Annotated in this window: 56 protein-coding genes (1 of these 56 cut by a window edge); 37 read left to right on the top strand and 19 right to left on the bottom strand. The window is 72.7% G+C overall.

The annotated features are described in order from the left end of the window. Positions 1-286, bottom strand: partial view of a hypothetical protein gene (locus CRP52_RS14035; RefSeq protein WP_097236705.1) — the start only. The gene continues 614 nt to the left of window position 1, outside the view; the window shows 286 of its 900 coding nt (coding positions 1-286); the start codon lies at positions 284-286; the stop codon falls past the left edge of the window. Positions 287-448: 162 nt separating this feature from the next. Between CRP52_RS14035 and CRP52_RS14030 the strand changes: the two genes are divergently transcribed. Further along, entirely contained in the window at positions 449-637 is a 189-nt protein-coding gene (locus tag CRP52_RS14030; protein ID WP_179852623.1) for a hypothetical protein, read from the top strand. 44 nt (positions 638-681) lie between these two features. On the opposite strand, the gene CRP52_RS14025 is transcribed toward CRP52_RS14030, so the two are convergent. Together CRP52_RS14025 and CRP52_RS14020 are read right to left on the bottom strand one after the other, a co-directional pair. Continuing rightward, on the bottom strand, positions 682-1,404 hold the full coding sequence (locus tag CRP52_RS14025; protein ID WP_179852793.1) for a phosphatase PAP2 family protein: 723 nt from the start codon (positions 1,402-1,404) through the stop codon (positions 682-684). 183 nt (positions 1,405-1,587) lie between these two features. Beyond that, positions 1,588-2,697, bottom strand: a complete 1,110-nt coding sequence (locus tag CRP52_RS14020) for a C40 family peptidase (protein WP_097240075.1) — start codon at positions 2,695-2,697, stop codon at positions 1,588-1,590. Positions 2,698-2,945: 248 nt separating this feature from the next. Between CRP52_RS14020 and CRP52_RS14015 the strand changes: the two genes are divergently transcribed. The 6 genes from CRP52_RS14015 (at position 2,946) to CRP52_RS13990 (ending at position 10,574) form a co-directional block, all read left to right on the top strand. Beyond that, positions 2,946-3,296 carry a hypothetical protein gene (locus tag CRP52_RS14015; protein ID WP_257032468.1) on the top strand — a complete coding sequence of 117 codons (351 nt, stop codon included), beginning with the start codon at positions 2,946-2,948 and terminating at the stop codon, positions 3,294-3,296. 168 nt (positions 3,297-3,464) lie between these two features. After that, a complete protein-coding gene (locus CRP52_RS14010) occupies positions 3,465-4,289 on the top strand; it encodes a hypothetical protein (RefSeq protein WP_097236704.1) in 825 nt (274 codons plus the stop codon). Further along, positions 4,279-5,556, top strand: a complete 1,278-nt coding sequence (locus CRP52_RS14005) for a hypothetical protein (RefSeq protein ID WP_097240074.1) — start codon at positions 4,279-4,281, stop codon at positions 5,554-5,556. Before CRP52_RS14010 ends, CRP52_RS14005 begins: the two co-directional genes overlap by 11 nt. 7 nt (positions 5,557-5,563) lie before the next feature. Next, positions 5,564-7,153: an SCO6880 family protein gene (locus tag CRP52_RS14000; RefSeq protein WP_257032467.1), complete on the top strand. Its 1,590-nt coding sequence runs from the start codon at positions 5,564-5,566 to the stop codon at positions 7,151-7,153. Between the two features lie 58 nt (positions 7,154-7,211). Beyond that, positions 7,212-8,561, top strand: a complete 1,350-nt coding sequence (locus CRP52_RS13995) for an ATP-binding protein (protein WP_097236703.1) — start codon at positions 7,212-7,214, stop codon at positions 8,559-8,561. Between the two features lie 219 nt (positions 8,562-8,780). Next, positions 8,781-10,574 carry a bifunctional metallophosphatase/5'-nucleotidase gene (locus CRP52_RS13990; protein ID WP_097236702.1) on the top strand — a complete coding sequence of 598 codons (1,794 nt, stop codon included), beginning with the start codon at positions 8,781-8,783 and terminating at the stop codon, positions 10,572-10,574. A gap of 106 nt (positions 10,575-10,680) precedes the next feature. On the opposite strand, the gene CRP52_RS13985 is transcribed toward CRP52_RS13990, so the two are convergent. From CRP52_RS13985 to CRP52_RS13965, 5 genes are all read right to left on the bottom strand, one after another. Next, positions 10,681-12,165: a HAMP domain-containing sensor histidine kinase gene (locus CRP52_RS13985; RefSeq protein WP_257032466.1), complete on the bottom strand. Its 1,485-nt coding sequence runs from the start codon at positions 12,163-12,165 to the stop codon at positions 10,681-10,683. Continuing rightward, a complete protein-coding gene (locus tag CRP52_RS13980; protein WP_097236701.1) occupies positions 12,162-12,932 on the bottom strand; it encodes a response regulator transcription factor in 771 nt (256 codons plus the stop codon). The genes CRP52_RS13985 and CRP52_RS13980 overlap by 4 nt, the downstream gene beginning before the upstream one ends. Positions 12,933-13,037: 105 nt before the next feature. Beyond that, positions 13,038-14,186 (bottom strand): S1C family serine protease, encoded by a 1,149-nt coding sequence (locus tag CRP52_RS13975; protein WP_306458859.1) that lies wholly within the window; start codon positions 14,184-14,186, stop codon positions 13,038-13,040. Between the two features lie 169 nt (positions 14,187-14,355). Then, positions 14,356-15,414 (bottom strand): LacI family DNA-binding transcriptional regulator, encoded by a 1,059-nt coding sequence (locus CRP52_RS13970; protein WP_097236700.1) that lies wholly within the window; start codon positions 15,412-15,414, stop codon positions 14,356-14,358. 135 nt (positions 15,415-15,549) lie between these two features. Beyond that, positions 15,550-16,281 (bottom strand): response regulator transcription factor, encoded by a 732-nt coding sequence (locus CRP52_RS13965; protein ID WP_097236699.1) that lies wholly within the window; start codon positions 16,279-16,281, stop codon positions 15,550-15,552. Positions 16,282-16,963: 682 nt separating this feature from the next. Here CRP52_RS13965 and CRP52_RS13960 point away from each other — a divergent pair. The 7 genes from CRP52_RS13960 (at position 16,964) to CRP52_RS13935 (ending at position 21,647) form a co-directional block, all read left to right on the top strand. Further along, positions 16,964-17,257 carry a MoaD/ThiS family protein gene (locus CRP52_RS13960; RefSeq protein WP_097236698.1) on the top strand — a complete coding sequence of 98 codons (294 nt, stop codon included), beginning with the start codon at positions 16,964-16,966 and terminating at the stop codon, positions 17,255-17,257. 5 nt (positions 17,258-17,262) lie between these two features. Next, positions 17,263-18,633, top strand: a complete 1,371-nt coding sequence (locus tag CRP52_RS13955; protein ID WP_097236697.1) for a hypothetical protein — start codon at positions 17,263-17,265, stop codon at positions 18,631-18,633. Positions 18,634-18,791: 158 nt separating this feature from the next. Beyond that, positions 18,792-19,526 (top strand): LmeA family phospholipid-binding protein, encoded by a 735-nt coding sequence (locus CRP52_RS13950; RefSeq protein ID WP_097236696.1) that lies wholly within the window; start codon positions 18,792-18,794, stop codon positions 19,524-19,526. 283 nt (positions 19,527-19,809) lie between these two features. Then, entirely contained in the window at positions 19,810-19,890 is an 81-nt protein-coding gene (locus tag CRP52_RS40805) for an Ms5788A family Cys-rich leader peptide (RefSeq protein ID WP_350517234.1), read from the top strand. Positions 19,891-20,122: 232 nt separating this feature from the next. Then, positions 20,123-20,959 (top strand): sulfurtransferase, encoded by an 837-nt coding sequence (locus CRP52_RS13945; RefSeq protein ID WP_097240070.1) that lies wholly within the window; start codon positions 20,123-20,125, stop codon positions 20,957-20,959. Positions 20,960-20,999: 40 nt separating this feature from the next. After that, positions 21,000-21,290 (top strand): DUF1416 domain-containing protein, encoded by a 291-nt coding sequence (locus CRP52_RS13940; protein WP_030059605.1) that lies wholly within the window; start codon positions 21,000-21,002, stop codon positions 21,288-21,290. Positions 21,291-21,371: 81 nt separating this feature from the next. Continuing rightward, the gene (locus CRP52_RS13935; protein WP_097236695.1) at positions 21,372-21,647 is read left to right on the top strand and encodes a DUF3099 domain-containing protein; all 276 of its coding nucleotides are present in this window, start codon (positions 21,372-21,374) and stop codon (positions 21,645-21,647) included. Between the two features lie 7 nt (positions 21,648-21,654). Here the strand turns inward: CRP52_RS13935 and CRP52_RS13930 are convergent, their stop codons facing one another. After that, positions 21,655-22,017, bottom strand: a complete 363-nt coding sequence (locus CRP52_RS13930; RefSeq protein WP_030059603.1) for a DsrE family protein — start codon at positions 22,015-22,017, stop codon at positions 21,655-21,657. 348 nt (positions 22,018-22,365) lie between these two features. Between CRP52_RS13930 and CRP52_RS13925 the strand changes: the two genes are divergently transcribed. The 3 genes from CRP52_RS13925 (at position 22,366) to ygfZ (ending at position 24,501) form a co-directional block, all read left to right on the top strand. Next, positions 22,366-22,950, top strand: coding sequence for an FABP family protein (locus tag CRP52_RS13925; RefSeq protein WP_097236694.1), 585 nt, complete (start codon positions 22,366-22,368; stop codon positions 22,948-22,950). Between the two features lie 86 nt (positions 22,951-23,036). After that, the gene (locus CRP52_RS13920; RefSeq protein ID WP_257032465.1) at positions 23,037-23,519 is read left to right on the top strand and encodes a Fur family transcriptional regulator; all 483 of its coding nucleotides are present in this window, start codon (positions 23,037-23,039) and stop codon (positions 23,517-23,519) included. A gap of 19 nt (positions 23,520-23,538) precedes the next feature. Continuing rightward, the gene (ygfZ, locus tag CRP52_RS13915; protein ID WP_097240069.1) at positions 23,539-24,501 is read left to right on the top strand and encodes a CAF17-like 4Fe-4S cluster assembly/insertion protein YgfZ; all 963 of its coding nucleotides are present in this window, start codon (positions 23,539-23,541) and stop codon (positions 24,499-24,501) included. A 44-nt stretch (positions 24,502-24,545) separates the two neighbouring features. On the opposite strand, the gene dtd is transcribed toward ygfZ, so the two are convergent. Beyond that, the gene (gene dtd / locus CRP52_RS13910) at positions 24,546-24,986 is read right to left on the bottom strand and encodes a D-aminoacyl-tRNA deacylase (protein WP_097236692.1); all 441 of its coding nucleotides are present in this window, start codon (positions 24,984-24,986) and stop codon (positions 24,546-24,548) included. A 572-nt stretch (positions 24,987-25,558) separates the two neighbouring features. Here dtd and CRP52_RS13905 point away from each other — a divergent pair. From CRP52_RS13905 to CRP52_RS13890, 4 genes are all read left to right on the top strand, one after another. Beyond that, a complete protein-coding gene (locus tag CRP52_RS13905; RefSeq protein WP_257032464.1) occupies positions 25,559-26,179 on the top strand; it encodes an RsiG family protein in 621 nt (206 codons plus the stop codon). Between the two features lie 74 nt (positions 26,180-26,253). Further along, a complete protein-coding gene (locus tag CRP52_RS13900; RefSeq protein WP_097236691.1) occupies positions 26,254-27,213 on the top strand; it encodes an asparaginase in 960 nt (319 codons plus the stop codon). Between the two features lie 80 nt (positions 27,214-27,293). Next, positions 27,294-28,544: an IS701 family transposase gene (locus CRP52_RS13895; RefSeq protein ID WP_179852681.1), complete on the top strand. Its 1,251-nt coding sequence runs from the start codon at positions 27,294-27,296 to the stop codon at positions 28,542-28,544. A gap of 252 nt (positions 28,545-28,796) precedes the next feature. Continuing rightward, on the top strand, positions 28,797-29,006 hold the full coding sequence (locus CRP52_RS13890) for a dodecin (RefSeq protein ID WP_097236690.1): 210 nt from the start codon (positions 28,797-28,799) through the stop codon (positions 29,004-29,006). 80 nt (positions 29,007-29,086) lie between these two features. On the opposite strand, the gene CRP52_RS13885 is transcribed toward CRP52_RS13890, so the two are convergent. Then, positions 29,087-29,755, bottom strand: a complete 669-nt coding sequence (locus tag CRP52_RS13885; RefSeq protein WP_097236689.1) for a biliverdin-producing heme oxygenase — start codon at positions 29,753-29,755, stop codon at positions 29,087-29,089. 218 nt (positions 29,756-29,973) lie between these two features. Further along, entirely contained in the window at positions 29,974-30,465 is a 492-nt protein-coding gene (locus CRP52_RS13880) for an inorganic diphosphatase (protein ID WP_030059594.1), read from the bottom strand. A 76-nt stretch (positions 30,466-30,541) separates the two neighbouring features. Here CRP52_RS13880 and dacB point away from each other — a divergent pair, with 76 nt between their 5' ends. The 6 genes from dacB (at position 30,542) to folE (ending at position 38,470) form a co-directional block, all read left to right on the top strand. Then, entirely contained in the window at positions 30,542-32,173 is a 1,632-nt protein-coding gene (dacB, locus tag CRP52_RS13875; RefSeq protein ID WP_101948187.1) for a D-alanyl-D-alanine carboxypeptidase/D-alanyl-D-alanine endopeptidase, read from the top strand. Positions 32,174-32,247: 74 nt separating this feature from the next. Further along, complete coding sequence (locus tag CRP52_RS13870) at positions 32,248-33,420, top strand: zinc-dependent metalloprotease (protein WP_097236687.1); 1,173 nt, start codon at positions 32,248-32,250, stop codon at positions 33,418-33,420. Positions 33,421-33,721: 301 nt separating this feature from the next. Further along, entirely contained in the window at positions 33,722-34,849 is a 1,128-nt protein-coding gene (gene tilS / locus CRP52_RS13865; protein WP_030059590.1) for a tRNA lysidine(34) synthetase TilS, read from the top strand. 71 nt (positions 34,850-34,920) lie between these two features. Then, positions 34,921-35,475, top strand: coding sequence for a hypoxanthine phosphoribosyltransferase (hpt, locus tag CRP52_RS13860; protein ID WP_030059589.1), 555 nt, complete (start codon positions 34,921-34,923; stop codon positions 35,473-35,475). Between the two features lie 224 nt (positions 35,476-35,699). Beyond that, the gene (gene ftsH, locus CRP52_RS13855) at positions 35,700-37,757 is read left to right on the top strand and encodes an ATP-dependent zinc metalloprotease FtsH (protein WP_218893087.1); all 2,058 of its coding nucleotides are present in this window, start codon (positions 35,700-35,702) and stop codon (positions 37,755-37,757) included. Positions 37,758-37,864: 107 nt separating this feature from the next. Then, the gene (gene folE, locus CRP52_RS13850) at positions 37,865-38,470 is read left to right on the top strand and encodes a GTP cyclohydrolase I FolE (protein WP_097236686.1); all 606 of its coding nucleotides are present in this window, start codon (positions 37,865-37,867) and stop codon (positions 38,468-38,470) included. Positions 38,471-38,505: 35 nt separating this feature from the next. Here the strand turns inward: folE and CRP52_RS13845 are convergent, their stop codons facing one another. Continuing rightward, the gene (locus CRP52_RS13845) at positions 38,506-39,294 is read right to left on the bottom strand and encodes a ferritin-like domain-containing protein (RefSeq protein WP_097236685.1); all 789 of its coding nucleotides are present in this window, start codon (positions 39,292-39,294) and stop codon (positions 38,506-38,508) included. Between the two features lie 118 nt (positions 39,295-39,412). Next, complete coding sequence (locus CRP52_RS13840; RefSeq protein ID WP_179852792.1) at positions 39,413-40,567, bottom strand: alpha/beta hydrolase; 1,155 nt, start codon at positions 40,565-40,567, stop codon at positions 39,413-39,415. A gap of 378 nt (positions 40,568-40,945) precedes the next feature. Between CRP52_RS13840 and CRP52_RS13835 the strand changes: the two genes are divergently transcribed. The 7 genes from CRP52_RS13835 to CRP52_RS13805 all read left to right on the top strand — a co-directional run bounded on the left by CRP52_RS13835 (position 40,946) and on the right by CRP52_RS13805 (position 47,640). Beyond that, the gene (locus CRP52_RS13835) at positions 40,946-42,787 is read left to right on the top strand and encodes a phosphatidylglycerol lysyltransferase domain-containing protein (RefSeq protein ID WP_097236683.1); all 1,842 of its coding nucleotides are present in this window, start codon (positions 40,946-40,948) and stop codon (positions 42,785-42,787) included. Positions 42,788-42,868: 81 nt separating this feature from the next. After that, positions 42,869-43,789: a dihydropteroate synthase gene (gene folP, locus CRP52_RS13830; RefSeq protein ID WP_373560489.1), complete on the top strand. Its 921-nt coding sequence runs from the start codon at positions 42,869-42,871 to the stop codon at positions 43,787-43,789. A gap of 14 nt (positions 43,790-43,803) precedes the next feature. Then, positions 43,804-44,283, top strand: a complete 480-nt coding sequence (locus tag CRP52_RS13825; protein ID WP_097236682.1) for a nuclear transport factor 2 family protein — start codon at positions 43,804-43,806, stop codon at positions 44,281-44,283. A 248-nt stretch (positions 44,284-44,531) separates the two neighbouring features. Further along, positions 44,532-44,891 carry a dihydroneopterin aldolase gene (gene folB, locus CRP52_RS13820; protein WP_030059580.1) on the top strand — a complete coding sequence of 120 codons (360 nt, stop codon included), beginning with the start codon at positions 44,532-44,534 and terminating at the stop codon, positions 44,889-44,891. A 40-nt stretch (positions 44,892-44,931) separates the two neighbouring features. Further along, the gene (gene folK / locus CRP52_RS13815; protein WP_097236681.1) at positions 44,932-45,531 is read left to right on the top strand and encodes a 2-amino-4-hydroxy-6-hydroxymethyldihydropteridine diphosphokinase; all 600 of its coding nucleotides are present in this window, start codon (positions 44,932-44,934) and stop codon (positions 45,529-45,531) included. A gap of 262 nt (positions 45,532-45,793) precedes the next feature. Continuing rightward, positions 45,794-46,291, top strand: a complete 498-nt coding sequence (locus CRP52_RS13810; protein ID WP_097236680.1) for a DUF3180 domain-containing protein — start codon at positions 45,794-45,796, stop codon at positions 46,289-46,291. Positions 46,292-46,413: 122 nt separating this feature from the next. Continuing rightward, complete coding sequence (locus CRP52_RS13805; RefSeq protein ID WP_143685737.1) at positions 46,414-47,640, top strand: hypothetical protein; 1,227 nt, start codon at positions 46,414-46,416, stop codon at positions 47,638-47,640. 84 nt (positions 47,641-47,724) lie between these two features. On the opposite strand, the gene CRP52_RS13800 is transcribed toward CRP52_RS13805, so the two are convergent. Together CRP52_RS13800 and CRP52_RS13795 are read right to left on the bottom strand one after the other, a co-directional pair. After that, the gene (locus CRP52_RS13800; protein WP_097236678.1) at positions 47,725-48,300 is read right to left on the bottom strand and encodes a TerD family protein; all 576 of its coding nucleotides are present in this window, start codon (positions 48,298-48,300) and stop codon (positions 47,725-47,727) included. 136 nt (positions 48,301-48,436) lie between these two features. After that, positions 48,437-48,934 carry a hypothetical protein gene (locus tag CRP52_RS13795; RefSeq protein WP_373560488.1) on the bottom strand — a complete coding sequence of 166 codons (498 nt, stop codon included), beginning with the start codon at positions 48,932-48,934 and terminating at the stop codon, positions 48,437-48,439. Between the two features lie 67 nt (positions 48,935-49,001). Between CRP52_RS13795 and arfB the strand changes: the two genes are divergently transcribed. Then, entirely contained in the window at positions 49,002-49,436 is a 435-nt protein-coding gene (gene arfB, locus CRP52_RS13790) for an alternative ribosome rescue aminoacyl-tRNA hydrolase ArfB (protein ID WP_097236677.1), read from the top strand. 14 nt (positions 49,437-49,450) lie between these two features. Here arfB and CRP52_RS13785 read toward each other — a convergent pair whose 3' ends face one another. Continuing rightward, positions 49,451-49,987, bottom strand: a complete 537-nt coding sequence (locus CRP52_RS13785; protein WP_373560558.1) for a flavin reductase family protein — start codon at positions 49,985-49,987, stop codon at positions 49,451-49,453. A gap of 361 nt (positions 49,988-50,348) precedes the next feature. On the opposite strand from CRP52_RS13785, the gene CRP52_RS13780 reads away from it, so the two are divergent. Beyond that, on the top strand, positions 50,349-52,139 hold the full coding sequence (locus tag CRP52_RS13780) for a GGDEF domain-containing protein (RefSeq protein ID WP_097236675.1): 1,791 nt from the start codon (positions 50,349-50,351) through the stop codon (positions 52,137-52,139). 197 nt (positions 52,140-52,336) lie between these two features. Then, entirely contained in the window at positions 52,337-53,347 is a 1,011-nt protein-coding gene (locus CRP52_RS13775) for a hypothetical protein (protein WP_143685735.1), read from the top strand. A gap of 71 nt (positions 53,348-53,418) precedes the next feature. Here the strand turns inward: CRP52_RS13775 and nagA are convergent, their stop codons facing one another. Then, positions 53,419-54,600, bottom strand: coding sequence for an N-acetylglucosamine-6-phosphate deacetylase (gene nagA, locus CRP52_RS13770; protein WP_097236673.1), 1,182 nt, complete (start codon positions 54,598-54,600; stop codon positions 53,419-53,421). Further along, positions 54,597-55,544 (bottom strand): ROK family protein, encoded by a 948-nt coding sequence (locus CRP52_RS13765; RefSeq protein ID WP_097236672.1) that lies wholly within the window; start codon positions 55,542-55,544, stop codon positions 54,597-54,599. The genes nagA and CRP52_RS13765 overlap by 4 nt, the downstream gene beginning before the upstream one ends. Between the last annotated feature and the right edge of the window lie 119 nt (positions 55,545-55,663).

The raw sequence follows: 55,663 nt of genomic DNA, 5'->3' as shown, positions 1-55,663 counted from the left end.
TGAACGAGGCCTTCTTCTCGGCGGACTCCGTCACCAGCTCGGTGGCGGTGTGTGCGGAGCCGGTGCGCCCGGTGATGTCGGCTGCGTTGCGTACGGCCGTCAGCGGGTCCGCGGCGAGCTGGTCGGGGGCGCTCGACTGCTGGTCGGAGGAGCCGCTGCCGGAGCCGCCCGAGCAGCCGGCTGCCCCGGCCGCCAGCGCGGCGGCGAGCAGGGCGGCTCCGGCCGCCGAGCGCAGGTGCGGACCCGGACGGCACGCTGGCCGCCCGGTGCGCTGCTGGTCGGTCATCTTCATCCTCGCGACAACCCCCTCGGGCCCGTACTGCCCCGCCGGACACCGCCGGGTGGGCAGAGCTCTTTCCGGGCAAACGAGTTGGGCGGAGAAGGGTTACGGGTGCCGGCGCCCCGGCGGCGTCGCGCCCCGGCCGCCCGGCGCGTTACGGTGAACCACGTGCACAGTGAGCTGCCGGCCGCGCCCGGCACCCGGATGCCCGAGCACCGCCTCTCGATCAGCGAGCGCGGTTCCTTCGCCTACGCGACCTGCAGCTGCGGCTGGTACGCCCCGGCCCGCCGCTCCCGGGACCTGGCCCGCCGCGAGGGGGCCGACCACCTCGCCGAGAACAGCGTCGAGCCGGACTGACCGGCCGCCGCCTGGACTGACCGGCCGACCGGCGCGGTGGCCGGTCAGGCCGCGAGGTCGGACTCCGGCGGCTGCTCCTCGGCCCGCACCGCCCCGCGCCCGCGCCGCCGGCTGCGCCGGCCGTTCCCGGCCGGGGCCGCCCCGCCGCGCTCCGCCGCCCGGATCAGCGGGGCCACGGCCGTGCGGCTCAGCGCGTGGCAGAACGGGACCAGCACCGCCATCGCGATCGGCGCCAGCAGCAGCACCACGGCGACGGCGAGCGCGAAGCCGCCGATCACGTCGGTCGGGTAGTGCACGCCCATGAACATCCGGCAGAAGCCCTGCAGCAGGGCCAGCCCGCCGGCGATCCAGCCGAGTCGCCGGTTCACCAGGAACAGTGCCACCGCGACGCCCATCGTCATCGTCGAGTGGTCACTGACGAAGGAGTGCGTGCCGGCCTTGCCGTCCACCAGCACCAGCAGCCCCGGGTGGTCGACGAACGGGCGCGGACGGTCCACGATCGCGGCGATCGGCAGGTTGGCCAGCTCGGCGATGGCGACCGAGAGCGGCACCCAGAGCAGCCCGGCGACGGCCACCGGCGCGTCCGGACGGCGTCTGGCCTGCAGCCAGGCCACCAGCCCCAGCATGGCCAGGCCGATCAGGATGCCGTACTCGCCGATCCACGAGACCAGGTGGTCCAGCCACTGCGGGGAGCGTTTGGCCAGGCCGTTGACGGCGTAGAGCAGGCCGAGGTCGGGGTTGCTCGTGTCGGCAAGCGGCGTCGACACGCCGCACCTCCTTCTGGTCCGCTGCACCTGTTCGATACCGCCGGGGCCCACCCGGCGCGGACGGCTGACGAGGGGCCACCGGAAGAAACGTCATTTCCGGGACACAGCGTTCCACGGAAACGCGCAGTTATGGAAACTTGACTCAGCGTCCACACCGCGCACACAGGTCCCGGCCGACCCGCCCTACCTGGCCGCCGCGGCCTGCGCCGTCGCGTCCACCGGGGCTGCCGGAGCCGTCGTGGTCGCCGAGCCCGGCCGGCTCGGGGCGTTGACGGCACCGGCGCTGTTGCGGGTCGGCAGCGCCTGGGCCCCGTCCGTGGTGACCCGGGTCGCGCCGATGTACTCCTTGGTGTCGATCTTGTCGTAGCGGATCACCGCGTTGGTGTGCGGCGCGTTGATCATGTACCCGCCGCCGACGTAGATCCCGACGTGGTGGATGCTCCGCGGATCGCTCAGGTCGGTCGCCCAGAACACCAGGTCCCCCGGCCGCAACTGATCCCGCGACGGGTGCGGACCGGCGTACCACTGGTCGTTGGCCACCCGGGGCAGGCTGATCCCCACGCTCGCGAACGCGGCCACCGTCAGCCCCGAGCAGTCGAACCGCCCGTTCTGCGAGGGCAGCCCGTCACCGCCCCACAGGTACGGGGTGCCCAGCTTGGTCTGAGCGAAGTAGATCGCCCCCGCCGACTGCGGGGACACCTCCACCGGCGCGTTCGGCGTGCTCGGCGCGGTGAAGCTGCGGGCCATCGCCTGGATGTTCCGCACGTAGCCCTGGGTCTCCTTGTACGGCGGGATGCCCCTGTTGCTCGTCACCGCGTACGGGCCGGCGTTGTAGGCGGCCAGCATGTTGGCCTGCGGATCGCCCGGCACGCCCGAGACGTCCTTGGCGAGCGCGCAGTCGTAGACCGCTGCCGAGGCGATCGCGTCGAACGGGTCCCAGGGGTCCTTGCGGCCGTCCCCGTTCCCGTCCGTCCCGTACGTCGCCCAGGTGCCCGGCATGAACTGCGCCATTCCCTCCGCGCCGACACCGGAACGGGCCTTGGGGTCGAAACCGCTTTCCTGGTACAGCTGCGCCGCGAGCATCGGGGGAGAGATCTCCTGGCAGAGCGATCCCCACTTCTGGACCGCGTCCTGGTAGGCCCCGGGGACCGTTCCCGGAGAGAGGGCGGAACGATTCGCCGACTGCTGCGGCGTCCCACTCGCCGCATAAGTCCCCATCGTCACCAGCCCGATGAACCCGAACGCAACAACTCCCGCAGTGGCGGCGGCCATCCCGGCCTTCCGGAGTACCATCAGCACCATCCCGACGAATCGTCAGTCGAAGTGTCCCGGAAGGCGTTGCTCACCGCAATCATCAGAGATACAAAGAGTGAGCGCTATCCTTCGTACGGTGGACATCCTCGCGTACGTGTCCGAAGCCTCACGACCAATCCGCGAGAAGTAGCCAAGTCGACATCAGATCTGGCCAAGAATAGGTACCGACCCTTCGCGCGGGCCGGGTCCGGGCCCTTGAATTTGCCTGATCGGGCGGTGAGATGGAAATGAACCTGAGCAGCGTGCACACCCTTGCGGTCGGCCACCTGGCCGAGGACCCCCCAAAGAAGCCGAATATCGACACCATCATCGGCGGGATCGCCCCGGACTGGGGCCCGTTCGCGAGTCTCGGGTCGGAGGCCCGGGTGATGGTCGAGGTCATCATGGCCGTCGCCATCCTCGTCTGCCTCGGCATCGCCGTCTGGGGCGCGGCCAAGCAGCGGATCGGCGCGACCGCGATGCGCGACAGCTTCGGGGCCGAACAGGGCAAGGGACTGATCGTCGCCGGGCTGACCGGCGTGTTCATCATCGGATCACTCGGCACTCTGTTCACCATTGTCTACGGCATGGCGATCTGACGATCGGACAGCAGTAGTCCGGCTCGTCCGAGACCGGGTCCCCGTCCGGACCCCCTCCAGCGGCCGGCCTGCCAGGAGTCCACCCCCGTTCCCACCCTCCGTCCGCGCCCGCCACCGGCCGGAGGGCCCCCGGAGCCGCCCCCGGCTCCCCGCACCAGGAGGGCCGCCGTGCCGTTGTCCGACGACCAGCCGCACACCCGTACGCGGCTACCGGTCGGCGAACAGCCCTCCCCGCAGCCGAGCCTGCGTCAGTCGAGGCCCCTGCGCACCCTGCTGACCGTCCTCCTCGTGGTCACCCTGCTCGTCGTCGCCATCGCCATCGCCAACCGCGGCAAACCACCCCTCGGCAGCGGCAGCGGCAGCGGCAACTCCGCCGACCACGCCGCCCCCGGCGCGACCTCCGGCGCCGGCCCCGCCCCCAGCGGCGACCAGCCCGTCGGCACCACCGCCAACGGCATCCCGACCGGCTACCCGCACACCGACCCGGGTGCCCAGTCCGCCGCGGCCAACTACGCGGTCGCCATCGGCTCCGCGGACATGTTCCGCACCGACAACCGGCACACCATCGTCGCCACCATCGCCGACCCGGCCGCCGCCCCGGCGCTGCAGAGCCGACTGGACCAGGGGTTCGGCGGCGACACCGTCACCCGCTACGGCCTCGACGCCCAGGGCCGCGCCCCCAAGGGCCTCACCTTCGTCAGCCGCACCGTCCCGGTCGGCACCAAGTCGACGGGATACAGCGACAGCGACACCAAGGTCGAGGTCTGGTGCACCGGCCTCACCGGCCTCGCCGGCGAGCACTCCGTCCAACCGGTGACCGCGAACTGGTTCACCCTCACGCTCTCGCTGCACTGGACGGGCAGCGACTGGAAGCTCACCGACTTCACCAGCAGGCAGGGCCCCGCGCCGATGCCGGCAGACCAGCAGGCCGCCACCGCCGAGGAGATCACCGGTGCGGTCCAGCAGAACGGGGGGTTCCGCTATGCCCGGTGACCACACCTCACGCCGCTCCGCCGCGCGCCGCGCGGGAACACTGGGCGGTGCGCTGGCCACCCTGCAGGTAGCCGGGATGCTCGCGGCCCAACGGGTGTTCGCCGAGCCCTCGCCGACCGCTACGCCAACCTGCCAGAAGGTGGATCTCCCGATCCCGGGAAGTGACGCGGGGTGTGCCCCCAACGGTGCAGTCGTCATTCCTGGGAGCGGCACCGTGGGGACGGTGACCGATCCGCTCGGGTCGTTGGCGAAGAGTTGTGCGCAGGCGGCGGCTTGGGTGGTGCGGAACCTGTCGGGGGCGATCGACGGGACGACGCAGGTGGACTTCACCAATGCGTCGTTCCTGCAGCAGTACGCCGTGGTGTTCGCGGTGTCGACGGTGATCACGCTGGTGTTGTGGTTGCTGGCGGTGACGAAGCGGGCGGTGCGGGGGGCGCCGTTGACGTCGGCGTTCTCGGAGGCGATCGGGTTCCTGTGGCTGACGGTGGTGGCGTCGGCGTTCACGCCGTTGATCCTGTACACCGTGGTGAGCGTGACGGACGGGCTGACCAAGGCGATCGCGGTCGGGACGAAGACGGACACCGGGTCCTACCTGGGCGGGTTCGCCGACACCTTGGAGAAGGGGAACGTCGGCGGCGGGCCGTTGATCCTGGTGCTGGTGTCGCTGGTGGCGGTGCTGGCGGCGGCGGTGCTCTGGATCGAGCTGCTGATCCGGGCGGCGATGCTGTACGTGGGTGCGCTGCTGGGGACGGCGGTGTACGCGGGGCTGGTGGACAAGCAGCTGTGGAAGCACGTGCGCCGGTGGGCGGGGGTGATGCTGGCGGTGGACCTGGCGAAGCCGATCATCGTGGTCATCCTCGGCCTGGCGGGCGCGGTGGCGACCGGGGCCGGGGCCAGTGACGACTTCGCCCGGGTGCTGTCGGGGTTGGCGATCCTGTTCCTGTCGATCTTCGCCAGTGCCGCGATCTACCGTTTCGTGCCGGGCTTCGGCGACGAGATCCTGAACATGCGCCAGGCCCGGGCGAACGCGGTGCAGGCGGGTTCGGCGATGATCAACGGCACCGCGAACCTGATGAAGCAGGGCATCACCACCCACGGCGACCGCGGCGCGGGGGCGGGCGGGGGTGGCGGTGGTGGTGCGGGCGGCTCGGTCGCGCCGGGCATCGCCGCTCATGCCGGTCGGACGCCGGCTCCGCCGCCGCAGGCCGGGCCGCCGCAGGCCGCTCCGGTTCCGATCCGCGACAGCAATCCAGCGAAGGGAGGGTGACGGGTAAGTGAGCAGCGAACCGCTCGGCCAGTACGGCGCCCAGTACGCCCAGCCGTACGTGCACCAGCGCCGCACCTACCTGATCGGCAAGGCCCGCCCGAACGCGCCGATCGGCCGGAACCGGGAGTCCGGCGAGATCGTGCTGATCATCTTCGGGGCGTTCCTCGGCATGCTCTGGGGCCTGTTGATGCCCGTCCTGCCGCTGCGGATCGGCGGTCTGGTCGGTCTGCCGGCGCTCGCCATCGCGGCGGTGTACGTGCCGTACCGCAAGCGCACGTTCTACAAGTGGGTGGAGATCAACCGCACCTACCGTCGGACGGTCCGCAGCGGGCGGGCGGTGTGGCGTTCGGACGTGATGGACGCCGGGACGCGGCTGGACGGCCGGGAGGTGGAGGTCGGCCCGCCGCCCGGGGTGGGGCGGCTGCGCTGGCTGACCGCGCCGTTCGGACCGGACGAGGTCGGGGTGCTGATGCACCTGGAGCGGCGGACGGTGACGGCCGCGATCGAGATCGAGGGCCCGGGTGTCGGGCTGCGCGACTCGGAGGACCAGGAGGCGCTGGTCGACCGCTTCGGGACGCTGTTGAAGCACGTCGCCAACGGGGACGGCTTCGTGACCCGGCTGCAGATCCTGGCCCGCACCCTGCCGGCCGACCCCGATGCGCACGCCAAGGACGTGGAGCGCCGCGGCGACCCGGCCTCGCCGCGCTGGCTGCAGGACTCGTACGACCAGCTGCAGTCGATGGTGTCGACCTCCTCCGAGCAGCACCGGGCGTACCTGGTGGCCTGCATGCACTACACCCGTGACCTGGCCGCCGAGGCGCACGCGATGGGCCGCAGTGCCGATGGGCGGAGTGCGACCGGCCGACGGGTGCGGGACGACGAGGGGCTGGCGGCCGTGATGGCGCGCGAGCTGACCGACATCTGCGCCCGGCTGGCCGAGGCGGACATCCGGGTGCGCCAGCCGCTGGGCCAGGCCCGGCTCTCCTCGCTGCTGCACTCGATGTACGACCCGGACCACCCGATCGACCACATCCAGGCGATGTCCCGGCGCAACGCCTGGCCGGCCGAGCTGGACGCCACGCACCCGCAGTACCTGCAGGCGAAGACGCGCGAGTCGGCGACCCGTGCGCCGTGGTGCCACGCCACCGCGTGGATCAAGGAGTGGCCGCTCACCCCGGTGGGCGTCAACTTCCTGGCGCCGCTGCTGGTGCACACCCCGGACGTGATCCGGACGGTCGCGGTGACGATGGACCTGGAGCCCACCGACGTCGCGATCGAGCGGATGCTGACCGAGAAGACCAACGACGAGGCGGAGGCCAGCCGCGCGGCCAAGATGAACCGCACGGTCGACCCGCGCGACCTGGCGCACACCGGCCGGGTGGACCAGCGCGGTGACGACCTGGCCTCCGGCGCGGCCGGGGTGAACCTGGTCGGCTACATCACGGTCTCCTCGCGCAGCCCCGACGCGCTGGCCCGCGACAAGCGGACCATCCGGGCCTCGGCCGGCAAGAGCTACCTCAAGCTGGAGTGGTGCGACCGCGAGCACCACCGGGCCTTCGTCAACACCCTTCCGTTCGCGACCGGCATCCGCCGCTGACACCGCTGCGGATCCCCGCACCCCGTCCGACCGTTCCGCCGACTCAGGGAGGCCGCACATGGCGCTCGGCAACCTCACCGACGCCTTCACCAGCCTGATGTTCGGCAAGGTGGAGACCACCCGCCTGCCCGTGCGCACCTCCACCGGCCAGGCGCAGGCGGTCTACCTGCCCACCGCGGCGCCGGGGCTGGGCGATTCGGGCGTGATCATCGGGCGGGAGGTGTACAGCGGCAAGGGGTACGTGTACGACCCCTTCCAGCTGTACGGGCAGCAGCTGCCGGCTCCGCACTGGCTGGTGCTCGGCGAGTCCGGCAACGGCAAGTCGGCGCTGGAGAAGACGTACGTGCTGCGGCAGTTGAGGTTCCGTGACCGTCAGATCGTGGTGCTCGACGCGCAGGGCGAGGACGGCGTCGGCGAGTGGAACCTGATCGCCGACGCGCTGGGCATAAAGCCGATCCGGCTGGACCCGATGGCGGCCCGGGACGGCGGGGTGAAGCTCAATCCGCTGGATCCGGCGATCACCCAGACCGGGCAGCTGTCGCTACTGCGCACCATCATCGAGGTGGCGATGGGGCGCGGCCTGGAGGAGCGGGCCGGCTTCGCGCTGAAGGCCGCGCACGCCCACGTGGTGGCCTCGGTGCAGGACCGCCAGCCGGTGCTGAACGACATCATCGACACCCTGCGCAGCCCCGAGCTGTCCTCGGTGGAGTCGCTGGGCGTGGCGGTGGACGAGGTGCAGTCCTGGGGCCTGGACGTGGCGCTGGTGCTGGACCGGCTGGTCGACGGTGACCTGCGGGGGATGTTCGACGGGCCGACCACCGAGGGCATCGACCTGGACGCGCCGCTGATCGTCTTCGACCTCTCGCACATCGACCGCAACTCGATCGCGATGCCGATCCTGATGGCGATCGTCGGGGTGTGGCTGGAGCACACCTGGATCCGGCCGGACCGGAAGAAGCGGATCTTCCTGGTCGAGGAGGCCTGGCACATCATCAACAGCCCCTTCGTGGCGCAGCTGTTCCAGCGGCTGCTGAAGTTCGGCCGTCGGCTCGGGCTCTCCTTCGTCGCGGTGGTGCACCACCTGTCGGACGTGGTGGACGGCGCGGCGGCGCGGGAGGCGTCGGCGATCCTGAAGATGGCCTCCACCCGGACGATCTACATGCAGAAGGCCGAGGAGGCGCGGGCCACCGGCCGGGTGCTGGGTCTGCCGCGCTGGGCGGTGGAGATCATCCCGACCCTGTCGCCGGGCATCGCGGTCTGGGACGTCAACGGCAACGTCCAGGTGGTCAAGCACATCATCACCGAGGCCGAGCGGCCGCTGGTGTACACCGACCGGGCGATGACCGAGGACGCGGTGGCCGAACGCGTGCGGGCGGAGCGCCAGTTGGCGGCCGAGCCGGGGGTCTGAGCCGGGTCTGAGTCGGGTTCAAGCCAGGGCCGAGGCAGGGGTCTGCGCAGTCTGCGCACCCCGCGGACGGCGATGGTTCGTCAGGAGGTAATGCTCTCGTTACGTTCGACGTCCTGACAGCTACGCGCGTTGACCCTAGGCTTCACAGGCGCAACACATGCCCGTACGCCGATGCTGTCCGCAGCCCGGTGCTCCTCCGAGGTGCAGGGGACCCCTCTCATGCTCACCGTCAGATCCCGACGGACGGCGCTCGCCGTCGTCGCCGCCGCCGGTCTGCTCGGCACGGTGGCCGTGCCGACGGCCGCCCAGGCCGCCGACGCCAAGCGTCACAAGACCGTCAACCTCCAGCTGCTGGCGATCAACGACTTCCACGGCAACCTGGAGCCCCCGGCCGGCTCTTCCGGCACGGTCAAGGAGATCGACCCGGCCACCGGCAATGAGGTCTCCACCCCGGCCGGCGGCATCGAGTACCTGGCCACCGAGCTGCGCAAGGCCCGGATCCCGGCCGACGACTCGATCACCGTCGCGGCCGGCGACATCGTCGGTGCCAGCCCGCTGACCTCGGCGCTGTTCCACGACGAGCCGACCATCGAGGCGATGGACAAGCTCGGCCTGGACGTCACCTCCGTGGGCAACCACGAGTTCGACGAGGGCGCGCAGGAGCTGCTGCGGATGCAGGAGGGCGGCTGCCACCCGACCGACGGCTGCTACGAGCCCGGCCGCACCTTCAAGGGCGCCAACTTCAACTACCTGTCGGCGAACGTCACCGACGAGAAGACCGGCAAGAACCTGCTGCCGCCGTACTGGGTGACCAAGTCCCAGGGCGTGAAGATCGGCTTCATCGGCGTCACCCTGGAGGGCACGCCCAACATCGTGACCGCCGAGGGCGTCAAGGGCCTGAAGTTCGCCAACGAGGTCACCACGATCAACAAGTACGCCGCCGAGCTCAAGGCGAAGGGCGTCAACTCGATCGTCGCGCTGATCCACGAGGGCGGCTACCCGGCCTCCAGCGTCTACAACTACGACTGCGGCGCGGCCGGCCAGGGCATCTCCGGCCCGATCGTCGACATCGCGAAGAAGATCGACCCGGCGGTCGGTGCCATCGTCACCGGCCACACCCACAACGCGTACGCCTGCAGCATCCCCGACCCCAACGGCGTCCCGCGCTCGGTGACCAGTGCCGCCTCCTTCGGCCGGCTCTTCACCGAGATCGACATGAAGCTGGACAAGACCACCGGCGAGATCGTCCGCCCCTCGGTCAAGGCCGAGAACCACGTGGTGCGCCGTACGGTCGAGAAGGCGCCCGACATGACGGCGCTGGTCGACCACTACCAGAAGCTGGCCGCCCCGATCGCCAACCGCCCGATCGGCTACATCGGTTCGGACATCAACGGCCGCGGCAGCAGCGACCTGGAGAAGCCGCTCGGTGACGTGATCGCCGACGCGCAGCTCGCGGGGCTGGCCCCGGCGGACAAGGGCGGGGCGCAGCTCGCCTTCATGAACCCGGGCGGCATCCGCTCCGACCTGGTCTACAAGGCCTCCGGCAGCGAGGGCGACGGGGTGGTGACCTACGGCGAGGCGTTCACCGTCCAGCCGTTCACCAACATGATGCAGGTCAAGACGCTGACCGGGGCCCAGCTGGTCCAGCTGCTCCAGCAGCAGGTCAGCGGCCCCAACGGCGCCGCGCCGAAGATCCTCCAGGTGTCGTCGAACCTGCACTACACCCTGGACATGCGCAAGACCGGCGCGGACCGGGTGCTCGTGGACTCGATCCGGCTGAACGGCGCGCCGCTCGACCCGGCCGCCAAGTACCGCGTCGCGGCCAACGAGTTCCTGGCCGGCGGCGGCGACGGCTTCCCGGCCTTCGCGGCCGGCACCGACAAGCTCGTCGGCGGCTCCGACCTGGACGTCTTCACCGCCTACCTGGGTGCCCACAGCTCGGCGGGTGCGCCGCTGCAGGCCCCGGCGCAGGACCGGATCAAGGTCATCGGCCCGGGCAGCGACATCGACTGACCGTGCGCCGGACGGGGCCCTGGGCCCCGGGGACGGGCGGGGCGCTGTCGGGGCGCCCCGCCCGTTCCGTTCTTCCGGTGCCCTGCCCCGGCTGCTCCTGGGCGGCTTACTCCGGGGCGGGCCCGCCGGGCAGCCGGACGGTGGCCAGCGCGCCGGGACCGCCGTCCGTGGCCGGGCCGAGGGTGACCTCCCCGCCCGCGTCCCGGACGCTCTGTGCGACGATCGACAGCCCGAGGCCGGAGCCGGGCAGCTGCCGCGAGGACGGCGAGCGCCAGAACCGGTCGAAGACGTACTGCAGTTCGTCCGGCGGGATGCCGGGGCCGTGATCGCGGACGGTCAGCACGCCCTGTCGCAGCCGGATGTCGATGGTGCCGCCGGGCGGGCTGTACTTGACCGCGTTGTCCAGCAGGTTGATCACCGCCCGCTCCAGCCCGGCCGCGTCGCCGTGCACGTACCAGGGCTCGGTGCTCGTCTCGAAGACCAGCCCCGGGCCGCGCAGCTTCGCCCGTTCCACGGCCCGCCCGGCGATCTCGTGCAGGGCGACCACGGCGAGGTTCGGCCCGGTCTTGGGGGAGTCCGGGCGGGAGAGCTGCAGCAGGTCGCCGATCAGGACGGTGAGCTCCTGCATCTGCGCCTTCATGTTGCCCAGCAGCTTGGTCTTGGTGGCGGCGGGCAGCGGGCGGCCGGTGTCGTTGCTGCGGATCAGCAGGTCGACGTTGGTGCGCAGCGAGGTGAGCGGGGTGCGGAGCTCGTGGCCGGCGTCGGCGATCAGCCGGGTCTGGCGCTCGCGCGAGTTGGCGAGGGCGGTGCTCATGGAGTTGAACGAGGTGGAGAGCCGGGCGATCTCGTCGTCCCCGTGGACGGGGATGGTGGTGCCGACCTCCTCGGTGCGGGCGATGTGCTCGACGGCGTCGGTGAGTTGGTCCACCGGTTTGAGGGAGGAGTGGGCGACCAGGCGGCCGGCGACGGCGGCGAGCAGGATGCCGCCGACGGAAACCGAGCCGAGGAGGATGGCGAGGCCTTGGAGGGAGTCCTCGACGGGCTGGGTGGGGGTCGCGACCATCACGAGGACGGGCCCGAAATTGAAGCTGCGTGCGGTGGAGATCCGGACGATCGCGGGATCCCCGTTGGTGTACTGGCCGTCCCGGATGATCGATTGTCCGGGCTTCAGGCGGAATGCGTCGGTGTCGCCGGACTTGAGCACGATGGCTCTTGTGGCATTCGGTGGCAGACAGACCTGGACGGGATTGGTCAGAACGTACTGCGTGTCCCTGGAGACGGGCCCGTTGGCCTCCTGGCTGCTGGGCGCTTCGGCGAGGGCCGCCTCCGGGGTGGCCGGGCAGGGAATGTTGAGAGTCACTCTGGGAGGCAGCGGTGCGTTCGCCAGGTCCGTCCGGACCTGGTTGTAGAGCTGCTTCTCCACGATGAACCAGCACGCCAGCGCCGACAGTGCGATGGCCACCGCCACCGCCGCCGCGCTCAGGAAGGTGAGGCGGCTGCGCAGGGAGCGGGAGCGGAACCAGTGGACGAGGCGCCGACGGCGGCCGGGGGTGCGGGGCGGGGCCAGCGGCGGGGGCGGGACGCTGGTCACGCGCCGGCGCCGGCGGCCGGGCGCAGGGCGTAGCCGACGCCGCGTACGGTCTGGATCAGGCGGGGCATGCCGCCCTGTTCGGTCTTGCGGCGCAGGTACATCACGTACACGTCCAGGGAGTTGGAGGAGGGCTCGAAGTCGAAGCCCCAGACCGCCTTCAGGATCTGTTCGCGGGTGAGGACCTGGCGGGGGTGGGCGAGGAACATCTCCAGCAGCATGAACTCGGTGCGGGTGAGTTCGATCGGCTTGCCGGCCCGGGTGACCTCGCGGGTGGCGGTGTTCATCCGCAGGTCGGCGAAGGCGAGGACCTCGCTCTCGTCCTCGGCGGCGGCGCGGGCGGCGGCCTCGGCGGCGAGGGCGTTGCGGCGCAGCAGGGCGCGGACGCGGGCGAGCAGTTCGTCGAGTTCGAAGGGCTTGGCGAGGTAGTCGTCGGCGCCGACGTCGAGGCCGGTGACGCGGTCGCCGACGGCGTCGCGGGCGGTGAGCATCAGCACCGGGACGGTGTCGCCGCGCGAGCGCATCCGGCGGACGGCGGTGAGGCCGTCCATCCGGGGCATCATGATGTCCAGCAGGACGAGGTCGGGCCGGTCGCGTTCGACGGACTCCAGTGCTTCGTAGCCGTCCGTGGCGGTGGCGACCTCGTAGCCCTCGAAGGCGAGGCTGCTCTCCAGGGCGTCCCGGAGGGCGGGTTCGTCGTCGACCACGAGGAGCCGGGCGGCGGGGTGGCCGGGCTCGGCGGGGGTGCGGTCGTCGGCGGACGGGGTCATGGGCGGGTGCCCTTTCTCGTCGGGTGGAGGGCCTGCTGGGTCTGCTGGGAGCAATTGTCCGTCGTGCGGCTGGTGGCCCGGGCGGTTTGGCCCGGAAGGCGGGCTCTAGAGGTTCTGGCCGGCTTCGAGCTTCGGCAGGACCTGCTTGATGTCGTTGATCGGGATGGCGAAGCCGAGGCCGACGCTTCCGGCGGTGCCGCCGCCGGCGGTGGAGCTGGTGCCGTTCGGGGCGTACATGGCCGAGTTGATGCCGATGACCTGGCCGTTGGCGTTGATCAGCGGGCCGCCGGAGTTGCCGGGGTTGAGGGCGGCGTCGGTCTGGAAGGCCTTGTAGGTGGTGGTGCTGCCGCTGTTCGACTGGGGCGTGCTGCCGCGCATGCCGGGCAGGGTGGGGAAGCCGAAGCCGCCGTTGCCGCTGGTGGTGCCCTCGTCGAGCTGGACGGTGACGTCGCGGTTCTCGGCGCTGATGATGCCGGAGGTGACGGTGCCGGTGAGGCCGTCGGGGTTGCCGATGGCGACGACCGGGTCGCCGACGGCCACGCCGGAGGAGTCGCCGAGGACGGCGGGGGTGAGGTCGCGGGCGCCGGTCGCGGTGATCACGGCGACGTCGAGGGCCTTGTCGGTGCCGGTGACGGTGGCCTGGGCGGTGGAGCCGTCCTTGAAGGTGACGGTGATCCGGCCGCCCTTGGTCGCGGTGTCGATCACGTGGTAGTTGGTGAGGATCCGGCCGTCCTTGTCGAGGACGACGCCCGTTCCGGTGGCGGTGCCGTTGCCGTTCTTGACGGTGATCTGGACGACGCTGGGCGAGACGGCGGCGGCGATGGCGGGCACGTTCGCGCTGCCGTCGCTGCGGGCGGAGACCGGGCTGGCGACGGCGGCGACCCGGGTGTCGCCGGACTGCCGGTCGGCGGCGACCACTCCGCCGGTGACCCCGCCGATCACGGCGGCGATCGCGGCGACGGCGGTCACCAGGGCGAGCCGGCCGCGCAGCAGGCCGCGCCGGGCCCGGCCGCCGTGGCCGCCGTGGCCCTCGGGGGAGCCGGGGCCGATGAGGGTGGGCGGCTCGGGCGGCATGGGCGGGGGAGGGGGCGGTCCGTCGAAGCCGCCGGCGGAGTGGTCCTCGCGGTAGGCGTACCCCGCCGGGCCGGTGGTGGCGTCGGTGCCGCGGCCGAGCACGGTGCCCTCGATGACCCGGGGCTCGTACGGGCCGTAGTGATCGCCGTGCTGGTTGGGGTGCTGCTGCTGTTCGCTCATGCCGACCAAGCTCCGCCCGGTGGATGAGGAGTGGATGAGAACCGGCTCAGAAGGGGGAGAGAAGCCCGTTGGGTTCTCATAAAGCCTGGTCAGGCGGCCGGTGGAGCGGATTCGGGGATTCCGGATCCGCTCCGTCCGCGGATCCGCTCCGCCCGCGGCCGGCCGGGTGCTACTCCGCCCCGGAGCGGCCGGGCGGCGGCCCGTCGCAGCCGCAGGAGCGGCGGATGACCAGGCGGGACGGGAACTTGCGGACCCGCTCGGTATCCGAGCCGGGCACCATCAGGGAATCGTCCAGGACCAGGTCCACGGCGGCCCGGGCCATCGCGTCGCGGTCGGAGGCGACGGTGGTCAGCGGCGGATCGGCGAGCGCGGCCTCCGGGACGTCGTCGAAGCCGGCCACCGCGAGGTCCTCGGGGACGCGCAGGCCGACCTCGCGGGCGGCCCGCAGCACGCCGATGGCCTGGTCGTCGGTGGAGCAGAAGATCGCCCGCGGCCGGTCCGGCGAGCGCAGCACGCCGAGCGCGACCTCGTACGCGCCGTAGCGGTGGAAGGGCGCGTCGATCAGGTGCGGCTCGGTGGGGACGCCGTGCGCGTCCATGGCGCGCTGCCAGCCCTCGACGTGGTCGATGACCGGGTCGCCGGGGGCGGGGGACTCGACCGGGCCGCCGAAGCAGGCCACGTACGGGTGCCCGTGCACTTCCAGCAGGTGGCGCACGACGGCCTCGGCGCCGCCCACGTCGTCGGTGACCACCGCGACGTCGTCGATCGCCTCGGGACGGCGGTGCAGCAGCACCACCTTGGCCCCCTCCATCGCGGCGAACTCCTCGGCGGCGCGCTGCGAGGGGCCCTGGCTGACCAGGATCAGGCCGGAGACGCGCATCCCGAGGAAGGCGCGGACGTAGTGGACCTCGCGGTCGTCGACGTAGTCGGAGTTACCGATCAGCACGAGCTTTCCGCGCTCGGAGGCGGCTCGTTCGACGGCGTGCGCCATCTCGGCGAAGAAGGGCTGGCGGGCGTCCGGGACGACCATGCCGATCAGGTTGGTCCGGCGGGAGGCCATCGCCTGGGCGACGCTGTTCGGCCGGTAGCCGAGCTGCTCGATCGCTGCGAGGACCTTCTCCTTGGTCGCGGGCGCGACCGGGCGCGGCCCGTTGTTGATGACATAGCTGACGACCGCGGTCGAGGTCCCAGCCAGTCGGGCTACATCGTCGCGCGTCACTTTGGCCACGGGTGGAGTCTACGCGTGTGGCCTTCGGGGCGGCAGTGGGAGCTGGGGCCGCGGCCCGGTGGACGGCGGGTGACTCCGGGATGAACCGGACAAGCCGGGCGGGGGACGGCCCGCCCGGCCGGCCCGGCTCGTCGGTCAGGCTTCCAGGGGGCTGGCGGGCCGCTGGGCGAGCTCCGGGCGCTCGCCCTTCTCGGGCTTCTCCGGGACGACGAAGCGGTAGCCGACGTTGCGCACGGTGCCGATCAGCTGTTCGTGCTCCACGCCGAGCTTGGCGCGCAGCCGCCGGACGTGCACGTCCACCGTGCGGGTGCCGCCGAAGTAGTCGTAGCCCCAGACCTCCTGCAGCAGCTGCGCCCGGGTGAAGACCCGGCCGGGGTGCTGGGCGAGGTACTTGAGCAGCTCGAACTCCTTGAAGGTGAGGTCGAGCGCCCGGCCCTTGAGCTTCGCGGAGTAGGTGGCCTCGTCGACGGAGAGGTCGCCGTTGCGGATCTCCATCGGGCTGTCGTCGGTGACGACCTGGAGGCGGCCCAGCGCCAGCCGCAGCCGGGCCTCGACCTCGGCCGGGCCGGCGGTGTCCAGCAGGACGTCGTCGATGCCCCACTCGGCGGTGACGGCGGCCAGGCCGCCCTCGGTGACCACCAGGATCAGCGGGCAGCCGATGCCGGTGGAGCGCAGCAGCTGGCAGAGGCTGCGGATCTGCGGCAGATCGCGCCGGCCGTCGACCAGGATGACGTCGGCGCTGGGGGTGTCCACCAGGGCCGAGCCCTCGGCGGGGGCCACCCGGACGTTGTGCAGCAGCAGTCCGAGGGCGGGCAGTACCTCGGCCGACGGTTGCAGCGCGTTGGTGAGCAGGAGGAGAGAACTCATACCCGGTGGTCCCCTTTCCGGGTCGTCGCGGTCGCGTTACGGCTGCCGCCACAGCCGGATGGCGCACGTGCTGAGGGGGAGGAGAGGCGGACGGGCGCCCGGGGCGTACCGAGGGAGCGGACGGCGCGCAGGGCGCGACGGCGGACCCGCCGGGGGTCCCGCAACCCCTGGCGCACCGTTTCTGCCCTGTTCATCACCGTGAACCCTCCGGTCTGGCCCGATGCCGGGTGGCGGCCCGGTGCCGGTGGCGACACCCCGGCCGGCCGGGGCACGTCGTTGTGCCGCGTCGAGCGGGGCGGTTCCCGCGGTACGCCGGGGGTGGGCCGACGAATCGCACGAACGTCCGTACTGGCGTCCTGAAAGCACAAAAGGACCCGGGGGCGACTCTGCCCGGATCCCTCTTGGTGGTCGAGGATAGCCGACCTCCTCGCGCACCGGGAGTGCCCGAATCAGGCGGTTCCCCCATTTCGGGCGTGCGCCGGGTGAGTCTGGACACAGCGTCGGGCGCCGCCGCGCACCGGTCGGGCCGGGCCGATTGCCGGTCGTGGCGGCGGACACGCCATCATGGGACGCACGTCGGCGGCGTTGCGCGGGTCCATCGTTCGGGTGGTCGGGCGGCCGTCGGCGGCGAGCCGGACCGGGGCACCGGGGCCGGGCGAGGACGACGAGAAGGGGTGGCCCCATGGGTGCGACCACCGAGCCCGCGAGCGGCGCCCGGGTGCGCGGGACGATCCGCTACTGGGCGGCGGCGAAGTCCGAGGCCGGGCTGGCCGAGGAGCCGTACGAGGCGGCGACCCTGGCGGAGGCGCTGACGGCGGCCAAGGAGCGGCACGCCGACCGGCCCAAGCTCGTCCAGTTGCTCGGGCACTGCTCGTACCTGGTCGACGGCGCCCAGGTGGGCGGCCGGGACCACGCGACCGTCGCCCTGACCGAGGGCGGGACGGTCGAGGTCCTTCCGCCGTTCGCGGGAGGGTGAGCGGCGTGACGGACATGAACAACCCGAACCAGGGCGGCGGCTACGGCGAGTGGCCGGCGCAGCAGCCACAGGCACCGCATCAGCCGCAGGCGCCGCAGCACGCGCAGCACGCGCAGCACCCGCAGCAGCCGGGGCACCCGGCGGCGCCGTACGGCTACCCGGTGGACGACGCGGCGGCGACCACGCTGATGCCGCCGGTGCCGGCGTTCGACGACGGCCCCGCCACGACGTTGCTGCCGCCGGTGCCCGCGTTCGAGGACGGGCCCGCGACCACGCTGCTGCCGCCGGTGGTGGTCTCCGGCGCGATGCCGGTCGCGCCGCCCGCCGGGCCGCCGCGGCACGCCGGGCCGGCTCCGGTGCAGGACCAGCAGCAGCACCAGCACCGCCGGCAGCACCAGGCCCAGCGGCACCAGGCCCAGGCTCCGCGGCCGTCCGAGCAGCAGGCGCCGCAGCAAGCCCCGCACCAGCCGCGGGCCCGGCACGCGGCCCCGGCGCCGCAGCCCGCCGCTGCGCCGCAGTCGGCGGAGGCCTTCGACTCGCCGACCATGACGCTCAAGCGTCCGGCCGCCCCCGGCCCGGTGGGCGCCCCCGGCGTGCCGCCGTTCGGGGCGGTCCCGGCGCAGCCCGTACCGCCGGCGCAGCCCGTTCCGCCGGCCGGTCCGCGCGGCCGGACCGGTTCACCGATCATCGACCCGGGCCTGCAGCCGGCCCTGATCACGGCCGGCGCGGCCGCGCTGCTGGCCGGCGGCGCCGCGCTCGGGCAGGTGGCGCTGGCCCTGGTGGTGGCGGTGCTGCAGCTGCTGACGGCGGCCGGGTGGTTCCGGCTGAACGGCATGTGGCCGGCCCGGCAGGGCATCCTGCTCGCCGCGCTGTCCGGGTTCACCGCCGACGCGGCGGTGCTGCTGGCGGACTCCGACGGCGGTGTGGCCGCCGTCGTGGGGACGCTGGGCGGGTTCTTCCTGCTGGTCCTGGTGCTGCAGACGTTCCGTCCGTCGGATCCGAAGGAGCGGTTCTACGCGCTGACCGTGCTGGGTTCGGCGACCGTGGTGACGGCGCTGTGCACCACGCTGCTGCTGGCGGAGTGGGTGCCGGCCGGGGTGGGCGCGGTCGCGCTGGCCACCGTGCTGGCGGCGGCTCCGCTGCCCGGGCCGAAGCAGCTGGGCCCGGTCCTGGGCCTGGCGGCGGCCGTGGCGCTGGGGCTGTTGGTCGGCGCGCCGCTCGCGCTGGGTGCGCTCGCCGGGCTGGGCGCGCTGGTCGGCCGAAGGGTCGCGGCGTACGACTTCCCGTCCCGGTTCGTGCACATGACGGCGGGCGTGGCGCTTCCGCTCGCGGTGGCCGCGCCGCTGATCTGGATGGCCACCGACCTGCTGGCCTGACCCCCGCCCCCGTCGGGGCCGCTTCCCGCCGACGTCCCGCCCCGGAACCATGCTCCGGGGCGGGACGTCGTACGGTCGAGCACAGCGACCGACGACTACAGCGACCGACGACCACAGCGACCGACCGACTACGGCGAACGGCGACGACGGGGGACACGATGCGCGGATGGCTGAAGGCCACGATCAGCCTGGCGGTGCTCGGCGGCCTCCTGGTGGGTGCCGACCGGATCGCGGTCGGCGTGGCCGAGGACGAGGCCGCCGACCGGATCGTGAAGAGCGGCCGGATGAGCCAGCGGCCGGACGTGTCGATCGAGGGCTTCCCGTTCCTCACCCAGGTGCTGTCGATGAAGCTGGACGACGTCCGGATCTCCGCCGACGGCCTGACCGTCGGTGACAGCAGCCACCAGGTGGCGCTGCACTCGTTCAAGGCCAAGCTCTCCGGCGTCGCGGTGAGCGACAGCATGAGCAGCGCCACGGTGGACAGCGGCACCGGCAGCGGGGTGATCTCCTACCCGGACCTCGCGCAGCTGCTGCCGCCCGCCTCCCAGCTGCTGCACGGGGCCAAGCTGCCGGTGGGCAGCAGCACCCGGCTGAACCTGGCGTACGGCGGGCCGGGCAAGGTCAAGGCCTCGCTGGGGCCGATCGCGATCGGCGAGGGCACCGTGCACAACGACGGGAACACCGTCACCGTGGACGGCTTCCGGCTGAGCTCGCTGGCCGGGATGGTCGCCGGGATCACCAACCAGCAGATCGAGCCGATGAGCTTCACCCTCGACACGCTGCCGGCCGGGCTGAAGCTGGCCGCCAAGGACGGCGACAAGGACGGGGTGACGCCGCTGCCGGAGGGGCTGCAGCTGACCTTCGACGGCAAGGGCGTCAAGCTCCTGGGCTGAGCCCCGCCACCGGGCACTGCCGGTCCGACCACCGGGCCCGGCCGCCGGGCCTCGCCGCCGGGCTCTGCCGCCGACATCTGCCGAATCGTTCCGCTCCGCGAGACGCGCTGTTCCAGCGCCGACCGCGGAGCGGTGTCGTTTCCGCCCCTGCCGCAGCACCGGACGGCCGCCCGGGCGGGCCCGGCGGGTCGGGTTCAGGGCAAATCCCGCGATGCGGTCGATTTGGTCTCATTATTCGATACGCTGATGACAGCGGGCCGCCGGTGTCCCTAGCATCGTCGGCATGAAGCGACAGACGGACCTCACGAAGCGGCGGGCGGTAGACCTGTGCCGCGTGGCCGCCTGTCTGTGTCGAATGCGCTGACTCGGCGTTCCGGCGGGGTAGTTGACACCCGCCGCCGATCTCTCCGGTGACCGTTCCCGGCAGTACTCGCGGGTTGGCGCCGACGTACTCCGCAGTTCCCTGCCCGGCCGCACCGGTCCACCCGCTCCGTCCCATCATTCGGACGGGCATTCGGACCGCACCCGCCCGGCACCCCTGCAGCACCTCCTGAGCAGCACCTTCCGCAAACCGCCCTCGGATGGAGAACACCACCATGAGCCGCAGCGACGTCCTGGTCGACGCCGACTGGGTCCAGGCCCACCTGGACGACCCGAAGGTCGTCATCGTCGAGGTCGACGAGGACACCACCGCGTACGAGAAGAACCACATCCGCAACGCCGTCCGGATCGACTGGAAGCAGGACCTCCAGGACCCGGTCCGCCGTGACTTCATCGACCAGGCCGGCTTCGAGGCGCTGCTCAGCGCCAAGGGCATCGCCAACGACCACACCGTCGTCCTGTACGGCGGCAACAACAACTGGTTCGCCTCGTACGCCTACTGGTACTTCAAGCTGTACGGCCACGGCGACGTCCGCCTGCTGGACGGCGGCCGCAAGAAGTGGGAGCTGGACTCCCGCGACCTGGTCGCCGAGGTGCCGGCCCGCCCCGCCACCGAGTACAAGGCGCAGGCCGCCGACTCCTCGATCCGCGCCTTCCGCGACGACGTGATCGCCGCCATCGGCAACCTCAACCTGGTCGACGTCCGCTCGCCCGACGAGTTCTCGGGCAAGCTGCTCGCCCCGGCGCACCTCCCGCAGGAGCAGTCGCAGCGCCCCGGCCACGTGCCGAGCGCCCGCAACATCCCGTGGGCCAAGAACGCCAACGACGACGGCACCTTCAAGAGCGACGACGAGCTCAAGTCGCTCTACGAGGCCGAGGGCATCGACCTGGCGAAGGACACCATCGCCTACTGCCGCATCGGCGAGCGCTCCGCGCTCACCTGGTTCGTGCTGCACGAGCTGCTCGGCCAGGAGAACGTCAAGAACTACGACGGTTCGTGGACCGAGTACGGCAGCCTGGTCGGCGTGCCGATCGAGCTCGGCAGCAACTGAGCCCCCGGCTCGACCCGTAAGTCAGAAGGGAAGTACAGACATGTGCGGTGCGAAGGCCGGCGGCCCGGACCTGGCAGGAGTTGACGTGGCGAACGAGACGATCATCCAGGGTTCGGTGACCCGCGACGGTGAGCCGGTCAACGGCTACGTCCGTCTGCTCGACGAGGGCGGCGAGTTCACGGCCGAGGTGCCCACCTCGGCGACCGGCCAGTTCCGGTTCTTCGCCCGCCCGGGCAAGTGGACCCTGCGTGCGCTGGTGCCGGGCCAGACCGTGGACCGCCAGGTGGTGGCCTCCCAGGGCACCGCCGTCGAGGTCGCGATCGCGGTCTGAGCGGCACGACGACGTCCACGCGGTGACGTGACGAGCCGAGGGCCCCTGCCGAGCAGGGGCCCTCGGCCGTACCGTGGAGGGGTGCAGGCAAGACGGCGGCGGCGCTACTACTTCGCCATGATGGGCGTGTGCCTGGGCCTGTTCGTCCTGGCCTGGGGCGTGGTGCGGTTCTTCTCGGTCGGCGCGGCGATCGGCATGTGCGTGGTCGCGATGGTCATCCCGCCGGCCGCCGCGGTGTTCGCCAACAAGCGGGACCCGGACGACGACTGGTGGAACGACCCGCGCTGGGACGACCCGAAGTGGGACGAGCCCGGCCACGACCGGGACCTCCCCGACCACGAGCAGCGTGACCGCTAGGGCGCGCCTAGTACACGAGCGCCTGGACGCCGTCCGCCATGATCTCGCTGACGAAGACCTGGGCGCCCGCGATCCGGACGCCCTCGACGGTGTCCTTCTGCTCGATCCCGCGCCGGGCCGCGCACTGGGTGCACAGCGTCACCGAGCCGGCCGCCAGGATCGACTCCAGCAGGTCCGGCAGCGGCGCCGCGTGCGGCAGTTCGAACTCCGCCGCCCGGCCCGGCAGCGCGAACCAGGAGGACTCCCCGGTCAGCCAGAGCGAGACCTCGATCCCGCTGGCGACGGCCACCGCCGCCACCGTGAACGCCTGCGAGCACCGCTCCGGCGCGTCCGCCCCGGCAGTGACCTTGATGACGAGCTTCTTCGACATGGCGCCACCTTAGAGGTCCCGCCACCCCCGTCCGCCGTCATCACGGAATCCCGTGGGCAAACCTTGGACGGCGCCCCGACTCCGGCGCGAAACCCGACGTGGTGGGGCTCACCGCGACCGGCGGTAACACGCCGGATAGAGTGAGCGCGAGCAAAATCCACCACTCTCTCTCCGCCTGGGAGTCCCCCGTGACCGGTCTCGAATGGTTCTTCGATGGTCTGCTGGCCCTGATGGCCGTGCTGATCACCTGGTTCGCCATCTTCTCGGTGATGAAGCTGTACCAGGGCCAGCGCTGAGCCTGCCGTACGGTTGAGGCATCCCGAACCGACGACGACAGCGACCAGGAACATGATCGAGATCCCCTCTGACCTCCACAAGGACGTCGTCCCCCTCGCCTTCCTCCTCGGCACCTGGGAGGGCGCGGGCGTCTACGACTTCCCCGGCGCGGAGAAGTGCAACTTCGGCCAGGAGATCGTGATCCGCCACGACGGCCGTCCCTTCCTGGAGTTCCGCTCCCGCACCTGGGTGCTGGACGAGGCGGGCGAGAAGATCCGCCCGCTGGAGAACGAGCACGCGTTCTGGCGGATCACGAGCAACCACGACGGGACCACCGGCGCCCGGGGGATCGAGATCTCCTCCGTCCGCGACGACGGCACGGTCGAGATCTGGTACGGCGAGCTGGCCGACGGCAAGCCCCAGATCGACGTCTCCACCGACGCGGTGGCCCGGATCGAGGGCTCCCCGGAGTACTCGGGCGGCAAGCGGCTGTACGGCTTCGTCAACAGCGAGCTGCTCTGGGTCGGCGAGAAGGCCGCGCCGAACGTGCCGCTGCGCCCGTACATGTCCGCGCAGCTGAAGAAGGTGCTCAGCCCGGCCCAGCTGATCAAGGACATCAACGACCTGCCGGACGACGGCATCGCCTTCTTCAAGTAACCGGCGCAGCACGTAACCAGCACGGTTCGTGCAGAGGTAGGGACCGGCCCCCGGCCGGTCCCTACACTTGCCTCAGGACCCCCGACTTGGCAGGGACAGCAACCGTGGCGGACACCGGCACCACCGACTGGCAGCTCTCCGGCGACTGGAAGGCCGACCTGCGCGAGCGCGGCTACCGCCTCACCCCGCAGCGGCAGCTGGTGCTGGAGGCCGTCGACGTCCTCGACCACGCCACCCCCGACGAGATCCTCTGCCACGTCCGGCAGACCGCCAGCGGCGTCAACATCTCCACCGTCTACCGGACCCTGGAGCTGCTGGAGGAGCTGGGCCTGGTCTCGCACGCCCACCTCGGCCACGGCGCCCCGACCTACCACCTGGCCGGCCGCCACCACCACCTGCACCTGGTCTGCCGGGACTGCGAGAAGGTCACCGAGACGGGCACCGAGATCGCCCAGCCGCTGATCGACAGCCTGCGCGCCCAGCACGGCTTCGACACCGACCTCAAGCATTTCGCCATCTTCGGCCGCTGCGCCGACTGCACCGCCAAGCTCGCCGGGGGCCGGCCGTAAGCTGGCCGGTATGACCGGTGTGAAGAGTCCGCTGCTTGCCCTGCCCGGAGCCGTCCCCGCCGAGGGCGCCGACGAGGGCGTCGCCGCCCACTACGGCGACCTCTTCCGCGAGCAACGCCGCCTCTCGCAGGGCGCCGGCTTCGTCGACCAGTCGCACCGCGGGGTGGTCACCGTCACCGGCCCGGACCGGCTCTCCTGGCTGCACCTGCTGGTCACCCAGCACGTCAGCGAACTCCCGCCGCAGCAGGCCGTCGAGGCGCTGGTGCTCTCCCCGAACGGGCACGTCGAGCACGCGCTCTACCTGGTGGACGACGGCACCACCACCTGGGCGCACGTCGAGCCGGGCACCCAGGGCGCGCTGGTGGCCTACCTGGAGAGCATGAAGTTCTTCTACCGGGTGGAGGTCGCCGACGCGACCGCCGACTACGCCGTGGTGCACCTGCCGGCCGGCTCCACCGCCTCCCTCGACGGCGCCGCCGCCGTCCGCGAACTCCCCTACGGGCGCGACCTGTTCGTGCCGCGCGGTGAGCTGGAGAAGCTCACCGCCGGGTACGGCCCGGCGGCCGGGATCTGGGCCTACGAGGCGCTGCGGATCGAGGACCACCGGCCCCGGCTCGGCTTCGAGACCGACCACCGGACCATCCCGCACGAGGTGGACTGGCTGCGCACCGCCGTCCACCTGCAGAAGGGCTGCTACCGCGGGCAGGAGACCGTCGCCCGGGTGCAAAACCTGGGCCGGCCGCCGCGCCGGCTGGTCTTCCTGCACCTGGACGGCACCGAGGAGACGCTGCCCCCGCACGGCACCGAGGTACGGCTGGCCGGTGACCCGGACGGGCGGGCGCTGGGCTTCGTGACCTCCTCGGCCCGGCACCACGAGCTGGGGCCGATCGCGCTGGCGATCGTCAAGCGGAACGTCCCGGTGGACGCGGTGCTGCTGGCCGGGACGGTGCCGGGCACCCAGGACGTGATCGTCCCGCAGTAGCCGGTCCGGCCGCAGCCGGTCCGGGCCCGGCCGCGGCTCCCGGCTCAGACCTCGACGAGGACGGTGAACGGGCCGTCGTTCACCAGCGCCACCTGCATGTCGGCGCCGAACCGGCCCGTCTCCACCTTGGCGCCCAGCGCGCGCAGCTGGGCGACCACCTCGTCCACCAGCGGCTCGGCGACCGGCCCGGGGGCGGCGGCGTTCCAGGTGGGCCGACGGCCCTTGCGGGCGTCGCCGTAGAGCGTGAACTGGCTGATCACCAGCAGCGGGGCGCCGAGGTCCGAGCAACTCTGCTCGACCCCTTCTGCGTTCGCGGGCAGCAGCCGCAAGGTCCAGAGCTTGCGGGCCAGTTGGGCGGCCTTGGCCGGGGTGTCGTCGTGGGTGACGCCGACCAGGACGCAGAGTCCGGGCCCCTCGATCGCGCCGACGGTCTCACCGGCCACGGTCACCCGGGCCTCGGTCACTCGCTGCACCACTGCTCGCATGCCGTCATTGTGCCGGAGCGCCGTACGGCCGCCGGAGGGGCCCCGACCGCCGGAGGGGCCCCGACCGCCGGAGGGCCGTGGTGGGGAGGAGGCGGCCGGTGCTGCCGCGTCCCCCACATGCGTCACAGGGGTCGTCCCCAGGCGCACGCGCGGGGCGCGCACAACGGTGGCGCACGCCGTGATGTGCGCGCCTGCGCAGGTTCGGGCGCCACTCTTCCTGCAGAAAGCACTGGTCATATCAGCCACCCCCGTTCGCCAGGGGGCCGTTCGGGTGCACGGGCAGTGCGCGCGCGCCGGGCGGGGTGGCACGCTGGGGGACCGTACGAAGGGTCCGGGGCGCCATGAGGTCCGCCGCGCCGGGCCCGGGGTTCGGCCGGGCGGTCGAGCCGGTGGGTCAGGCGTTCTGGCGGTGTCGCCCCGGCGGGTGGTCGCGGCCGGGGGCGGGAACCGCCGGGGGGCTCCCGGGCGTGCCGACGGACGGGACACCGGACCCGTCGGGGGACGGGTCGGACCGGCGGCAGGGACGGGGTGCCGCGAGCGGGCGGGATCGGACGACGGCAGGTGGTTGGGTGATGGACGCGAGCAGCGCGGCGCGGGACCGGTCCGGACAGGTGGCGCAGGCCCCCGGGGGCCCGAGCGGGCCGGCGGTCGGCGCGCCGGACGAGCCCGATCTGGAGCGGCTGGGCCTGGACCAGCTGCGGGTGCTGCGCCGGGAGACCCTGGAGCAGGAGGCCGACCTGTCGTACCTGCGGCGGCTGCTGCACGGGCGGATGGACATCCTGCGCGCCGAGCTCGACCGGCGGCCCGGCGGGGGCCCGGTCCGTACGGCCGGTGCGCCCGGCCCCGAGCCGGTCCCCGGCGACCTGCTGGACCGGCTGCCGGCCATCCTGACCGACGCGCCCTCCACCGTGCGGCGCTCGGCCCGGCACGTCACTCTCCGTCCGCCGCGCACCCAGGAGTCCCAGCTGGAGGCGGACGCGCTGATGGGCGACGTCCAGCTCGCCGACCTGGCCGCGCACCCGGCCGAGGAGCTGCTGGCCGCCCTAGAGCGGCTGCGGGCGCACGAGCGGGAGGTGTCCGGACGCCGCCAGCGGCTGCTGCGCACGGCCGACGGTTGCAATGCCGAGATCACCCGCAGGTACCGTGATGGGGAAGCACGGGTCGACGACCTGCTCGCAGGGGGGCCGCTCTGACCGGGTGAGTCGCTGCGGGCGGGTGAGGCCCGGTGCTCTCCCGGCCCACCCTCGCCCCGGAAGGCTCTCCCCCGATGTCCCAGCTCGCCACCGCGCACGTTCTCGCCGAGGTCATACGCTCCGGCTTCGTCGAGGGCCGTCACCACGGCTCCCTGGTGCTGCTCGCCGCCGACGGCTCGGTCGAGTTCGCGCTCGGCGACCCGGACGCGCCGGTCTTCCCGCGGTCGACGGCCAAGCCGTTCCAGGCGGTGGCCACGCTGCGGGCCGGGCTGGCGATCGAGGGCGAGCTGCTGGCGCTGGCGGCCTCCAGCCACTCCGCAGAATCGTTTCACCTCACTGGTGTGCGAAGCATCCTCGGCTCCGCCGGGCTCGACGAGACGGCCCTGCGCACCCCGGCAGACCTGCCGCTGGACGAGACCGAGGCGGAGCTGCTGCTCTCCGCCGGCGGCCGCCGCGCCCCGATCCTGATGGACTGCTCCGGCAAGCACGCCGGCTGGCTGGCCGCCTGCGTGGCCAACGGCTGGGACACCGCGAGCTACCTCGACCCGGCCCACCCGATCCAGCAGCTCGCCCGGGAGGCCCTGGAGGAGGGCACCGGCGAGACCCCCGGGCACGCCGGGGTGGACGGCTGCGGCGCGCCGCTGCTGGCCGTCACGCTGACCGGCCTGGCCCGCGGCTACCGCAGCCTGGTGCTGGCCGCCGAGGGCACCGCGCCGCGCCTGGTCGCCGACGCGATGCGCACCCACCCCGAGTTCGTGGCCGGCACCCGCCGGGCCGACACCTGGCTGATGCGGGCCGTCCCCGGCGCGCTGTCCAAGATGGGGGCCGAGGCCGTCCAGGTGGTGGCGCTGCCGGACGGCCGGGCGCTCGCCTTCAAGATCGACGACGGTGGCGAGCGGGCGCGCGGCCCGGTGCTGGCCGCCGCGCTGCGCCGGCTCGGGGTGACCGGGGCGGACGAGACCGTCGAGCGGATCGGCGCGGCCCCGCTGCTCGGCGGCGGCGCGCCGGTCGGGCAGGTGCGGGCGGCCTTCTAGTAGGGCTTGGTCAGGTCGGTGCCGTGGTGGCGTGTCCTGGGGAGTAGGTGGCGCGTTGTTGGTGTGTGACACCTGGGGAGATGGCCGAGGTCCGGGAGGACCTGGAGGCGTTCACGGCGGGGTTGTTCGAAGCGTTCACGCGTGCTGACCAGCGGCGTTGGGGGCAGGCGTACGTGCGTGGGCTGCTCCTGGACGGCAAGCGGAAGTCGGTGGAGCCGATGGCCGCGCGGCTCGGGGAGGACGGAAACCGGCAGGCTCTCGCGCACTTCGTCACGACAAGCCCCTGGGATCCGGCGCATGTCCGGGCCCGTTTGTCCTGGAGGATGCAGGACGCCATCGATCCGACCGCGCTGATCATCGACGACACGGGGTTCCTCAAGGACGGCGACGCGTCGGCGTGTGTGTCGCGGCAGTACACCGGAACCGCGGGCAAGGTCACCAACTGCCAAGTGGGCGTCTCGCTCCACTTGGCCCGTGACCACGCCTCGGCGCCGGTCAACTGGCGGCTGTTCCTCCCCGCGTCCTGGGACCCCGAATCGACGAAGGCCGACCCGGACAAGGTCGCCCGGCGAGACCGGTGCGGCATCCCCGCAGGCCTGGGCCACGTGGAGAAGTGGCAGCTGGCCCTGGACATGATCGACGAGACCCGGTGCTGGGGTGTCCACGTCCCGCTCGCCATCGCCGACGCCGGATACGGCGACGCCGCGGCCTTCCGCCTCGGCCTCCAGCAACGCGGCCTGCACTACGTGCTGGGGATCTCCACCACGCCGACCGCGCACCCTGCCGAAGCCCGGCCCGTCACGCCCGCCTACAGCGGCACCGGCCGGCCGCCGGTGGCGAAGTACCCGGACAAGGCCCGCAGTGTGAAGGACCTGGCCATCGCTGCCGGGCCGAAAGCGGCCAGGCCGGTGTCGTGGCGGGAGGGGTCGCGCCCAGGCAAGGCGAAGAGCGGCTTCAAGCGGATGTATTCGCGCTTCGTGGCGCTGCGGATCCGCCCGGCCGGACGCGAGATCCGCGACGCCACCGAGGGCGTGGAGCTGGCCGAGTGCTGGCTGCTGGCCGAATGGCCCGCCAAGGAAGCCGAGCCGGTCCAGTTCTGGCTCTCGAACCTGCCCGCCGACACCCCGCTGACCACTCTGGTGCGAATGGCCAAGCTCCGCTGGCGGATCGAGCACGACTACCGGGAGATGAAACAGGCCCTCGGCCTGGCCCACTTCGAGGGCCGCACGTTCACCGGCTGGCATCACCACGTCACGCTCGTCTCTCTCGCCCACGCGTTCTGCACCCTGCGCAGACTGGCCACCGCCCCAAAAGACGCGGGGCCGGCCTGAGCCTCTACCAAGTCGTCCGCGAGCTCCAGATCCTTCTGGCGACCTGGGCCGGCGCCTGCCCCACCTGCCACCGCGACATACCCACACGAAAACAGACCTGACCAAGCCCTACTAGCGGCTGTCGGGGGCCTCCCGGGCCTCCCAGGGCCTCCAGGCCGGTGCGGACTCCCGGGAGGAGCCCGTCGGGGTGCGGGCGGCGCGGGGCCGGTGCACGGTGGACCGGGGGCCGTCGCAGAGCTGAGGGAGTCCGCCATGACCGACCATGTGTACCGGGTGACCGAGATCGTCGGGTCCTCGACCGAGAGCGTCGACGCCGCGATCCGCAACGGGGTGGAGCGGGCCGCCCGGACGCTGCGCAACCTCGACTGGTTCGAGGTGTCGCAGGTCCGGGGCCATCTGGAGGACGGCCGGATCAAGCACTTCCAGGTCTGCATCAAGGTCGGCTTCCGGCTGGAGGACTGACCGCGCTCCGCAGCACCGGGCGGCCCCGGCGGGCAACCGCCCACCGGGGCCGACGCCGTGCCGCCGCCGTGAAGCCACGGCTACGCGCTCAGCGGGTACCGGGCGTCCAGGTCGCGGAAGACCGCCCCGTTGAGCACGAAGGCCCGCTTGCACTCCTCGACCACCCGGCGCCGCTCGACCTCGTCCATCGCCGCCCCGGCCGCGTCCAGCTTGGCCCGGTACTCGCGCTTGAAGGCGGCCGGGTTGTCGACCTCCTCGAAGACGTAGAACCGCACGCCGTCGCCCTTGCGCTCGAAGCCCCAGGTCCTCTCGGCGATGCCGCGGATGATCTGACCGCCCGACAGGTCGCCCAGGTAGCGGGTGTAGTGGTGGGCGATGTACCCGGCCGGCCACCGCTCGGCCAGCTCCTGGACCCGCGCGACGTACGCGGCGGTGGCGGGCAGCGGCGTCAGTCCGGTGCGCCAGTCGGGCCCGCACAGATGGGCCAGGTCGCGCTCGATGGCGGGGGTGCGCAGCAGCGCCCCGTCGACGAAGGGGCCGGCCAGCGGGTGTTCGGCGAGCTGGTCGGCCCGGCTCTCCAGGGCGCGGTAGACGAACCAGAGTTGGCCGGTGAGGTCGGCGTAGGCCTCGACGCCGAGCCGTCCGTTCAGCAGGTGGCTCATGAACGAGGAGTGCTCGGCGGCCTCGTGCTCCTCGCTGCTGGCGGTGCGGAGCACGGTGGAGAACGGGACGGGCTCGGGCGTGGGCATGCGGCCTCCAGGGATCGGAACCGGACCGGCAATTCTGGTTAGCCTAACCTGAGTTCACCTTTTGCCGACAGGCTGTCGGTAAACCGTCCCACACCCGGCCCGCGATCCGCTCCGGGAACGGCGAAGGCCGGGGCCCGCGGACGAATCCGCGAACCCCGGCCCCAGGCTGTCCCGACCTACCTCGAACCAACCTGATCGAACGAGATCGGAACGACGGCTCAGTGGCCGCCCTGCTCCGCCAGACGCTTGATCGAAGCGGTGACCTCGGCCTCGGCCTCGGCGCGGCCGACCCAGTTGGCGCCCTCGACGGACTTGCCCGGCTCCAGGTCCTTGTAGACCTCGAAGAAGTGCTGAATCTCCAGGCGGTCGAACTCCGACACGTGGTGGATGTCGCGCAGGTGCTCCCAGCGCGGGTCCGTCGCCGGGACGCAGAGCAGCTTGTCGTCGCCGCCGGCCTCGTCGGTCATGTGGAACATGCCGATGGCGCGGCACTTGATGAGGCAACCCGGGAAGGTCGGCTCGTCCAGGATGACCAGGGCGTCCAGCGGGTCGCCGTCCTCGCCGAGCGTGCCCTCGACGTAGCCGTAGTCGGCCGGGTAGCGGGTCGAGGTGAAGAGCATCCGGTCGAGCCGCAGGCGGCCGGTCTCGTGGTCGACCTCGTACTTGTTACGAGAGCCCTTCGGGATTTCGATAAGGACGTCGAACTCCAACGGTTCCTCCAAGGTAGGGACTGACAGAATCCAAGTGTCTCCTACGGGAGTGAGTGCTCGGGAAAGGGGCCGGTCGGTGGGAGCAGGGGGAGGGACGGCGCGCCGCCGCAGGGGGACGGCCGCGGGCCTGGTCGGGGCAGCGCTGCTCGTCGCGAGTACGGTCCTGACCCCGGGTGGTGCGTACGCGCAGCCCTCCCCGCCGCCGGGCGGGCACAGCGCCGGGCCCGGCGAGGACGAGGGCCACGACGGCCAGGGCGACCGCGACGGCCGCAAGGGCGACCACGGCAAGGGCGGCGCCAAGCCCCCGGCCGGCCCGAGCCCGAGCGCCACCACCGGCGCCGCCACCGCGACCCGCCGGGCCGCGCCGCCCGCCGGGTCCTCCTCCGCGCCGGCCACCGGCGGCGACCCGTCCGCCGCCCGCCCGGCCCCCGCACCGGCCGTCGTGCTGGCCGCGGCGGGCCCGGAGGCGGCCGTGCCCACCGCGCCGGGCCTCCAGCAGGCGCTCGCCGCCGCCCTCGCCGACCGCAACCTCGGCGACGTCGGCCTCGCCGTCGCGGACGCCGCGGACGGCCGGCTCCTCTACGGCTCCGCGGAGAACACCGCGGCCACCCCCGCCTCCACCACCAAGCTGGCCACCTCGATCGCGGCGCTGTCCCTGATCCCCGGCGACACCCGGTTGACCACCAGGGTGGTCCGCGGCGCGGAGCCGGGCACGATCACCCTGGTCGGCGGCGGCGACCCGACGCTCACCGCACTGTCCGCCGACCAGGTGCAGATCGGCGGGCAGCCGGTCGACGCCGACACCGCCCCCGCCTCGCTGGACGAGCTCGCCCGGCAGACCGCCGCCGCGCTGACCGCGGCCGGCACCGGCACGGTCCGGCTGGACTACGACCTGTCCCTGTACTCCGGCAACCCGCAGCACAAGAACCACGACGCGCAGAACATCGCCCTGGTCGTCCCGCTGATGGTGGACGAGGCCAAGGCGGACCCGAAGAGCCGGGAGGACGCGCCGGCCCGGGTCGCCGACCCGGCCGGCGCGGCCGCCGAGGCCTTCGCCGCCGCGCTCAAGCTCCGCGGCATCACCGTGGAGGGCAGGGCCAAGCCCGCCGTCGTGCCGGCCGCGGCCGACGCGCCAGTCCTCGGCCGGGTCGCGTCGCCCACCGTCGACCGGCTGGTCGAGCGCCTGCTGACCACCTCCGACAACCAGCTCGCCGAGGCGATCGCCCGTCAGGCCGCCCTCGCCGCCCACCAGCCGGCCGGCTTCGAGGGGGCGGTCACCGCCGTCACCCAGGAGCTCACCAGGCTGGGCGTGCCGATGGCGAACGTGACCCTCAACGACGGCAGCGGCCTGAACCCGAACAACGCGATCCCGCCCGCGGTCCTGGTCCGGCTGCTCTCGCTGGCCGCCTCCGAGCAACACCCGGCCCTGCGCCCGGTGCTCACCGGCCTCCCGGTCGCGGGCTTCACCGGCACCCTCGGCAAGCGGTACGGCTCCGGATCGGGCGCCGCCGACGCGGCCGGCCTGATCCGCGCCAAGACCGGCACCCTCAGCGCCGTCAACACCCTGGCCGGCACCGTCGTCGACGCCGACGGCCGCCTGCTCGCCTTCGCCGTCATGACCCGCACCCCGGCCACGGCCTCCGTCGACGCCACCCGCGCCGCCATGGACCGCGTCGCCGCCCACCTCGCCGCCTGCGGCTGCCACTGACACCGGGGATCCCCGCGGCAGGCGTTCGCCGCGGGTGGCTCCCGCAGGCGGTGGGGAGCACGTACGGTGAGGGCATGACGAGCGCGAGTGGCGGTGCTGACATGGTCGACTGGAACCTCGCGGTCGCGACTGCGACCAGGCTGGTTCGGCCGGGGCCCGAGGTGAGCCGGGCGGAGGCGGCGGCGGTGGTCGCCGAGCTGCGCCGGCACGCCCTGGAGGCGGAGGAGCACGTACGGGCGTTCACCGGCATGCGGTCGTCGAGCCTGGCCCAGGCCACGGCGACGCCGGTGCTGGTGGTGGACCGCCCGGGGTGGGTGCGGGCCAACGTGGCGGGCTTCCGTACGGTGGTCCAGCCGCTGGTGGAGAAGCTCCAGGCGCGGCGGGCGAACAGCGCGACGGCCGGGATGCTCGGCACCGTGGGGGAGAAGGCCACCGGCATCGAGGTCGGGGCGCTGCTGGCCTTCCTGGCGACCAAGGTGCTGGGCCAGTACGAGACCTTCGCCCCGGCGGAGCCCCCGCTGGAGGCCCCGGACTCCCCGGCGGCCCTGTTCGACAAGCCGCGGCTGGGTCCGGACGGCCCCGGTCCCGGCCGGCTGCTGCTGGTGGCGCCGAACATCGTGCACGTCGAGCGGGAGCTGGACGTCGACCCGTCCGACTTCCGGCTCTGGGTCTGCCTGCACGAGGAGACGCACCGGACGCAGTTCACCGCGGTGCCGTGGCTGCGCGACCACATCCAGTCCGAGGTGCAGTCCTTCCTCGCCGAGACGGACGTCGAGCCGGGCGCCCTGCTGGACCGCCTGCGGGACGCGGCGGGTTCGCTCGGCGGCCTGCCGGGCGTCGGCGGCCGGGAGGGCGCCTCCTCCTCGAACCTGCTGGAGATCGTCCAGTCGCCGGCCCAGCGCGAGATCCTCGGCCGGCTGACGGCAGTGATGTCGCTGCTGGAGGGCCACGCGGACGTGGTGATGGACGGTGTCGGCCCGGCCGTCGTGCCGACCGTCGCGGAGATCCGGGAGAAGTTCCAGCAGCGCCGGGACCGCGGCGCGAACCGGCTGGACCTGCTGCTGCGCCGGCTGCTGGGCATGGACGCCAAGCTGCGCCAGTACCAGGACGGCGCGGTGTTCGTGCGCGGCGTGGTGGAGCGGGTCGGCATGGAGGGGTTCAACCGGGTGTGGACCTCCCCGAACACGCTGCCGACCAAGGACGAGATCCACGACCCGGCCGCCTGGGTGGCCCGGGTGGCCCGCTGAGCGCCCCGAGCCTCCCGGGTGGGCCGACCGGGCCGCCGCCGCGCCCGTGAGCCGGGCGGCAAGCGGCGCCCGGCCGGTCAAACCCGCTCGTACGAGTGGTCCAATCGGGCAGATGACGGGTGAAGAAGCGTTTCTTCATTCACCCGAACGTGGGACGGTGGTCGTACCGGTGGCGCGGGTGGCGTAGCGGGTCGCTCCTTTCTGCCACCATCTGTGAGCGCCCGGTAACGCCGCGCTACGCGACTGCGCGGCTCACCGCGTCAGCCGCAGCCCTGTCCCCTCCGTCGAGGAGTCGTCCGCCGTGGGCCCTCACCCCGCCGTCGCCGCGATACGCCTGGCCGTTCGCCGCACGCTCACCGACCTCGCCGCCGAGGCCGGTTCCACCTTCACCGCGCCCGTGCGCGAGCCCCGCGAGCGCCCGGCCGGGGCGCCGCTGGTGGGTGCCGCCGTCGGCACCACCCTGATCGGCAACGCCGCACGCCATCCGTCCGGGCTGCCCCGCACCCCGGCCGCGCCCGGCTCGCCGCTGGTCCTGGTCGCCGTCAGCGGCGGCGCGGACTCGATGGCCCTGGCCATCGCCGCCGCCTTCGAGGCCCCCAAGATCGGCCTGCGGGTCGGCGCGGTCACCGTCGACCACGGTCTGCAGGCCGGCTCCGCCGAGCGCGCCGCCCAGGTGGCCGAGCGGCTGCGCTCGCTCGGTCTCGACCCGGTCGAGGCGATCCCGGTGCGCGTCGGGCGCACCGGCGGCCCGGAGGCCGCCGCCCGGGACGCCCGCTACGCGGCCCTGGACGAGGCCGCCGACCGCCACGGCGCGATCGCCGTCCTGCTCGGCCACACCCGGGACGACCAGGCCGAGACCGTACTGCTGGGCCTGGCCCGCGGTTCGGGCGCCCGCTCGCTGGCCGGGATGCCGGCCCAGAAGGGCCGCTACCGCCGCCCGCTGCTGGAGCTGGACCGGGCCGCCACCCGGCAGGCCTGCTCCGCCCAGTCGATCCCGGTCTGGGACGACCCGCACAACTGTGATCCCGCCTACACCCGCTCCCGGGTCCGGCACGAGGTGCTGCCCGTCCTGGAGAAGCACCTGGGCGGTGGCGTGGTCGAGGCCCTGGCCCGTACCGCCCGGCTGTTCCGCGACGACGCCGACGCCCTCGACCAGTGGGCCTCCCTGGCCGAACGCGACCTCCGTACCGGCGAAGGGGCCCTGGACGCCGTGAAACTGGCCGAACTGCCGCCGGCCGTGCGCCGCCGGGTGCTGCGCCGGGCCGCGCTGCGCGCGGGCTGTCCGGCCGGGGACCTGTTCGCCCGGCACCTGGAGACGATCGACCTGCTGGTCACCGGATGGCGCGGCCAGGGGCCGCTGCACCTACCCGGGGGAGTCGAGGCCACCCGCAGGTGTGGCACGCTGGTCTTTCGGCGGCAGGGCGACTGACGGGCGAGGCATGCCCCGGGGGAGCCGGCCGCCGGCCACACAGACCCCGAACGTTTGAGGACGTATCCCCGGTGGACCAGAACGACATGGGCGCTGACCTCGCGAAGGTGCTCATCAGCAAGGACGAGATCGACGCCAAGCTCCTGGAGCTGGCCGAGCGCATCGACCGGGACTACGCAGGCAAGGACCTGCTGATCGTCGGCGTCCTCAAGGGTGCCGTGATGGTCATGGCCGACCTCGCCCGGGCCCTGCACTCGCAGGTCACCATGGACTGGATGGCCGTCTCCTCGTACGGGATGGGTACCAAGTCCTCCGGCGTGGTGCGGATCCTGAAGGACCTGGACACCGACATCGCCGGCCGTGACGTCCTGATCGTCGAGGACATCATCGACTCCGGTCTGACGCTGTCCTGGCTGCTGGGCAACCTGGGTTCGCGCGGCCCGGCCTCGCTGGAGGTCTGCACCCTGCTGCGCAAGCCGGACGCGGCCAAGGTCGAGATCGACGTGAAGTACGTCGGTTTCGACATCCCGAACGAGTTCGTGGTGGGCTACGGCCTGGACTACGCGGAGAAGCTGCGTAACCTCCCCTTCATCGGCACCCTCGCCCCGCACGTCTACGGCGGCTGAGGGTCCGTTCGGGCTAGGGGCGGGAACAGTAGGTCGTTCCCGCCCGTTGGACCGGGGGACCGAAGAAGCAAGCCGTGTCGCCGCGCTCCCGCCATCGGTGGGTCCGACTGCGGTACGGTCCAATAAACCGCTCTTCACATGAGCACCGACCGGATGCGCCGCGGCCCACAGCCACACGGCGCCGTTGAGTGGCAGGAGGGACGGGGCGGCAACGCCCCGCATGGATGGACGTCAAGCGATACTTCCGTGCGCCGATCATGTGGATCGTGCTGGCCGTCCTCGCCGTCATCGTGTTGATGCAGGTCGTTTCGGATTCGAACGGCTACAAGACGGTGGACACCGGTCAGGTGGTCGCGGCGATCGACGCGCACAATGTCAAGTCGGCGCAGATCACCACCGGTGACTCGAACACGATCAAGATCCAGCTGAAGGACGGCGCAACGCTGCCCAACGCCGGTACGGGCAAGGTCCCGTCCGGCACCAAGTTCCAGGCCTCGTACATCGGCGACCAGGGCGTCGCGATCGCCGACAAGCTGCAGGCCCAGATCAACGACAAGGACGCGAGCACGCTCGCCGAGGGCTACACCGTCAGCCCGGAGAAGCAGAGCACCTTCGTCAGCCTGCTGCTGTCGATGCTCCCGATCGTGATCATCGTCCTGGTCTTCCTGTTCCTGATGAACCAGATGCAGGGCGGCGGCTCCCGGGTCATGCAGTTCGGCAAGTCCAAGGCCAAGCTGCTCACCAAGGACACCCCGAAGACCACCTTCGCCGACGTCGCCGGTGCCGACGAGGCGGTCGAGGAGCTCCACGAGATCAAGGAGTTCCTGCAGGAGCCGGCCAAGTTCCAGGCCGTCGGCGCCAAGATCCCCAAGGGTGTGCTGCTCTACGGCCCGCCCGGAACCGGCAAGACCCTGCTGGCGCGTGCCGTCGCGGGCGAGGCCGGGGTGCCGTTCTACTCGATCTCCGGCTCGGACTTCGTCGAGATGTTCGTCGGTGTCGGCGCCAGCCGCGTCCGCGACCTCTTCGAGCAGGCCAAGGCGAACGCCCCGGCGATCATCTTCGTCGACGAGATCGACGCCGTCGGCCGGCACCGCGGTGCGGGTCTCGGCGGCGGCCACGACGAGCGCGAGCAGACCCTCAACCAGCTGCTGGTCGAGATGGACGGCTTCGACGTCAAGGGCGGCGTGATCCTGATCGCCGCGACCAACCGCCCCGACATCCTGGACCCGGCGCTGCTGCGCCCGGGCCGCTTCGACCGCCAGATCGCGGTTGAGCGCCCCGACCTCCAGGGCCGCCTGGACATCCTCAAGGTGCACCAGAAGGGCAAGCCGATCGCGCCCGACGTCGACCTGTCGGCCGTCGCCAAGCGCACCCCCGGCTTCACCGGTGCCGACCTGTCGAACGTCCTGAACGAGGCGGCGCTGCTGACCGCCCGCTCGGACAAGAAGCTGATCGACAACGGCATCCTGGACGAGGCGATCGACCGCGTCGTGGCGGGTCCGCAGAAGCGCACGCGGATCATGTCCGACAAGGAGAAGAAGATCACCGCGTACCACGAGGGCGGCCACGCCCTGGTCGCGGCGGCCTGCCAGTACAGCGACCCGGTGCACAAGATCACCATCCTGTCCCGCGGCCGGGCCCTCGGCTACACCATGGTGCTGCCGGACGAGGACAAGTACTCCACCACCCGCAACGAGATGCTCGACCAGCTGGCCTACATGCTGGGCGGGCGCGCGGCGGAGGAGCTGGTCTTCCACGACCCGACCACCGGTGCCTCGAACGACATCGAGAAGGCCACCGCCACGGCGCGGGCCATGGTCACCCAGTACGGCATGACCGAGCGCCTGGGTGCGATCAAGTTCGGCAGCGACAACTCGGAGCCGTTCCTCGGCCGCGAGATGGGCCACCAGCGCGACTACTCGGAAGAGGTCGCCGGGCTGGTCGACGAAGAGGTCAAGAAGCTCATCGAGAGCGCGCACAACGAGGCCTGGGAGATCCTGGTCGAGAACCGCGACGTGCTCGACAACCTGGTCCTGGAGCTCCTGGAGAAGGAGACCCTGAACAAGGAGCAGATCGCCGAGATCTTCGCCCCGATCGTCAAGCGCCCGGCCCGGCCGGCCTGGACGGGCTCCGCCCGCCGTACGCCGTCCACCCGGCCGCCGGTTCAGTCGCCGAAGGAGCTGGCGCTCACCAACGGCGCCGCCGCCGCGGGGGACACCGCTCCGGTGGACGTCGTGAAGCTCCCGCCGATGCCGGCCGCCGAGCCGCCGACCGAGAGCTGAGCGCCCGGACCGTAGGGAATGGATGCCGCGTCACCAGGGTTTGTACCCTGGAGGCGCGGCATCCGTGCTGTTCAGCCAGAGTCTTCCCACATGTAAGCGAGGCCCGCATGATCGACCCGGTGACGCTCGACGGTCCGCCCGCCGTCGGTGCCTTCGACCAGAAGCGGGCCGAGAACGCCATCCGCGAGCTGCTGCTCGCCGTCGGGGAGGACCCGGACCGCGAGGGCCTGCTGGAGACCCCGGCCCGGGTGGCGCGTGCCTACAAGGAGATATTCGCGGGCCTCTGGCAGGAGCCGGAGGACGTCCTCACCACGACCTTCGACCTCGGCCACGACGAGATGGTGCTGGTCAAGGACATCGAGCTGACGTCGGTCTGCGAGCACCACCTGGTGCCGTTCCGCGGCGTGGCGCACGTCGGCTACATCCCGTCCACCAGCGGAAAGATCACCGGCCTGTCCAAGCTGGCCCGGCTGGTCGACGTCTACGCCCGCCGGCCGCAGGTGCAGGAACGGCTCACCAGCCAGGTGGCCGACGCGCTGATGCGGATCCTGGAGCCGCGCGGGGCGATCGTCGTGGTCGAGTGCGAGCACATGTGCATGTCGATGCGCGGCATCCGCAAGCCCGGCGCCAAGACCATCACCTCGTGCGTGCGCGGCCAGCTGCGCGACGCGGCCACCCGGGCCGAGGCGATGAGCCTCATCATCGGCCGGTAACGGCACCGGGCGCCGTACTGGCGCCGTGCGGCGGCTCAGAGCAGCTCGTGCTCCGCGTGCGGCGGGGCCGGGGTGCCCAGGGCGTTGCGGCGCTCCGGCATCCGCAGGGTGACCATCCGGCGCCAGCCGTAGGCGAGGTCGTACAGGTAGAGCGCGTGCACCCCGAGGGTGACCACGGCCAGCTGCCAGCGTGGCCAGCGCAGGATCCGCGCCATCCGGGCGGTCACCGCGAGGCCGACGTCCCGGTGGGTGCGGATCTCGCCGCGGGCGCTCGTCTCCAGGGCGTGCCGGATGTACGGGCCGTGGCCCTCGGCCTTCAGCCGCAGCAGCTCCTCGTGGCAGTACGCGAGGTGGTTGTCCTCGTCGGCGGAGATCATCCGCATCGCCCGGCCGAGCTCGGGGTTGTCGCCGTACACCTTGACCAGCTGGCGCATCTGCTCGGCGGCGCGCTGCTCGGTGACCCGGCTGTGCGCGAGGTAGGTGATGATCTCGCGCTCGGTCAGCGGGACGTCGCTGTTCAGCCGTTCGTGGGAGAGGCCGACGCCCTGGCGCTCCAGCAGCATGCAGTAGTCGGCCTCGGCCGGGACCGGCACCTTGGGCAGGCCGCGCTTGCTCAGCAGCTGGGTGAAGATCCGGCCGTGCTTGCGTTCGTCGGCGCCGTGCCGGGCGATCTTCGGGGCGAGGACCGGATCACTGGTGAGAGTGGTGATCCGCTCGTTCTCCCAGCCGCCCTGGTCCTCGCCGCCGGCCGCGATGCTGCAGAACAGCTGGTAGGCCTGGTCGTTCCGGTAGATCTCGTTGAAGAGCGATCGGGTGCTCAGCACGGCGCCTCCTGCGCGGATCCGGGGCGGCGCCCGCCGGGGCGGCGGGCGGACGGCCGCGATACGTTCCCCCCGGGCCGCCGGCCGAGCGGACCGACCGGTGGGTAATCACTCACACGCGCTAGCCGAGGTGGGAGCCCAGCCACTCCAGCGAGGCCGGGAGCTCCTTGGTCCAGCTGTCGAAGTTGTGCCCGCCGTCGTCGAGGTAGAGCGATTCGACCTTGAACTGCGGGTTGGCCGCCATGGCCTGGGTGGCCTGGTCGACGAACTGGACGGTCTGCGGGTAGTCGCCCTCCTTGCGGGTGGAGACCACCAGCAGGTTGAGCGGGGGCACCGGCAGGTTCTGCAGCCGCCAGCCGAGGTCGTGCTGCTGGGTGAGTGCCTTGTCGCCGTTGAAGAGGTCCCCGTTGGTGTAGTTGTCCTGGCGCACGGTGAAGTCGCCGTGCAGGCTCGCTGCGCTGCCGAAGACGGTCGGGAAGCGCATCGCCAGGCGCAGCGCGCAGCTTCCGCCGGTGGAGTAGCCGAAGGTGGCCCAGGAGCCTGCGGTGCGGCCGACCCGATAGGTGCTGCGGACGGCCTCGGGCACGTCCTTGACGAACCAGGCCTCGGTCCGCGGGCCGCCGGGGACGTCCACGCACTCGGTGTCCCGGGACGGGACGACCGCCGGGCGGGCCATCACCAGGACGGTCGGCGGCATCTTGCCGGTGTGCTGCAGCTCGATCGCGGTCTGGGCGAAGGGGAGCTCGTGGAGCAGGTTGAGCGTGGTGCCCGGGTAGCCGGCGATGGCCAGCAGGACGGGGAAGCGGACCAGGGCGAACTTCGGGTCGAAGTACTCGGGCGGCAGGTAGACGAACATCTGGTCGGAGAAGCCCGTCTCCTTGCCGCTGACCCGGACCGACTCGACCTTGCCGACCTCCTCCGGGGTGCCCTTCGGCAGGTTGGTGATGGTCTCCAGGCCGCCCTCGCTTGTGGGCTGGACCAGCGCGTCGGCGACCGGGGTGCCGCCCTTGTGGTTCTCGTTGCTGGTCAGCGCGAGCTTGGCGCCGCCGGGGCTGAGCAGGTCGTCCCAGGACGTGTAGAACCCGAAGGAGTTGTTCACCGACAGCGCGAGCACGGCCAGGACCGAGACTTGAACCACTGTCAGCAGTCCGATCCGGCCGAGCACCGGCAGCGGGCGCTGCCTGGCCAGCCGGGGCCAGATCCACAGGGTTGTGACCAGGGCCGCGGCGCCGAGCGCGAGCAGCGAGTTCACCAGCGCGTCGCTGGTCAGTTCCATGCCGTCGGCCTTCCGGTGGGAGACTGTCGGTGCAGGCTTCATCGTCTGGCGGTCCGTCAGGCCGGGCCACCGCGGCTAGGCTGTCCGGGCGCCCGGGAGGGGGCGGTGGGGCGGGGGAACCCACAGGCAACCGGCGCCCTAGAATGCGGCGTCCACCGTACGTAACGCGTCCCGGAGGGTCCCGTCGCGCCACGCTGCGGCAGCCCTCCGGCTCCCACCGCCGGCTCAACCCGCAGCGCGTCCACGGCCCCGGTTTACCGACCGTTTCCGGGTCCTTGGTATGCGCATTGCCTGATGAAGGAATAGGCATGAAGGTCCATCACGCGTCCTCCCCCGGAGTGACCGGACACCGCCCCGCAGCCTCTACGCTGAGCTTCCATGAGCGTTCCCGTGTCCGTTGAGCCGAGCCCCGAGCAGCCGCCGCGCCGTCGTCGCGGCCTGCAGACGCTGCGTACCCAGGCGGCCGCCGTGCCGAGGGCCTGGCTCCCGGGCGCGGTCGGCTACACCTGCCTCCTGATCGGGCTGGTCGATATCGCCAGCGCGGTGTTCCCCAAGCTCCGGCACACCAAGATGCACACCTTCGCCGGCCAGCTGCCCGGCGGCACCACCAGCCTGGCCGCGGTCGGCACGCTGATGGTCGGGATCCTGCTGGTGCCGCTCGCGCACGCGCTGCGCCGGCGCAAGCGGCGGGCCTGGCGGGCCGTCTGCGTGCTGCTGCCGGTCGGTGCGGCGCTGCACATCGTGCGCTGGCACCAGGTCGGCCCGGCGGTCGTCTCGCTGGCCGTGTTCGCGGTGATGCTGGTGCACCAGCGCGAGTTCTACGCCAAGGCCGACCCGCGCACCCGCTGGCGCGCGGTGGTCAACCTGGTCGTCATGGGCGTCCTCAGCGTGCTGCTCGGCCTGCTGATTGTGAGCACCCGCACCAAGTACGAGTTCGGCCACCCGGGCCTGGGCGAGCGCCTGCAGCACGTCGGGTACGGGCTGTTCGGCTTCGAGGGCCCGATCCGCTACACCAACGAGCGGATGTCCGACCTGGTCGCCTACCTGCTCGGCGGGCTGGGCCTGCTGACCGCCTTCACCACCGCCTACCTGGCGCTGCGCCCGGGCAAGCCCAAGCCCGAGCTCACCGCGGAGGACGAGGAGAAGGTCCGCGCCCTGCTGAGCAAGCACGGCGAGCGCGACTCGCTCGGCTACTTCGCGCTGCGCCGCGACAAGAGCGTGCTGTTCTCGCCCACCGGGAAGGCCGCGATCTCCTACCGGGTGGTCTCCGGCGTGATGCTGGCCTCCGGCGACCCGGTCGGCGACGTCGAGGCCTGGCCGGGCGCGATCAAGGTGTTCATGGCCGAGGCCCGCGAGCACGCCTGGGTGCCGGCCGTGATGGGCTGCAGTGAAGTCGGCGGCGAGGTCTGGACCCGCGAGGCGGGCCTGGACGCGCTGGAGCTGGGCGACGAGGCGATCGTCGACACCGCCACCTTCTCGCTCGCCGGCCGGGCCATGCGCAACGTCCGCCAGATGGTCAAGCGGATCGAGCGCAACGGCTACTCCTGCAAGGTGCGCCGGGTCTCCGAGCTCACCGCGCAGGAGAAGTACCGGATCGCCGACGCCGCCGCCCGCTGGCGCGGCACGGACACCGAGCGCGGCTTCTCGATGGCGCTGGGCCGCTTCGGCGACCCGCTGGACGACGGCTGCGTGGTCGTCACCGCCCACAAGGACCCGGAGGAGGGCGAGAGCGGCGACGACCTGAAGGCCGTGCTGCACTTCGTGCCCTGGGGGCCCGACGGCATCTCGCTGGAGCTGATGCGCCGCGACCGCGCCGCCGACCCGGGCCTGAACGAGCTGCTGATCGTCGCCGCCCTGCAGGCGGTGCCGGCGATGGGCATCCGCCGGGTGTCGCTCAACTTCGCGATGTTCCGCTCGGCGCTGGCCCGCGGCGAGCGGATCGGGGCCGGACCGGTGCTGCGCGCCTGGCGCGGGCTGCTGGTGTTCCTGTCGCGCTGGTTCCAGATCGAGTCGCTGTACAAGTTCAACGCCAAGTTCCAGCCGGAGTGGGAGCCGCGCTTCCTGGTCTTCCCGAACACCCGGGACCTGCCGCGGATCGGCTTCGCCGCGATGCAGGCGGAGGCCTTCATCACCCTCGGCATGCCGCGCTTGGGCCGCAAGCGCCAGCGCGAGGGGCTGATGCCGGTCCCGTCCTCCGGCGAGGTCACCGAGGCCGCCTGAGGCCGGTTGCTGTGAACGGCCGCCGTGAACGGGGCCCCCGCCGAGGATCCTCGGCGGGGGCCCCGTTCGATAATGGGGAGCATGAGCGAAATGCCGTCCTTCTCGTTGCCGGCCGGTCTGCCGCGGCTCGAACGCTGTGCCGTGATGGGCGTGGTCAACGTCACGCCCGACTCCTTCTCGGACGGCGGGCTCTGGCACGACCCCGCCAAGGCGATCGCGCACGGGCTGGCCCTGCGGGCCCGCGGCGCGGACCTGGTCGACGTCGGGGGCGAGTCGACCCGGCCGGGCTCGCAGCGGGTGCCCGAGGACGAGGAGCTGCGCCGGGTGATCCCGGTGGTGCGCGAGCTCGCCGACGCCGGGGTGACGGTGTCGGTGGACACCATGCGCGCCTCGGTCGCCGAGCGGGCCGTCGAGGCCGGTGCCGCGGTCGTCAACGACGTCTCCGGCGGGCTCGCCGACCCGGCGATGGCCCGGGTGGTCGCCGAGACCGGCGCGCCCTTCGTGGTGATGCACTGGCGCGGGCAGTCCGCCGACATGGACAAGCTGGCCGTCTACGGTGACGTGGTGCGCGACGTGGTCGCCGAGCTGACCGACCGGGTGGACGCGCTGCTGGCGGCCGGCGTCAAGGAGGACCAGCTGATCCTCGACCCGGGGCTCGGTTTCGCCAAGACCGCCGAGCACAACTGGGCGCTGCTCGGCCGGCTGGACGCGCTCACCGCGCTCGGCCGTCCCGTCCTCGTGGCGGCTTCGCGCAAGCGGTTCCTGGGTACGCTGCTCGCCGACCCGGCAACCGGGGAACTGCGCCCGCCGCGGGAGCGCGACGACGCGACGGCCGCGGTGTCGGTGCTGTCGGCCCGGGCCGGGGCCTGGGCGGTGCGGGTGCACGACGTGTCCGGCACGGCGGACGCCGTCCGGGTGGTCGCGGCCTGGCAGCGCGCGGCGCGGCTGGGCCACACCTGCCCGACGACGGGCAAGGACGGCGGGGTGAGGGAGGGTCTGTGACAGGTGACGGCAGGTTGAGCGGCGGTACGGCCGGACGGGCCCGCGAGGCGGACCTGGAGGCCGTGCTCGCGGCGAACCGAGGACTCTACGAGGCGTTGGAGCGGGGCGACCTGGAGGCGGTCGAGGACGCCTGGCTCGGCGCCGCGGACGCCGACGACAAGGGCGGCGTGGTGTGCGTGCACCCCGGCTGGCCGGTGCTGCGCGGGCGGGCGCAGGTGACCCGTTCGTACATGTTGATCATGGCGAACACGGAGTACATCCAGTTCTTCCTGACCGATGTCGAGGCCGAGGTCCACGGTGATGTGGCCCTTGTCACGTGCACGGAGAACATCCTCTCCGGCGGTGAGGCGGAGGAAGAGGGCGAACTCGGACCGCTGGTCGGCGGAAAGGTGGTCTCGACGAATCTGTTCCGCCGTACCCCGGCCGGGTGGAAGCTCTGGTCGCACCACGGTTCACCCGTTCTGACCAGCGGTGACGAGGACGACGAGGACTGATTCCGGCGACTGCGGAAATGCCGTGCCGGGAAGCCGCCCGGGAATTCCCGAGTGGTCACCGAACGTTCACGTCAATCGCCATTCCGGTGCGCGTGGCGTCGTTTGCTGCCGGGTAGGACGGTCAGGCGTTGTCCGTGCTCGCGGGTAGATTCGAAACGGAGTGGCGGGCGTGCTGCCCGCCTTCGCCCTGCCCGTCCATGCCTTTTCTCCGGGCGGGGCCCGTCCGACTGGGAGCAGTGATTCGTTTGCTGGACCGCGTCACCCTGCGGGGGCTGCGAGCCCGGGGCCACCACGGCGTCTTCGAGCGCGAGCGCGTCGAGGGCCAGACCTTCGTGGTCGACCTCGTGCTGTACCTGGACACCCGCCCCGCCGCGTCCGGAGACGACCTCACCCGCACGGCGCACTACGGCATCGTGGCCGAGGAGGTCACGGCGATCATCGCCGGGGAGCCGGTCGACCTGATCGAGACCCTGGCCCAGCGCATCGCCGACCAGTGCCTCAAGCACGAAGCGGTCGAGGAGGTCGAGGTCACCGTGCACAAGCCGGACGCCCCGATCACCGTGCCGTTCGACGACGTGACCGTGACCATCCACCGGGGCCGCGCATGACCGCCACCGCGCGCCCGGTATCCGATGCAGAGGACTTGCGATGAGTACCAGCGACCCGACCGCCGCGCCGAACGCGTTCGACCTGGAGAGCCGGGTGGACTCCGCCGACACCACGCTGCACAGCCAGCGCTGCGCGGTCGTCGCGCTCGGCAGCAACCTGGGCAACCGGCTGGACACCCTGCAGGGCGCCGTCGACGCGCTCGCCGACACCCCGGGGCTGAAGATCAAGGCCGTCTCCGCGGTCTACGAGACCGAGGCCGTCGGCGGCCCCGAGGAACAGCCGAACTACTACAACGCGGTCGTGGTGCTGCGCACCTCGCTGCCCCCGCGGGACCTGCTGGAGCGCGGCAACGCGATCGAGGACGCCTTCGGGCGGGTGCGGACCGTCCACTGGGGTCCGCGCACCCTGGACGTCGACATCCTGGCCTACGAGGGCGTGCTCAGCGACGACCCGCAGCTGCTGCTGCCGCACCCGCGCTCGCACGAGCGGGCCTTCGTGCTCGCCCCGTGGCTGGACGCCCAGCCGGAGGCCGAGGTGCCCGGGCACGGGCGGGTCGACGCGCTGCTGGGCGCGCTCGGCGGGGCGGACGCGCAGGGCGTGAAACGCCGCGACGACATCCGGCTGACGCTGCCGGAGTAGCGGACCGGGCTGCCGAACCCCTCCGGGCCGGAGCGGCCCGCAGGCGAGCGGGCGAGTCCCCGCCCCGCCCCGAGCCGGGTTCGAGGGCGAGTGGGCGAGTAAGGGTCCCGGGGAACTCGGCCGGGGGTCCGGCCGTACGAGTAGGTGACCGTCGTACGCGCGGGTGTCCGCCCGGCCGGGCCCGGTACGGTGGCCTGGCGCCGTCGCGTCGGGCCACCGGGCGGGCGGCCGGCTCTGGTACCCCGGGAAGGACCTGCTCCGAGTGAAGCTGCTTCGCCTCCGCCTGCTGATCGGCATCACCGCCGCCACGACGGCGCTGTCCTGGGCAGGCTCCAAGCTCTGGGCCTCCCTGGACACGCTGCCGGCCGTGCCGGGCGCGGCGCCGATCGTGCTGGGGGTGGTGGCGGTGATCCTGCTGGCGACCGGGCTGTCGCTGCGGGCCCGGCTGAAGGCGGTGCGCGAGCGCCAGCCCGGCGCCAAGGGGGTCGACCCGCTGCTCGCGGCCCGGGCGGTGGTGCTGGGGCAGGCCAGTGCGCTGGTCTCGGCCGTGGTCACCGGCATCTACGCGGGCGCGGGGATCTACCTGCTGGGGGAGCTGGACGTGTCGGCCCGCAAGGATCAGGCCGTCACGGCCGGGTTCGCGGTGCTGGCGGGGGCCGCGGTGATCGCCGCGGCGCTCTGGGTCCAGCACGTCTGCAAGCTGCCGGAGAACCACGACGGCCCGAACGGCTCGGGCGGTCCGGCGGCCTCGCACCGCTGAGCAGGGCTTTCTTGGTGATCTTGAGTGAAAACCCGGGCACGTGCGGTAAAAACCGCACCCTGTCAAGGGTGGAACGGGACCCTGGGCTGACAGAGCCCCAATTCGCACGCTAGTTTCTTGGCATGTCTCGCGGACGCCACCGTCATTCCTCCGTCCTCGGCCGGGTGTTTCCCCCCACCGCCGCCGGCGTACTGCTGGTAGCCGCACTGGCCGCTCTGCTTTTCAGTCAGGACACCATCCTGGTGCGCTCGGTGGGGATCGCGGCGGTGATCGCGACGCTCGGCTTCGCGCTGCTGCTGCGCCAGCGGGACAAGGCGGCCCGGGCGGCCGCCGAGATGTCCGCGGCGCAGCGGCTGCGGGCCGAGGAGCGGTTCGAGGAGCAGCTGGCGGAGGCCGAGTACGCGGCGGAGGTCGCCGAGGAGCGGGCCACCCGCTTCGGCCGGCGGCTGACGGCGGAGAAGTCGCGGCTGGCGAAGGCCGAGACCGAGATCGCCCGGCTGCTGCGGGAGCGGGCCGTGTCGGTGGCCGAGCAGGCGCTCAAGGAGGCCGAGGCGGCCCAGCGGGCGCTCGCCGCGAGCCGCCCCAAGTACCCGGCCAGCCCGGCCGCCTACGTGCGCGCCGCGGCCGTGCTGCGGCTGCTGGAGCGCCGGGCGGCGGAGCAGGAGGCGCGGCGGGCGCTGACGGCGGGCTCGGAGGTCGCGCTGCGGGCGCGTACGGCGCCGGCTGCGCCGGTGGGCCCGGCGGCGGCCCCGGCGGTCGCCGCGGTGGCTGCCCCGGCTGTGCAGACGGCCCCGGTGGCCGTGCCCGCTCCGGTGGCGCCCGCGGTGCCCACGCCGGCGCAGGCGCCGGTGGCCGAGCCCGGGATGCGGTCCGCGTCCGTGCAGCCCACGTCCGTACAGCCCGCGCCGGTGCGTCCGGCGCTGACCGCGACGGTCGGTCAGCTGGGCGGGACGCCGGCCGTCCAGGCCGCGGCGCCGGTGCCGACGGAGCGGCAGCGGCCGCGTCCGGCGCAGTCCGGGCAGGTGCGCGGGCAGGGCTTCAGCTTCTTCGGTCGTGGCCAGGGCGCAGCGGTGCGTCCGGCGGCCCCGGCGCCGGCGGTGGGCAGCGTCGCCGAGCTGGGCGAGCGGGCCGACCTGGCGGACGTGGTGGGCGACGAGGCGGTGGCCGCCAAGGCCGAGGCCGAGGCCCGGGCCGCCGCGGCGGGCGCGCCGGTGGACGGCGCGCGGGCCGTGGAGTCGGCGGAGCTGCCGGCCGAGCTGCCGGAGCAGGGCGAGCCGACCGTGGTGGACCTGACGCCGGAGGACGAGACCGAGCTGATCCAGCTGCCGGAGCTGCGCGCCTCGCGCTGAGGGACCTGGACGAACGCCGCGGCGCGGGAAGTCGGACGGACCGGCTTCCCGCGCCGCGGCGTCGTCAGAGGGGGCGCCGGTGCCTCAGAGCTGGACGCCGAAGTCCTGGGCGATGCCCGCCAGGCCGGAGGCGTAGCCCTGGCCGACGGCGCGGAACTTCCACTCGCCGCCGTTGCGGTAGAGCTCGCCGAAGATCATCGCGGTCTCGGTGGCGGCGTCCTCGGAGAGGTCGTAGCGGGCGATCTCGGCGCCGCCGGCGGCGTTCACCACGCGGATGTAGGCGTTGCGGACCTGGCCGAAGTTCTGGCCGCGGGCGATGCCGTCGTAGATGGTGACCGGGAAGGTGATCTTGGCGGCCTCGGCCGGGAGGCCGGACAGGTTGATGTTGATCGACTCGTCGTCGCCCGCGCCCTCGCCGGTGCGGTTGTCACCGGTGTGCACGACGGTGTTGTCCGGCGTGCTGGTGTTGTTGAAGAAGACGAAGTGGGCGTTGGACAGCACCTTGCCGTCCGCGTTCAGCACGATCGCGCTGGCGTCGAGGTCGAACTCGGCGCCGGTCGTGGTGCGGACGTCCCAGCCCAGGCCGACGGTGACCGCGGACAGGCCGGGGGCCTCCTTGGTCAGCGAGACGTTGCCACCCTTGGAGAGGCTCACTGGCATGGCGATTGCAGTCCCTTCGTTCGCTTCGTGCGCTTTTCCCCGGGACAACGCAATACTCCGGCGGCTTGGTTCCACGGGGACCGTGAATTCTTCGCGCAGGCCAAATGGCAGGGCAAAGCCCGGGCAAAGACGGGGCTCAGATTCGGCGGAACCGGCCCTGCAGCGACCAGATGTTCGGGTTGTCGGCCAGATCGGGGTGCATGTCGAAGAGGTCGGCGAGGGTGTCCTGGAGGAAGTCCCGGGCCTCGCGGCGCAGGTCGCTGTGCCGGATCACGGCCGGCGGCTCGTCGGGCAGCCAGGTCGCGGTGACCTCGACCCAGTTGAAGCGGCGGGCGAAGCGCAGCAGCTCGGTGTTCTGGGTGAAGTCGAGGTCGGCGGTCTGCACCCGGGCGGCCCGGCTGCCGTCCGGGTCGCGGTCGAGTTGCTCGGCGATGTCGCACAGGGCCCAGGCGAAGTCGAGCACCGGCACCCAGCCCCAGGCGGTGGACAGCTCCGCGCCCTCGGCGTCCAGGTAGACGTCGCCGCAGAACAGGTCGTACCGCAGGGCGTGCACCGACGCGGAGCGGTAGTCCGTCTGCGGGGGGTCGGGGAAGCGGTTGGAGAGGGAGTAGCCGAGCTCGATCACGTAGGCCATTGTCGGGGGTCGGGCGAGTCCCCGATAACCGGGTGACCGGGCGGGGTGGGAGCGGGATGATGGGCGCATGCCTGAGCCCATCCGCGTACGGGGGTCGGTGGTCGTCCCCGACGCCGAGCTCGTCTGGCGCTTCTCCCGTTCTTCCGGCCCCGGTGGCCAGCACGTCAACACCTCGGACTCCAAGGTCGAGCTGCGGTTCGACCTGGCGGCCACCAGGGCGCTGCCCGAGGTGTGGCGCGAGCGCGCCCTGGAGCGGCTGGCCGGGCGGCTGGCGGACGGCCGGGTGCTGGTGGTCCACGCGTCGGAGTTCCGCTCGCAGTGGCGCAACCGGGAGGCGGCCGCGGCCCGGCTGTCGGCGCTGCTGACCGAGGCCTGCGCGCCGCCGCCGAAGGCCCGGCGGGCGACCCGGCCGAGCCGGGGGATGGTCGAGCGCCGGCTGTTCAACAAGCGGCACCGCTCCGAGCTGAAGCAGGGCCGCCAGGCGCCGCGGGGCGGCGAGTAGGGCGCGCCGGCGGCTCAGCCCAGGGCGCGGTAGCCGCCGCGGAAGTAGAGCAGCGGGCGGCCGCCCGGGTCGGGTACGGCGGCCTCCAGGACGCGGCCGATCAGCAGGGTGTGGTCGCCCGCGGGTATCCGCTGTTCGGTGCGGCACTCGACGGTGGCCAGGGCGCCCTCGATCAGCGGGGCGCCGGTGCGCGGGCCGCGGTGGTGCGCGGTGTCGGCGAACAGCAGCCGGTCGCTGAGCCGGCCCTTCATGGCGAACCGCGAGCCGATCGTCTTCTGCCCCTCGGTCAGCACCGAGACCGCCCAGGTGTCGACCCGGGAGAGCGCCTCGTCCATCCGGGAGTCCTCGCGCACCGAGACCAGCACCAGCGGCGGCTCCAGCGACACGGAGAGGAAGGACGTGGCGGTCATGCCGATGTCCTCGCCGTCCTCCGGGTCGTGGACGGTCACCAGGCTCACGCCGGCGGCGAGCTGGGAGAGTGCTGCCCGGAACTCGTCGGGCGTGGCTTGGGAGGCAGCTTCGGGCTGCGGTGACGGGTACACGTACCGCACGGTAGTCGTCACCCGCGGGAAACGGCATCGGGCCTTGGTCGTAGGACCGGCGGCGCAGCCTGGGAGTTGCGGCCGGCGGCCGGACTCACTCCCGGGAGTGAAGTGGGGGGACGGGCGGAGGCAGTCGGCTTCAGCCGGTGGCCGGGGTGGTCGACCACGGGAAATGGTCCGATAGCGCTTGATGTCCCGTTTGGGGCGGATGAACTGATTAAGGGCGCATTAGTGTCGTGTGATTTAAGTCACAAGTGGCGGCCTATTGCTGACCGAGCGTGCCGAACGCTGTGCTCCCTGTGATTCAGTTCTTCTGGCAATCGGACGATAACCAATCAAGAACTATCCGAAGCAGCCGGGGAGCCCCCGCATGGAAGCCGAGTCGGAGCCGTACGTCCGTCTCGCGACCCTCCGCACCTTGCACCGGGTCGTGGCGGACCTCAACGCTGCCCGCAGCCTCGCGGGCACGCTGCAGGCCGTCGTCGAGGGCGCGGTGCACGGGCTCGGCTTCGACGCCGCCGCGGTCAGCCTGGTCCGGCCGGACGGCGACCTCGTGGTGGCGGCCGTCTGGGAACTGGAGGAGAGCCCGATGGGCGGGCCCTCCGTCCTGCTCGGGCAGGTCGGCTCCCGGGAGTCCTGGGACCGGCTGCTCGGCGTCAGCGACCACTGGGGCACCCTGCGCTTCCTGCCGTACGACCGCGGCTGGGCCGTCGCCAGCGACATCCCGCGCTGGATCGGGGACGGCGCGCTGCCCGTGTACGCCAACGACTGGCACCCCGCCGACGGGCTGCTCGCGCCGATGTACAGCGCCGGCGGCGACCTGCTCGGGGTGCTCTCGGTGGATCGCCCGCGCAGCGGCAAACGACCCGGGGCCTGGACCCGCGAAGCGCTGGAGATGTTCTCCCTGCAGGCCTCGATCGCGATCGGCAACGCCCGGCTGCGGGCCGAGATGCAGCGCGCGCTGGCCCGCCTGGAGAAGGAGCAACAGGCGCTGCGGGCCAGCGAGGAAAGCTTCCGCCAGGCCTTCGAGTACGCCCCCAGCGGGATGGCCATCACCGAACTGCACGGCGCCGGGCGCGGCCAGTTGACCAGGGTCAACGACGCGCTGTGTCGGTTGCTCGGCCGCCCCCGGGCGGTGCTGCGCCAGCAGAGCTTCGCCGACCTCGTCCACCCCGAGGACCGTGCCCTGCTGGAGCGCACCAGCGCCGAGAGCGGCCGGGCGGAACTGCGGCTGTCCCGGCGGGACGGCGGCTACCAGTGGGTCTGTCTGCGCAACTCGATCGTGGCGGACGCGGCCGAGGGGCCGAGCTTCCTGCTCACCCACGTCGAGGACATCGAGGACCGCAAGCGGCACGAGTTCCAGCTCGCCCACCGGGCCAGCCACGACGCCCTCACCGGCCTGCCCAACGGCGCCGAGCTGAAGGCCAGGCTGGCCCGTCGGCTCTGCGCCCAGCCGCAGCCGGTCGGCGCGGCCGCCGTGCCGGCCGAGGCGGCCTACCCGCCGCCGTACGGCTACCCGGGCGACTCCTACAGCGCCCACACCGCCCACGACGCGCTGGAGGGCGCGGACCCGTACGCCGGGCCGGTGCACGGCTACGGGCTGCCCGAGGGCGGACTGCCGCCCGGCCTCGGCCCGGGCTACGGGGAGCACGTGCACGCGGTGGTCCCGGCCGACCACGGGCCCGGCGGCGAGGCCTGGTCCGCGCCGTTCCGCTCCGGCGGCGCGGCCGCGGCGGAGAAGGGGCTCGCGGTGCTCTTCTGCGACCTGGACGGCTTCAAGTCGATCAACGACCGCTTCGGCCACAACGCGGGTGACGCGGTGCTGGTCGAGGTCGCCCGGCGGCTGAGCCAGGCCGTCCGGGACGGCGACACGGTGGCCCGGCTCGGCGGCGACGAGTTCGTGGTGCTGGCCGACGGCATCGGCCGGGAGGAGGCGAAGGACCTCGCCCACCGGCTGCGCAACGCGATCATCCCGCCGATGCGGATCGACGGGCGGGCGATGCGGGTGGGGGTCAGCCTCGGGATCGGCTGGGCCGGCTGCGGGATGAGCATCGAGGAGGTGCTGCACACCGCGGACGAGCGGATGTACGACGAGAAGCGGGCCCGGGGAGGGGCGGTGCGCGGGGCGCGGGGCGAGCGTTCGCACCGGCGGGCGGGCTGAGGCCGGGCGGGCCGGGGCGATGCCGGGCTCGGCGCTGCGGGGCTCGGTGGCCTGAGGTCCGACGAGGTTACCCGTGAGTTGTCAAGGGTTCTTTTCCAGCCGTCACACGGGACAGGTAGGGTGCCCGGTACGACAGCGTCCATGATCTGCGCAGCCCACAGTCCGGCGGCGCGCAACGGATGGGGGAGCAGACCACCGTGACGACCGACGGCAGCAACGGAGTGCCCGAGGGCCAGGGGGGCGGTGCCCCGCAGGACGACGACCCGTTCGGCTACCTCTACCGCCCGGCCGACGGCTCCACCGGGCAGCCGGCCGAGCCGCAGCAGGGGGTCCCCCGCACGCCGTACAGCCGTCCCATGGAGGTCGGGCGGGCGCAGTACGGCCAGCACTACCCGCAGGCGGGGCCGCCGCGGGCGCAGCAGCCGTACGGTCAGCCGGCGGCGCCGCAGGGTTACCCGGGCGGCCAGCCGCAGGGCCCGTACGGTCAGCCGGTCGGCGTGCCGCAGCAGGCCGAGTACGGTGCCGCGCCCACCCAGCAGGCCCGCTACGCCGAGCACTCCCGGCCGCAGCCGGGGGAGGAGCCGAGCAGCAGCGGCCGGAGCAAGGGCGCGGTGATCGGTGCGGTCGCCGTGGTCGCGGCCATCGCGATCGGCGCCGGGATCGCGCTCTCCAAGGGCGATCCGGACGGTGGCAAGGAGGCCAAGGGCGGTACCGCGACCACCGCCGCGCCGGGGCCCGCCACCCCGGGGCCGACCGGCACCGCCGCGGGTGCCTCCCCGTCGGCCAGCGCCACCCCGGTGTCCGGCCCGTCGACCGTGGACGCGGGCCAGCTGCAGGGGCAGAACGCGCCCTCCGGCAACAGCGTCAAGGGCGCCAAGTCGGCGGACGGCAGCTACCTGACCCTCCAGCCGGGCGGCTCGGTGACCTGGACCGGCGAGATCGCCACGGCCGGGACGTACAAGATGTACGTGCACTACAACTACGCGGGGAGCGCGGCGATCGCGGGCGCGGTGGCGGTGAACGGCAAGGACTGGCCGAGCGGTGTGTCCTACAAGATCTACGGGCCCGCCCCCAAGGACCAGACCGCCGCCTGGTACACCACCTGGATACTGCCGCAGTTCCAGGCCGGGTCGAACTCGGTGACCCTCACAGTGCCCTCCGGGGCGGTCCTGATCGACCAGATCTCCTTCGAGCCGTACGGCGGCTGAGCCGCCCGGAGCCGAACCGCGGCCGCCCGTCCCCGTGGGGGAGGGCGGCCGTCGGCGTCTCCGGTGCTCGGTCAGGCGGGTTTGACGGTGGAGAAGGCGTCGCCGCCGAGCACCCAGCGGCCGTGGCGCATGACGGCGACCAGGTCGTAGCCGGTGGAGTCGAGCACGACGAGGTCGGCGAGTTTGCCGGTCTCCAGGGAGCCGACGGTGTCGGCGAGGCCGAGCAGGCGCGCGGGGGTGGCGGAGAGCGACTCGACGGCCTGGCTCAGGCTCAGCCCGTTGACGGTCACCGAGCGCTTGAACGCCACGTCCAGGGTGAGGGTGGAACCGGCGATCGCGCCGCCCTCGACCAGCCGGGCCACGCCGTCCTTGACCTGGACTTGGAGGGGGCCGAGGGGGTAGAGGCCGTCGCCCATGCCGGCGGCGCCCATGGCGTCGGTGATGAGGGCGACGCGGGTGGGGCCGGCGGTGTTGTAGGCGAGGTCGAGGACGGAGGGGTGGAGGTGGATGCCGTCGTTGATGAGTTCGACGGTGACGCGTTCGTCTTCGAGGAGGGCGACGATGGGGCCGGGGGCGCGGTGGGCGATGCCGGGCATGGCGTTGAAGAGGTGGGTGGCGACGGTGGCGCCGGCGTCGATGGCCTGGAGGGTGGTGGTGTAGTCGGAGTCGGTGTGGCCGACGGCGGCGATGATGCCGAGGTCGGTGAGCATGCGGACGGAGTCGAGGCCGCCGGGGAGTTCGGGGGCGAGGGTGACCATTTTGGCGTGGCCGCGGGCGGCGTCGAGGAGTTTGCGGACGAGGGCGGGGTCGGGGTCGCGCAGCAGGTCGGGGCGGTGGGCGCCGCAGCGGTTGTGGGAGATGAAGGGGCCCTCGAAGTGGATGCCGGCGAGGGTGCCGTCCTCGACGAGTTCGGAGAGGACGGCGGCTTGGCGGGCGATGTCGTCGATCTCGCCGGTGACGGTGGAGGCGATGGTGGTGGTGGTGCCGTGGTGGAGGTGGGTGCGGGCGGCGTGGAGGGCTTCTTCGGCGAGGCCGGAGGCGTAGGAGGCGCCGCCGCCGCCGTGGACGTGGAGGTCGACGAAGCCGGGGACGACGGTGTGTCCGGTGAGGTCGAGGTCGCCGGGTTCGGTGTCGCCGCCGAGGGCCGCGATGCGGGTGCCCTCGATCGCGAGCCGGTCGCCCTCGACGACGCCGCCGGGCAGGACCAGGCGGGCGCCGGCCAGGACGGTACGGTCACGGTCCGCGGTGGTCACGCGGTCACCTCCAAGGTGAGCAGGTCCCAGGCGAGCAGGCCCGCGCCCAGGGATGCGGCGGTGTCTTTGAGCATGGCGGGTACGACCTTCGGGGGCATCTGGAAGGTCAGGCGCTCGGTGACCGCCGTGCGCAGCGGGGTGAAGAGCGTGTCGCCGGCCTCGGCCAGCCCGCCGCCGACGATCACCGTGGACGGGTCGAGCAGGCTCTGGGCGAGGATGATGCCGTCCGCCAGGGCGTCGACCGCCCGCTGCCAGACGGCGATCGCGCGGTCGTCCCCGGCGTCCACCGCGGCGGCGCAGGATGCCGCGTCGGCGTCGGGGTCACCGCCGGCCTCGGCCCAGGCGCGGGAGACGGCGGAGGCGGAGGCCAGCGTCTCCAGGCAGCCGCGGGCGCCGCAGCCGCACGGCGGGCCGCCCGGGCGGACCACGACGTGGCCGATCTCGCCGCCGTAGCCGTGCGCGCCGGCCTCGATCCGGCCGTCGATGCCGATGGCGCCGGCGATGCCGGTGCCGAGCGCGACGAACAGGAAGCGGTCGACACCGCGGCCGGCGCCGAGCCGGCCCTCGGCCAGGCCGCCCGAGCGCACGTCGTGGCCGAGGGCGACCGGGATCGCGGTGCCGTCGGGCCCGGCCAGGCGTTCGCCGAGGAGCTTGCGCAGGGGGAGGTCCCGCCAGCCGAGGTTGGCGGAGAAGACCGCGATGCCGTTCTTCTCGTCGATCGTCCCCGGGACGGCGACGCCGGCCGCGAGCGGGGCGACGCCGAAGCGGCTGCGGCCCTCGTCCGCCAGGTCGGTGGCGAAGTCGAGGATGGCGGCGACGACGGCGTCCGTGCCGTGCTCCCGCCCGGTCGGTCGGCGGGCCTCGAACAGCACGGAGCCGTCCTGGGCGAGCAGCGCGGCCTTCATGCCGGTGCCGCCTACATCGAGTGCGATGACGTGCTTCACGGAGGACAGTTTCCCTTGGGTGGTGGAAGAGGTCTAGTCCAGTTGTCGGATTGGTCTGGTCCACGTGGGGTGAGCTGTGTCGCAGCCGTGCGGACGGGGGGCTTCGGGGTGGATGGGTC

It is taken from the genome of Streptomyces sp. 1331.2, assembly GCF_900199205.1.
Taxonomy (GTDB): Bacteria; Actinomycetota; Actinomycetes; order Streptomycetales; family Streptomycetaceae; genus Kitasatospora.
Note: the sequence above shows the minus strand (reverse complement) of the source record. Positions and strands in the feature narration are given on the sequence as shown.

Bases quoted from the DNA above. Each gene is read 5' to 3' on its own strand.
- CRP52_RS13950 (WP_097236696.1), top strand. From the start codon at position 18,792: ATGCGCGGATGGCTGAAGGCCACGATCAGCCTGGCGGTGCTCGGCGGC.
- CRP52_RS40805 (WP_350517234.1), top strand. From the start codon at position 19,810: ATGAAGCGACAGACGGACCTCACGAAGCGGCGGGCGGTAGACCTGTGC.
- folP (WP_373560489.1), top strand. From the start codon at position 42,869: ATGAGCGAAATGCCGTCCTTCTCGTTGCCGGCCGGTCTGCCGCGGCTC.
- dtd (WP_097236692.1), bottom strand. From the start codon at position 24,986: ATGCGAGCAGTGGTGCAGCGAGTGACCGAGGCCCGGGTGACCGTGGCC.
- CRP52_RS14005 (WP_097240074.1), top strand. From the start codon at position 4,279: ATGCCCGGTGACCACACCTCACGCCGCTCCGCCGCGCGCCGCGCGGGA.
- CRP52_RS13980 (WP_097236701.1), bottom strand. From the start codon at position 12,932: ATGACCCCGTCCGCCGACGACCGCACCCCCGCCGAGCCCGGCCACCCC.
- CRP52_RS14015 (WP_257032468.1), top strand. From the start codon at position 2,946: ATGAACCTGAGCAGCGTGCACACCCTTGCGGTCGGCCACCTGGCCGAG.
- CRP52_RS13895 (WP_179852681.1), top strand. From the start codon at position 27,294: ATGGCCGAGGTCCGGGAGGACCTGGAGGCGTTCACGGCGGGGTTGTTC.
- CRP52_RS13795 (WP_373560488.1), bottom strand. From the start codon at position 48,934: ATGGCCTACGTGATCGAGCTCGGCTACTCCCTCTCCAACCGCTTCCCC.
- CRP52_RS13890 (WP_097236690.1), top strand. From the start codon at position 28,797: ATGACCGACCATGTGTACCGGGTGACCGAGATCGTCGGGTCCTCGACC.
- CRP52_RS13960 (WP_097236698.1), top strand. From the start codon at position 16,964: ATGGGTGCGACCACCGAGCCCGCGAGCGGCGCCCGGGTGCGCGGGACG.
- CRP52_RS13965 (WP_097236699.1), bottom strand. From the start codon at position 16,281: ATGAGTTCTCTCCTCCTGCTCACCAACGCGCTGCAACCGTCGGCCGAG.
- CRP52_RS13940 (WP_030059605.1), top strand. From the start codon at position 21,000: ATGTGCGGTGCGAAGGCCGGCGGCCCGGACCTGGCAGGAGTTGACGTG.
- CRP52_RS13885 (WP_097236689.1), bottom strand. From the start codon at position 29,755: ATGCCCACGCCCGAGCCCGTCCCGTTCTCCACCGTGCTCCGCACCGCC.
- folE (WP_097236686.1), top strand. From the start codon at position 37,865: ATGATCGACCCGGTGACGCTCGACGGTCCGCCCGCCGTCGGTGCCTTC.
- CRP52_RS13835 (WP_097236683.1), top strand. From the start codon at position 40,946: ATGAGCGTTCCCGTGTCCGTTGAGCCGAGCCCCGAGCAGCCGCCGCGC.
- ftsH (WP_218893087.1), top strand. From the start codon at position 35,700: ATGGACGTCAAGCGATACTTCCGTGCGCCGATCATGTGGATCGTGCTG.
- CRP52_RS13990 (WP_097236702.1), top strand. From the start codon at position 8,781: ATGCTCACCGTCAGATCCCGACGGACGGCGCTCGCCGTCGTCGCCGCC.
- CRP52_RS13870 (WP_097236687.1), top strand. From the start codon at position 32,248: ATGACGAGCGCGAGTGGCGGTGCTGACATGGTCGACTGGAACCTCGCG.
- CRP52_RS13905 (WP_257032464.1), top strand. From the start codon at position 25,559: ATGGACGCGAGCAGCGCGGCGCGGGACCGGTCCGGACAGGTGGCGCAG.
- CRP52_RS14020 (WP_097240075.1), bottom strand. From the start codon at position 2,697: ATGGTACTCCGGAAGGCCGGGATGGCCGCCGCCACTGCGGGAGTTGTT.
- CRP52_RS13780 (WP_097236675.1), top strand. From the start codon at position 50,349: ATGGAAGCCGAGTCGGAGCCGTACGTCCGTCTCGCGACCCTCCGCACC.
- CRP52_RS13805 (WP_143685737.1), top strand. From the start codon at position 46,414: ATGTCTCGCGGACGCCACCGTCATTCCTCCGTCCTCGGCCGGGTGTTT.
- CRP52_RS13995 (WP_097236703.1), top strand. From the start codon at position 7,212: ATGGCGCTCGGCAACCTCACCGACGCCTTCACCAGCCTGATGTTCGGC.
- CRP52_RS13925 (WP_097236694.1), top strand. From the start codon at position 22,366: ATGATCGAGATCCCCTCTGACCTCCACAAGGACGTCGTCCCCCTCGCC.
- CRP52_RS13800 (WP_097236678.1), bottom strand. From the start codon at position 48,300: ATGCCAGTGAGCCTCTCCAAGGGTGGCAACGTCTCGCTGACCAAGGAG.
- CRP52_RS13930 (WP_030059603.1), bottom strand. From the start codon at position 22,017: ATGTCGAAGAAGCTCGTCATCAAGGTCACTGCCGGGGCGGACGCGCCG.
- CRP52_RS13900 (WP_097236691.1), top strand. From the start codon at position 26,254: ATGTCCCAGCTCGCCACCGCGCACGTTCTCGCCGAGGTCATACGCTCC.
- CRP52_RS13975 (WP_306458859.1), bottom strand. From the start codon at position 14,186: ATGAGCGAACAGCAGCAGCACCCCAACCAGCACGGCGATCACTACGGC.
- CRP52_RS13945 (WP_097240070.1), top strand. From the start codon at position 20,123: ATGAGCCGCAGCGACGTCCTGGTCGACGCCGACTGGGTCCAGGCCCAC.
- folK (WP_097236681.1), top strand. From the start codon at position 44,932: ATGAGTACCAGCGACCCGACCGCCGCGCCGAACGCGTTCGACCTGGAG.
- arfB (WP_097236677.1), top strand. From the start codon at position 49,002: ATGCCTGAGCCCATCCGCGTACGGGGGTCGGTGGTCGTCCCCGACGCC.
- CRP52_RS13840 (WP_179852792.1), bottom strand. From the start codon at position 40,567: ATGGAACTGACCAGCGACGCGCTGGTGAACTCGCTGCTCGCGCTCGGC.